General features: G+C 46.6%; 27 protein-coding genes. 23 read left to right on the top strand and 4 right to left on the bottom strand.

The annotated features are described in order from the left end of the window. Positions 1-411 precede the first annotated feature (411 nt). The 4 genes from ACO0K1_RS15540 to ACO0K1_RS15525 form a co-directional block, all read right to left on the bottom strand. Entirely contained in the window at positions 412-966 is a 555-nt protein-coding gene (locus ACO0K1_RS15540) for a hypothetical protein (RefSeq protein ID WP_423027318.1), read from the bottom strand. Between the two features lie 199 nt (positions 967-1,165). Next, positions 1,166-2,638, bottom strand: a complete 1,473-nt coding sequence (locus ACO0K1_RS15535; RefSeq protein ID WP_423027316.1) for an aminoacyl-histidine dipeptidase — start codon at positions 2,636-2,638, stop codon at positions 1,166-1,168. Between the two features lie 418 nt (positions 2,639-3,056). Beyond that, complete coding sequence (locus ACO0K1_RS15530) at positions 3,057-4,097, bottom strand: rhomboid family intramembrane serine protease (RefSeq protein WP_423027314.1); 1,041 nt, start codon at positions 4,095-4,097, stop codon at positions 3,057-3,059. Between the two features lie 192 nt (positions 4,098-4,289). Beyond that, positions 4,290-5,789: a hypothetical protein gene (locus tag ACO0K1_RS15525; RefSeq protein WP_423027312.1), complete on the bottom strand. Its 1,500-nt coding sequence runs from the start codon at positions 5,787-5,789 to the stop codon at positions 4,290-4,292. A gap of 433 nt (positions 5,790-6,222) precedes the next feature. Between ACO0K1_RS15525 and ACO0K1_RS15520 the strand changes: the two genes are divergently transcribed. The 23 genes from ACO0K1_RS15520 to ACO0K1_RS15410 all read left to right on the top strand — a co-directional run. Beyond that, positions 6,223-7,107 (top strand): TonB family protein, encoded by an 885-nt coding sequence (locus ACO0K1_RS15520; RefSeq protein WP_423027310.1) that lies wholly within the window; start codon positions 6,223-6,225, stop codon positions 7,105-7,107. Between the two features lie 582 nt (positions 7,108-7,689). Next, entirely contained in the window at positions 7,690-7,959 is a 270-nt protein-coding gene (locus tag ACO0K1_RS15515; RefSeq protein ID WP_423027308.1) for a pilus assembly protein, read from the top strand. 32 nt (positions 7,960-7,991) lie between these two features. Beyond that, a complete protein-coding gene (locus ACO0K1_RS15510) occupies positions 7,992-9,425 on the top strand; it encodes a pilus assembly protein TadG-related protein (protein WP_423027306.1) in 1,434 nt (477 codons plus the stop codon). Beyond that, positions 9,422-10,315 (top strand): hypothetical protein, encoded by an 894-nt coding sequence (locus ACO0K1_RS15505; protein ID WP_423027304.1) that lies wholly within the window; start codon positions 9,422-9,424, stop codon positions 10,313-10,315. Before ACO0K1_RS15510 ends, ACO0K1_RS15505 begins: the two co-directional genes overlap by 4 nt. Then, positions 10,315-11,175, top strand: a complete 861-nt coding sequence (locus ACO0K1_RS15500; RefSeq protein WP_423027302.1) for a hypothetical protein — start codon at positions 10,315-10,317, stop codon at positions 11,173-11,175. The genes ACO0K1_RS15505 and ACO0K1_RS15500 overlap by 1 nt, the downstream gene beginning before the upstream one ends. 170 nt (positions 11,176-11,345) lie before the next feature. Beyond that, complete coding sequence (locus ACO0K1_RS15495) at positions 11,346-11,939, top strand: hypothetical protein (RefSeq protein WP_423027300.1); 594 nt, start codon at positions 11,346-11,348, stop codon at positions 11,937-11,939. Further along, on the top strand, positions 11,936-12,175 hold the full coding sequence (locus tag ACO0K1_RS15490; RefSeq protein WP_423027298.1) for a hypothetical protein: 240 nt from the start codon (positions 11,936-11,938) through the stop codon (positions 12,173-12,175). Before ACO0K1_RS15495 ends, ACO0K1_RS15490 begins: the two co-directional genes overlap by 4 nt. Positions 12,176-12,198: 23 nt before the next feature. After that, on the top strand, positions 12,199-13,098 hold the full coding sequence (cpaB, locus tag ACO0K1_RS15485; protein WP_423027296.1) for a Flp pilus assembly protein CpaB: 900 nt from the start codon (positions 12,199-12,201) through the stop codon (positions 13,096-13,098). A gap of 133 nt (positions 13,099-13,231) precedes the next feature. Continuing rightward, the gene (locus tag ACO0K1_RS15480) at positions 13,232-15,382 is read left to right on the top strand and encodes a pilus assembly protein N-terminal domain-containing protein (RefSeq protein ID WP_423027294.1); all 2,151 of its coding nucleotides are present in this window, start codon (positions 13,232-13,234) and stop codon (positions 15,380-15,382) included. Positions 15,383-15,486: 104 nt separating this feature from the next. Beyond that, positions 15,487-17,382 carry an ATPase, T2SS/T4P/T4SS family gene (locus ACO0K1_RS15475; protein ID WP_423027292.1) on the top strand — a complete coding sequence of 632 codons (1,896 nt, stop codon included), beginning with the start codon at positions 15,487-15,489 and terminating at the stop codon, positions 17,380-17,382. Beyond that, complete coding sequence (locus tag ACO0K1_RS15470) at positions 17,379-18,239, top strand: type II secretion system F family protein (RefSeq protein WP_423027290.1); 861 nt, start codon at positions 17,379-17,381, stop codon at positions 18,237-18,239. Before ACO0K1_RS15475 ends, ACO0K1_RS15470 begins: the two co-directional genes overlap by 4 nt. Before the next feature lie 47 nt (positions 18,240-18,286). Next, positions 18,287-19,201: a type II secretion system F family protein gene (locus tag ACO0K1_RS15465; protein WP_423027288.1), complete on the top strand. Its 915-nt coding sequence runs from the start codon at positions 18,287-18,289 to the stop codon at positions 19,199-19,201. An 11-nt stretch (positions 19,202-19,212) separates the two neighbouring features. Continuing rightward, entirely contained in the window at positions 19,213-20,844 is a 1,632-nt protein-coding gene (locus ACO0K1_RS15460) for a DUF192 domain-containing protein (protein WP_423027286.1), read from the top strand. After that, a complete protein-coding gene (locus tag ACO0K1_RS15455; RefSeq protein WP_423027284.1) occupies positions 20,841-25,886 on the top strand; it encodes a DUF6531 domain-containing protein in 5,046 nt (1,681 codons plus the stop codon). The genes ACO0K1_RS15460 and ACO0K1_RS15455 overlap by 4 nt, the downstream gene beginning before the upstream one ends. A 15-nt stretch (positions 25,887-25,901) precedes the next feature. Further along, complete coding sequence (locus tag ACO0K1_RS15450; RefSeq protein WP_423027282.1) at positions 25,902-26,753, top strand: hypothetical protein; 852 nt, start codon at positions 25,902-25,904, stop codon at positions 26,751-26,753. 243 nt (positions 26,754-26,996) lie between these two features. Then, positions 26,997-27,959: an IS481 family transposase gene (locus ACO0K1_RS15445; protein ID WP_423027280.1), complete on the top strand. Its 963-nt coding sequence runs from the start codon at positions 26,997-26,999 to the stop codon at positions 27,957-27,959. Between the two features lie 218 nt (positions 27,960-28,177). Continuing rightward, a complete protein-coding gene (locus tag ACO0K1_RS15440; protein ID WP_423027278.1) occupies positions 28,178-33,058 on the top strand; it encodes a DUF6765 family protein in 4,881 nt (1,626 codons plus the stop codon). After that, on the top strand, positions 33,055-34,059 hold the full coding sequence (locus ACO0K1_RS15435) for a right-handed parallel beta-helix repeat-containing protein (protein WP_423027276.1): 1,005 nt from the start codon (positions 33,055-33,057) through the stop codon (positions 34,057-34,059). Before ACO0K1_RS15440 ends, ACO0K1_RS15435 begins: the two co-directional genes overlap by 4 nt. A 200-nt stretch (positions 34,060-34,259) precedes the next feature. Continuing rightward, the gene (locus ACO0K1_RS15430; protein ID WP_423027274.1) at positions 34,260-34,859 is read left to right on the top strand and encodes a hypothetical protein; all 600 of its coding nucleotides are present in this window, start codon (positions 34,260-34,262) and stop codon (positions 34,857-34,859) included. Positions 34,860-35,644: 785 nt separating this feature from the next. Continuing rightward, the gene (locus tag ACO0K1_RS15425; protein ID WP_423027273.1) at positions 35,645-36,043 is read left to right on the top strand and encodes an ACT domain-containing protein; all 399 of its coding nucleotides are present in this window, start codon (positions 35,645-35,647) and stop codon (positions 36,041-36,043) included. 113 nt (positions 36,044-36,156) lie between these two features. Beyond that, positions 36,157-36,789 (top strand): type B chloramphenicol O-acetyltransferase, encoded by a 633-nt coding sequence (gene catB / locus ACO0K1_RS15420; RefSeq protein WP_423027320.1) that lies wholly within the window; start codon positions 36,157-36,159, stop codon positions 36,787-36,789. A 162-nt stretch (positions 36,790-36,951) separates the two neighbouring features. Further along, positions 36,952-37,425, top strand: a complete 474-nt coding sequence (locus ACO0K1_RS15415) for a GNAT family N-acetyltransferase (RefSeq protein WP_423027272.1) — start codon at positions 36,952-36,954, stop codon at positions 37,423-37,425. A 1,005-nt stretch (positions 37,426-38,430) separates the two neighbouring features. After that, a partial coding sequence (locus ACO0K1_RS15410; RefSeq protein ID WP_423027270.1) for a filamentous hemagglutinin N-terminal domain-containing protein occupies positions 38,431-46,744 on the top strand: 8,314 nt, incomplete at its 3' end.

Genomic DNA, 46,744 nt, shown 5'->3' with positions numbered 1-46,744 from the left:
TTGGGTGAGATGTGTGTAGTTCATTATGCAATTTCGACTGGCCGGTCAAAAAGGCACAAATGCTATCGCATCTTGCCCTCATTAACCGGTACCGTTCATAAATTGCACTTCATCCTAGAATTCGCCTAATTTAAAAATAATCTAAAAAAAATTTAGAAATCATCCAAATCGTTTTGAAGTATCTCCGAGTGATTATTCTTTGTCAATTATTTTTAAAACAATGAATTCATCGAGTGGCGCCGTCGGAACACTGCGAGAACTTTGTCGGAGAATTGTGGAAGAGGGGCGGTGTAACAACCATCACTAAATCCTACCGCCGATTGAGCAGGATGCAAAGTGATGGTGTAGAAGATGATGTTCAGACGACTATTTGGGCAATAAAATGATCGGCAGGACTACAAGGTTACCGACTTAGTCAGGACGCCTGAATTCATTTTCTATCCAACGCAAGGCGTTTTGGCGGTTGAGTTTGAAGTTCGGCGTGACTTTGACTTTTGCAATCAATTCTCCTGTCGCGTCTTCGGCGCTTAAATAGGCATACGGGTCATCTTCGTCGGGCACGATCGTTAGCAGGATTTTATAGTCAGCGTCGTCAGTACTCACCATCAGACTTTTATTGAGTTGTGCATGTAATTGCTGCTCATGGCGGCGAATCACCTCTGAGGCTGTTTTCACCAAGGTGTTAAACGCATTGGTATCAAGCGGTTTAGGATTTTTCTTATCGCGTCCCATTGTCCATGGACCGACGAGTGCTGGCTCTGGCTCGCCGTCTTTTAACATAGCGACTGCCCAGCCTTCATCGTCGTCATTTTTAATCACACGTGCTGTCCAACCTTTATCGTGCCATAGACGTGGTTCACGAACGGCGGTGTTTTCTGTTTCCTGCGCTTCTTCAAACGCGGGGTTGTCATTGCAACTGAGTTGTTCTGTTGCTATGTTGTTATTGTTTGGGGTGATTTGCGACAAAACAATTCCTGATGAGGTAAATACAGACGACATCCTACACCTTACACGCCTGGGATGGCGAACTAGTAAAGGCATTAATAACGGCATTAATAACGGCATTAATAACGGCACTAATAACGGCACTAATAACGGTGCTAAAAATATAAACGGGAACCATCGCTGATCCCCGTGTATATTTTTTGACTCATTGAGGTCAGGTTTAAGCTGCTTTTGCAGGAATCCGTTCAAGTACCGCCAATAACAACGTCCAGTATTGACCTACAGTCGTGATATTCACCATCTCATCCGGTCCATGCGGGAAGCGGATTGTCGGGCCAATTGATACCATATCCAGATGTGGATAATGCTTTTTAAACAGGCCACATTCCAGCCCAGCATGAATCACCATGATCTCAGGTTCTTTGTGATAGATGCTTTCATAAGTTGCTTTGACAATCGCCATGACGGGTGACGTGGTGTCTGGTTTCCAGCCTGGATAGCAGCCGGAGAACGTGATCGTCGCACCTGCCAGATCACTTAATGATTGCAATGTACTTTCGATATTTTCGCGGCCACTATCGATCAATGAGCGGATCAGACATAACACACTGACGCTGTCTGCTCTTGTCGTGATCACACCGACATTTAATGAGCTTTCAGTCACGCCGGCAATGTCGTCACTCATACGCATCACGCCGTTTGGGCAAGCATTGAGCAAATTGATGAGTTGTTTTTGAGATCCACTTTGCATCGTTTGCGAAGGCGCTGACGCGTTGCTCAATGTTAGCTTGAGTGCTGGTTCCGTCGCGGCCAATTCAGCTTGCAAAATTGCTTGATATTGCGCAATGCGCTGTGTGAGCAAAGCTACTTTGTCCGCCGGTAGAGTGAAGCTGCATTGGGCTTCACGTGGAATTGCATTGCGTAAAGAACCGCCTTTGAATTCACTCAAAGCCATACTTAATTCAATCACATGACCCGCTAAAAAACGGGCAATCAATTTATTCGCGTTACCGCGACCCAGATGAATATTCACACCCGAGTGACCACCTTTTAAACCTGAAATACTGAGCGTAAAAGCTTGTTGCTGTTGATCTGCTACTTGCCATTGCACTGGCACCGTGATTTCAGCATCAACACCGCCCGCGCAACCCATGTAAATTTCGCCTTCTTGTTCTGAATCTGTATTGATCAGAATTTCAGCATCCAACATACCTGCCTGCAAACCAAAAGCACCCGTCATGCCCGCTTCTTCGTCGACCGTTAATAAGACTTCGAGTGGCCCATGTTTGATGTCATCGGCGCCCAGAATTGCCAGCGCGGACGCCATGCCAATGCCATTGTCAGAGCCTAACGTCGTGCCTGTCGCCTTAACCCATTCACCATCGATCCACGGCAGTATTGGATCTGTCACAAAGTCATGCACCTTATCGGCATTCTTTTGTGGAACCATGTCCAAATGCGCTTGAATGACCACTGTTTTGCGATCTTCCATGCCTGGGCTGGCTGGCTTGCGGATGATCAGATTACCAACATGATCAACCACAACAGCAAGATTCCGGCTTTTTGCCCATTGTTGAATGAATTCACTCAGGGCCGCTTCGTGGCCTGAAGGATGAGGGATCGCGCAAATTTGTTCAAACCATTGCCACAAAGGGCGCGGAAAAAGTTGATTGATTTCTGTTGCAGTTGTCATTTTTATCTGTGTTTAAAGCGGTATTTAAGTCTGGTCAAGCCAATGCAAATATATCTGCGGCCAAGGTCGTCAAGTTTAACATAGCCTGATTGAGCATAGCCTCATTGAGCATCGCCTGATCGGCAGATAGAACCAAGCATCTTTGCATCAACTGAAATGAAAAACGGGTGGGAATATCGGAATTATTTGTTAAAAAATTGAAAAAATAATATTCACAATCGTTATTGCATCATCGTCTTGAATGCAAAACGCCCTGAATGCCGCGTATTTACTTGACATCTAATCGGGGCTTAACTCGCCGTGGTAAAGATAAAGATGGGAGAAATCAAAAATTAAAATTCAAAATTCAAAAATTAAAATTTCTTACAGGTTCTCATTTCTTAATTTCTCAATTTCTTAATTCCAAATTTTACCTCGCTCAATCTTTCATCTGCGCCTTAATCAATGCAACGACATTGTCAAAAACTTTGCTGATGCTATCGTGCGATCCGCTCGTTAGCCATTGCGCCACCGTAATGAGCTGCCAAAGGCGTTGCGGCGTTTGCGGTGTTAATAAAACGAAAGTTCTTTGTGAACGATCTGCCAATGTCGCCCATTCCATCGCCGTTACCTGAACCAACGCATCGCCAAAAGTCACTTCTAAGGCTTGCATTTCTTCCGCTTTCAGTTTGCTGCCATGGGCTTGCAGTACGATCGCATCAATAATCTTCAGCTTGCCTTCGACACTGTCATACTTCTGCCGTGCTTCTGGTTGATAACGTTCGCGTGCCCATTGCCTCAATGATTCAAGCTGCATCATGTCGGCAGTGGAGAGATATTGCAGGCTTTGTTTTTTCGGTAACTGCACTTCGGTGAACAAGGTCTTTTGGGTCGGGTCATTCGTCGAATTGCTAAAAATATGACTTAAATAAGCCCAGCTAACACCAACAATAAGACCCGTCGTGTGCGCCCAGTTTGCGATCGGACCTAGCAATCCCGTCCAGCATAAAACAAACCAGCCTAGCATCATAACGATCGTATCTTTGCGTAGATCATCTGCAAATGTCGCGTCGTAGCGACCACGTATCCAGATGAATCCAAACATGCCGTAAAGGGCGCCCGACATGCCGCCAAAGTAAGGTGGATTTGTAAAAAAATACTGGGCAAGATTCGAAAGAATACCGACGCTCAATACAAAAACAAGATAAAAGCCGGCACCTTTTTTGTTCTCGATTAACCTTCCTAAGTCCCATACCCACATCAAATTGAAAACCAAATGCATGATGCCGAAATGAATAAACATCGGCGTCACCAACCGCCATAGCTGGCCATGCATCACATCACTAAGTCCCATGCTACCCGGGCTGGCAATAAAAAATGGCGAGAGTGAATCTATCGATGCCCCCAATCGTGATAGCGCGGCGATAGCGAGACAAATGATGATAATGGCAATGGAAACGATTGAATAGCGTTGCTTCATGGCGTGCTTTCAGATGACAAAGACAGAGAGTGACGATGTGTCGGATGTTTGGAATCAGTGATGGCGCAAAAAATTGCAAGAGAGCGACGACAAGCTTGCTCTTGGTTACAAGCTTGTCGTTAATAGGGAAGTGGTTAATTGAAAAAGCTAAGATGCTTTTGCAAGGTATCCACTTACGATCATCCCTAGCCCTTATCGGCCAGGCAAGCCAAACGGAACGGTCAAAGCCACATTCGCTACATTCGAGTTAAATTCACCTTTTAAAGAGTGAATACGACCCACGCCAAGACGCAATGCTAAGTGCTTGTTCAGCGCAAAATTCGCATACGGAATCGCCTGAACGACAGCACCACCTTGCGTAGATACACCGCCGCCGCCTGCCGCACCAATCAAGCCTTCAATACCAAATGAAATGCTATGGGCGATTTCTGGTGAACGCACGCCCAGGCCAACCAAACCGATAGAGAAACCACCCGCATTACCACCAAAGGCGCTGTGTGCTTGTGCTGATAAATAGACAGAATCAGTAATATCACGATTCATCACAAAACCCATCGTTTCCAGATTTTGCTGTGCGCCGGAATAACGTTTTACTTTCAGGTAATCGGCAACATCCACTGCCCATTCTGAATTGGTAATTGTGCGTAACTCTTTGCTAGAGGAGGAACTATTTGCGCTATCGAGTTTCAAGCCCACTTGCAGCATTTCGTAACGGGTTTTGAAATTACCATTCAGTGAGTCTGCCATACCAACTTGCAGACCGACAAAGACCTGCTTGGTGACTTGCCATTGAGTATAAACGCCGCCCTTAATCAGCGCGCCACCCCCCACATTGATCTTGCCGCCACCGCCGGTACCAACGGCTGCTAGTGCACCCACTTTAAATTGATCAGAGACCACAGGATATTCAACGCCCAGAGCGCCTAACACTTCTGCATAACCGTCGGAGCTACCATGGGCAAATGCGCCGCTTTCCAGACCCCAGAAAACATGCTCATTTAAAAATTGATCCGCACGGAAACCCGCATAACCAATATTGCCTGGTGCCGAACCATCAAGTCTTACCGTACCAGACCGAGGCGTGTAGCTGCCCAGATTGAGTAAAACGCGATCAAAACCCAGCCCGCCACGCCCTGTGCTTAATAAAGAATGACCTCCCAAACCCGGCTGTGTGAAGGCGAAGTCTTCATCAAAACTAGCAACCAATCCAATCTGGTTGCTATTCACATGCCCACTTGGAAAACGTACTTCAGAGACCGACAAACCAAATGCAGAACCTTTGGTATGCCACATTAAATCTACGTGTGGGCGCACCATCAAACCGCCACCAACACCAGCACTACCGCCGCCACCGCCACCGACGTACAGCCCAGGTTCAAGCGTCAGCCCGGAGGTGATCGGTTTGCGCCATGTCGCCTCAACACCACCCACAAACAAACCACCGCGATTACCCGTGATAGAACCATACACCCCAGGCCCCACAAAAATCTCCGGACTGACTTCGAGAAGATAACTGCCACCCAATAGTCCCATGCGTTCGTCACCCGGCATTTTGACGGATTCCACACCGAATTTAACGATAGACGGCAAGACCTCTTGCGCATTGTTCAGCGTGGAATTGGGCGCTGTCTGAGCCATTGCAAACAAAGGCGCCAGAGCCAGGCCTAATAAAGATAAAGTGATTTTTGCCATACTGACTTTCTAATAAAAATTCAAATTTGGGGTAGCAAGATGCGATTTCTGGTGGTCGGCTTCATTGCAGCTGCGCAAGCATTTTCTATCAGACAAAGCACATAATTTGCACAAGATGCGCACTACCATTGTCTAAATAAAACTACATCAACTTCCTAGATATCAAGGTTACCGTAGTTACGCCAATTATTGCAACGCAATATCACCCCAAAGCCACGTATTCCGTAGCGCTGTCATGCGCAAGTCATGCATACGCAACGTTTTGCGCTGTTCTCATGTAATTGCAAAAAAATCAAAAACTTGCCCTCAGAGAAAGATAAAAAGATGTTAATTTATTTATCTTAAGTTATTATATATTTGCTTTTAAATAACACTAATAACATTAATAACACTAATAACATAAATAACATCGATGATTTTAATCGCATCATTGATGACACTAATCATATTGCTGCCAATGAAAAATAGTCTCATGCAAAATCTGACCAATCATCTGACAATGCGCCTCAACGAAGGTCAGACAATGCGTCGTACCGCTCTGTGCCGTTTATCCCAGTCCAACACCAAGCTACTTTTGCGTGCTTTATTCAACACTGTCGTGAGCTTGACCATCATCCAAAGCGCCGCACTCTCAGCCATCGCACAGGAGCCGCCAAGCCCGCGCATCACAACGAGCCCAATTACTGCTGCTTCTGCGGCATCTGCAGCTTCGTCAAATACCTTGGACACTCCAGCAACCAACATTGCATCCGATCAACCCAAAAAAAATGACGTAACGTTTGATATCTCTAAAACCTGTGCCGTCCCAAGTTACCCCAAAATAGGAACGCGATATGGCTTACACGGCGACACCATATTGAAACTAAAAATAGACAATGCCGGCAAAATCGATTCGTTTGAATTGCTCAGAAGCAGCGGCTGGAAAGCCCTGGACATGCTCGTCATGCAAGCAATCGTCGGCTGTCAGGTCATCCCCGCCGGGAACTGGATACCGAGCGAACGTTTGATACGCTACAAATGGGTGATTGATCCGGGCCAGGTCAGCACAGGTATAGTCGACGCCAATAGCTGCAAACCTTCAGAAAAATTGCGTGTCGCCAATGCCAAAGAATATGGCCTGGGCATCGTCATAGGCGTCTACATTTCCCCTCAAGGAAAAGTCGTCGACGCCAAAGTACAGTGGGGCAGCGACAACGAAGAACTCGATCAAGAAGCTCTACGCATCGCTAAATCTTGCGAATTTACCCCTGCTGAAAACGGTGGAAAGCGAATTGGTAATGCGGAATCGATACGGTTTTTGTTAAAGAATGATCGTTAGTACTGAGAGTAATTTATGGAGTCGCGTTTTAACAGACCCTATTTATTTTCAGTCTCGCGATTATTCTTGAAGAAATAAGCACTCAAAGGAATTACTTTTGTGTGATTACTTAATGCTGATACAAATTACTTCTCTTTTACCTTTCTCATTTCTTCAAGATAAAGTTGCTACTGCTGATTATGGTCTCGCTAGATTGAAAGCAAAAATAAAGTTCTGAGCTTTGTAGGCCTAAACCATTTTTTGCGCTCAAAATTATTTGGTTTCTATTTTACGGGACATGATTGCTTGCCTGAAATTCATCTAAGTTTTGACAAAAGTAAAGTCTCCTAGTTATGTCTCTCTTTTGTTTTGGCGGTATTTGCCTACCATTTCTTTTGATTAAGCGCCAAAGAAACCGGGATCTAAAGCTGGATAACTTTTCTTAGAAACGATAAAAATAACAGACACCTTGTAAGAGCTGTAAGCGTATGTAAAGCAATATTGACGCATAAAGATATAAAACGTTACATTGTGAATTAATTGGTTAATCGCTAATTAATTCGAAAAATTCAATGAATACGATTTATCTTTTGAGGAAAATTTATGTGCGCGTCAACATCGAAATTTAAGCAACTAGGACAGGGAATGACGGAATACATCATCATCGTCGCTTTGATCGCAGTTGCGGCAATTGCTGTGTACCAGTTCTTTGGTCAAACAATTCGAAGTCAGATGTCCGGTATTGCGGAAGAAGTGTCCGGTAAATCTGCAGCTACGGCGACAACAAACGCACAATCTGCTGCTGACAATGCTGTCGGCGAAGGTACCAAGAAAAAAGGTCTGAACGACTACAAGAACGATAATTCCCGTTAATCCTTTTTATTCGTATCCTCACCAACTCTAATATGCAAATTACCAGCCGCTTGCGTGGCTGGCCTGCAGTTAAATCAAAAAAAGCGCAGCAAGGACAGGCTCTCATCTATGGACTTTTTGTCTTGATGGGCGGGCTTGCTGCGCTTTTTTTCTTGTTTAATACAGGCCAGTTGTCAGCCGAGAAGACGAAGCTAGTGAATACTGCTGATGCAGTCGCTTACAGCGCAGGCGTGATGAATGCGCGCGCTTTGAACTTTCAGGCCTATACAAATCGAGCCATGCTTGCCAATACGGTGGCGATTGCTCAATTAGTCAGTTTATCGTCATGGATACGGTATGAGAATAACTTGGCAGCATTTGGTTCAAGTACCTTAAATCCCAAATTTCTACCTTTCTATCCATCTTATTATGGCGCCGTCTATGGCAGTTACGTGAGTTTTCCATTGGTTCAGACTGGTTCTCTGGCAGCGTTGGAGGTTGCTTCTGATGAAGTGAATAAGGCGTTGCAGTCTGCGCAAAGCATGATTTACGCCGGACTGCCAGTCGCACGCGCAAAAGTGATGCGGCAAGTTGTTGATGCCAACTATCAAAATGATGGCAGTGTGGCCCTGGATTTAATTCCTTTGACTCCGGTTGACTTTCTTGCCTTCTCTCGCCGATACACTGGGGATGAGCGTAAGCGCTTTAAGGAAGTTGCCTTGAAGTCTGCAAATTTTGATTCATTCGTACCTAAGCGTACTTGGACTTTGATCGGGGCTTATGGTGATTGTAATCCTTTCAGGCTGGATATTTTAACTAGAAGGGGTGGAACCGAATTACTCGATTTCGATGAATGGAAAGCGATAGATTCTTTGTCTGAACATCGATGGGTTCCGTCAGATTTGCTTGACATCTCTTGTAGCCAAAATATAGAAATACCAGACGCCTGGGGCGGGCAGTCCGGTTCGAACGGTATTCCCACTTTAGTCGACGCAGATACCTCCCATTACGATAATTCCGCGGTAGTGAACTTTGGTTCGACGGCATCTGCATTCGCCACCAGCGGCGCCTGGAAGTATTCAGGTATCCCATCATTTTATGACCTCTCAGACACTGAAATGACTGATACCAAGGAGAAAAATGATCCACGACTCAAATTTGCGATTCGACTACGTAGACCAATAAATCAGACAAAGACCTCTGAGGGGAGTTCAGAAATAAAGCAATCGTCAAGCCCTTCCCATAAGTTGGGACTTAACGATTATCACGCCACTCCGGCGGGTGGCTCAGAGATGGTTGCTGTAGGCGCATCGGAAGTGTACTTTCAGCGCCCGCCAACCCAAGACCGCCAAAATATTTACGGAAAGAGCATAGGAAAGCCAAGCGAGATTGGTAGCTTGTTTAATCCATATTGGCAGGTACACCTCATCGGTTCACCTGACTCAATTCAAAAAGCGCAGTTATTACAAGGAGTGGTTTCGCCGTGAAAAAAATCAATCTCTTCCAATCTTTGATATTCAGTCTATTCATTGGTTTCTGTTATACCGCAACGGCTGGTCAAGAAAACCCTGAGCAAAAAGCAGGTAATCGTATTGTCCAGCATGTCCATTTGAATGGAATAGGTGGTCACAATGAATTTCAACGCACCAATATGCGCGAGCAATATGAGGCATGCGCACGTGACAATGACTATGCAGGGCTTCCTGTTCTTCCTTTACCAAACGGAGACGTGCCAAAAATTATCTCCCCTGAAAGTGTCGATATTGATTACGGCGTCAACGTGACAATGACAAAATTTGAAGGAGAATTGTATTACCTTGATCAAAGTGACTGCGGAATTCGTAGCATCCCCCACAAATATGCCCTGCTATTTTCTGCAGTTGGTGAGTGCAAGATCGATTATCTTAAGTACACAGCAAAAGGACAATGCGATGTAAGCCGACATCTTAATGCCGGCAGGCTGCTCACCCCCGACGAATTGGTCGCACAATCGTTTGCGCGTCTAACGCCGCAACAGCGTGCCGTGGTTGAAAATGCCTTGCAAAATCAAACGGCGGTTGCTCATAACGGTCACGTACCAGTATCACCGATTGTCGCCGGGGAACTAAAGCGGATCGCTGGCCTGCTGTGCCAAAGTTATGCCATGGCATCGATAGCCTCAAAAAATTGTGTGGCCAATCCAGCTGGAATTAGCTCGATTCCCGTTTCATCTTTGAATTTAGAAAAAGCTGGTTTGCTACTTGAGTCGACGATACCTGCTCAAACCTTAATTGCTGACAGCGTGAGGTTAAACCAAGTTGCTTCAGCAAACCTATTTTCAATTCCAGTAGGGTTTACTGTAGAAGAAATAGTGATTCCGAATGGGAGCGGGCAATAATGGGCACGACCTCAACATTGACTTCCCACGTTAAATCAATCTACCGACCTGCACCTAAGCAAGCGCAGCGTGGACAAGCGCTTGTCGAATTTTTTGTTGCCGCAATTGCGATCATTCCCCTGTTTTTACTTATTCCCCTTATTGGAAAATATCAGGACATATCGCATGCCACAACAATGGCCGGGCGCTATGCAGCATTTGATGCAACTAACCGGAATGATGTGCAAGGTGGCTGGAAACCACCAGCGCAACTGGCCGACGAAGTACGTCGTCGCTTCTTTAGTAACACGGATGCCGCCATCAAGACCAATGATACCGCCGGAAACTTTAAGGCTAACCAGAATTTACTATGGGTTGATCAGCAAAATCATCCATTGATTGCCAATTTTGGAAAAGACATTAATTTGAGTTTTGGTAATGAAAAAACGAGCGCTCATACGTCAAAGGATTTTTCTTCTGCGAGTGATGGTGCTCCATTTATTACCACAATCGATTTCCCATCGCGACTGCAAGTGGTTCCTCATGGTATTTATCGAGCCAATGTGAGCGTTACGATCGCTAATATTGAACCACTTTCCGGTCCATTGAATACCTATAAAGAATTTGAAAAAATCAATCTGGTGATGAATCGTGGTACCAGCCTGGTGATTGACCCATGGTCGGCGAGTAGCATAGCGCAAGCCGAGCAACGATTTTCTGGACATAACCTGCTATTTCCAGCTGGGAGTCTGAAATATATCGCCAGTCTGGTCAATCTCAATGTGCAGGCAGTAGATTTGCTCGGTGGAATACAAGGTCCACAGCTAGGACAACTTGACTTCTGGCGCGACGTTGTTCCGGAAGATAGGTTAAAGCAATGAAGCGATTTTCCTTTGCTGTACGTAGCACAATAACTTCTTGCAGATATCTTCTGTCGCGAACGCTTTTTTTGCTTTACGTGATCTTATCGGACTCAGCTTTTAGCACAGAACTATCGTGGCCAAACGTCGCTTTACCAGATGATATACAAGCCTTTAGCACGGGTGAAAACGTGAGCTTCAATGGCATTCCAGTTCGCCTTCAGGGTTTTGTTTCTAATCGTCCTCCAGATCAGTTGGCGCAATGGTTCCATCAAAAAATGGGTGAGCCATTGATGGATGACCGTATTGGAAATAAGCGTGTTCTCGGACGTTTGCAGGACGACGCCTACATCACCATTGAGATCGAGGCTCAAGCAAAAGGCAGTCGCGGGCTAGTTGCGGTGACGTTGATGTCTGAGATTCCAAAAAATCAAAAGAAGAACGAAGAACTCAATCAGTACTGGCTTAGCAAAATGCCTCCTGGCTCGCGACTACTTCAACAAGTTTTATCTCAGGACGGAAAACGCTATTCCGTGCATCTGACTTTCAGCAATACCTATAGCGCGGGAGTGAACCGTGATGCTGTCTTGCGCGCGTTGAAAAATGAAGCCTATGAATTGGAGGACGGCCCCGCAACAAAAAGCGCGTCAGTTAATTCAGGTTCCCAGCAAGCTCTGTACTTCAATGGGAAAAATAAGCAAGCCATAGCATTAGTAAAACGCGTTGAGACTGGCTCCAGCATCGTCGTATTGAATCTGATCACCAGTTTGGAGCAAATTAAATGAAGAACATGCTGAATTCCCCAATGAATTCCCCAATGAATGCACGAATGCTGCAAACAATACTTCGTCTTCAAACGGAAGGCGGTCAATCATCGGTTGAATACGCAATCGTGTGCGCCGCATTTGCCTTCGCGCTTGGCGTCGGTTTAGTCGATGACAGCAGTGTGTTATGGCAGTTGATTAGTGCTTTTAAGCTTGCGTATCAAAAGTTTAGCTTCGCACTTTCGTTGCCTACGTAATTTTTTAGAAAAATGGTTGAGTTATGAAAATTCAGATATTAAAGAAAATTAAACCAAATAAAACCTGGTTGGTACTTGGTCTGGCGATATTTATTGGCTTGCTGGCTGCTTTGGCTGCGCGCGGCTATTTGAAGAATCAATTGCAAGAAATAGAAGAGCGTAAAAAAGGTCAAACAATTAATCTGGTCGTCGCTAAGTCTGACATTAAAAAAGGGAGCAAACTCAGCAGCGAAAATTTGGCGGTACGTCCAATTCCGGTTGAGTACGCTCAATCTTATGTACTTCGCCCTGATGAGTTTTCGCAAATAGACGGTCAGACCATTGCCTACGATATCAAAAACGGCGAAATGATCAGTTGGAGTTTATTAGAGAGCAAAAAGCCGCCTATTTTTTCCACCAGAGTAACTGCGGGACACCGCGCAATGACTGTACCCGTTGACGAAGTAAATTCTATTTCTGGAATGTTAGAGCCTGGTGATTCGATTGACTTAATTGTCACGGTAACTCAGAAAGAAAAAAAATTAATTTTCCCGTTATTGCAAAACGCACAGATCATGGCAACCGGGCAGCGAAATATCGATGATCCACAAGGCATCAAAAAAGAGTATTCAACCGTGACTTTGAATGTGACTGAGCAGGAAGCGCAGTATCTGATTGGCGCTCGCGAAAGCGGAAAAATCACGGCATTGTTACGCAACCCGCAAGACAAACGTACCGCTATTGACCCTAACTTTGATATCGGCGCGGCATTAGGTCTCAAATCAGGCCTGGACATAAGTTCTCAAGATGGTCTGCGGAAGATTCCTGTAATCTATAGCGCCAAAGAAATCACACCAGAGACCGCACATTTGAATACCCTCGGTCAAAACCGATCAGCCAATTCAATATCGAATAATTTTGCCGGCCGCACAATCAGCCCATAAATCCGGACGAAAGGAACGAACGCTGTTTCATCGTCGATTGGTTATGAAAAAAGATAAAAGAGAAAAAATAATTATGAAAATAGGTAATAAAATAAATTTGCATATCTTGTCATTTTCTTTTGCAGGAATAAGTTTGATCTCGCTTTCGAATGTTAGCGCGCAAGAAAGTGCAGCAGCAAACGCAAGTAAATCAAGCACTGTCTCAGGATCACCTATACCAGCAGGTGTTGCAGAATCAAGTTTAGGTACTGATGCGGTTAATCGTGCTGCTTTGAATGGCTATGGCCAAATGCTTAAGCCGATAATTAAGCCACCTAAAAATAATCCGCCCTATGCACCAATACAAAAAACACCAGATGACGGACAAATCCCGGAAATAGAAATGTTTGTCGGAGAATCTCGCGTCTTTCCTACGCCAAACATAGCAAGGTTAGCGGTTGGTAATGGACAAATTATGACGGCTGCGGCGCTCGATGATAAAGAAGTCATCATGTTTGCAAATGGCGTCGGGACTTCTTCACTATTTGTTTGGAGTTTGGATGGCCGCTATCAGCGTATTAAAGTCAATATCGTTGCTGGTGACACGACACGGATTGCGCGTGAAATAGCTGCATTCTTAGCAGGAATCCCCGGTGCAACTTCGAATATTGTCGGGGATAACATCATTGTCCAAGGAAATGCATTATCTAACGAAGATAGAGAAAAGATAAATTTGCTCGCTAAGCGCTATCCACAGATCGTCAACTTCACCAGCGCCATAGGCTGGGAAAAAATGGTCATGATGGATGTGAAGGTCGTCGAATTTCCAAAAAGCGAATTAAAAGAAATGGGCCTGAAATGGTCTGCTATGGGCGGTGCAGTGATCGGTGCAGTCTGGTCGCCCTTTCGCTTCGGCAATAACGTTGGACAGTATTCGGCAAACATCCAAGCGGGGGCGGGCGGGCTACCTTTGGTGAATAGTGATGGATCGACGAACGGAGTGAAGTTGCATTCGGCGCCAAATATAGGCGCAGGTATCAATTTGGGTATCGGTGCACAACTCAATCTATTGGAGCAGGACGGCAAGGCAACTGTGTTGGCCGAACCTCAATTGTCGACGCGTAGTGGATTTCATGCGAGTTTCCTTGCTGGCGGAGAATTTCCGTATTCAGTGTCGACGATTAATGGTGTAACAATCTTATTTAAACCATATGGAATCAAACTCGATGTTGAGCCTCAAGTTGGTCAAAATGGCGTTATACGTTCGATTGTCGATACCGAAGTCAGTTCTATTGATACCTCGATCACAACAGCAGGCGGTCCAGCCTTATTGACACGTAAAACACGCACGGAATTTAATGTTCGCTCTGGTGAGACTATGGTTCTGTCCGGGCTCTTACAAAGAACAACCAGCAACGATATTGATAGCGTCCCTGGTTTGGGGAATATTCCGATATTGGGTGCTTTGTTTCGTTCTAAACGGTTTCAAAACAAAGAAACCGAGTTGGTCATTTTTGTTACGTCGACAGTCGTCGACAGTCAGTCAGCGGGCTTGCAAGACCGCGTTGAAAAAACAACACAACGCTTAACGCAGAATTTAGGCAAAGCACCTTATTTGTCTAATCCACTTCAACCTGAAAAAGAAGCAGCACTTTTCAATCAAAAAAGCGATTCTGAGTTTCTAAGTCGTGAACGTAGTAGTTCATCAATTACCACGCCGCCATCGGATTCAGAAAAGCCAGATACATCTACGGGAATGCCTAAAAACGCGTTTGGGACTGATCTCAGGGTCATCAGGGATGGTTCTGTCTTACGTAGTGAACCTCGCGCAGATGCTGTCTCCTTGTTAGTGTTAGGAATCAACGGTGTCGTTCAATTAGGCGCCGCACCGGTTGATATAAATTCTTCTCAAATCTGGCGTCATGTAGCGATTGGTGGCTTGGAAGGGTGGATGCTTGCCAGCGATCTGGAACCGCACGCATTGAATCAGAGCGGAGATCGTTCGGCTGTCAGCAAACTCGCACAAACGGAACGCTCAGCAAAACTTTTATCGTTACCCGTGTACGAAAAAAAGCACAGCACCGCTCCAGATTCGGCAACGAGTCAGCCAAAAAAGTTCCGCGTACAACTCAATAATCTGGCGTTGAGAGTGATGCCAGATATTAATTCGATTGCCGTTAAGCAATTGAGTGAGGGCCAAATCGTTCAAGCGCAAAGTATGGCGGCTGAAGGTAGTTGGCGTTATGTAGAGGTGGATGGATTACAGGGTTGGGTGGCTGCTCAATGGTTAAAGCCAATGCCTTAAATGAACAATAGTAACCATGCATAGTTAGCTGTATTTCGCACATCTTGAACTATCCATGATGGCATAAATAATTCTCCCTACAAACTCTCACATTGGCGTCCATTATGCTTCAAATTGAAATTACCGATAACGAAGGAAAAACCAGACTTCTACAGGTTTCTGATGATTGCATTGTTGGTAAAGGTGCTGGATGTGATATCCGACTTTCAGGATGGCTTATTGGCAAAGAACATGCACATATTTTTGTAACACCGAACGGCATTTTGTTGGACGACATGGGTGCATTCGGTGGTGTTCAAGTTAACGGCGAGCGTATCGATGCACAATATGGCCCGCTCAAAGATAGCGATATCGTAGGAATCGGTTCATATAAATTACGCGCTATGGAAATAGGTAAAGCCTCTGGCATCGTGCAGGCAGCTTCACCCCGATCCCGTTCGGATACGGCAGCGATTCGCAATCAGCAAGCCACTGAAATGATGGCCGAATCGCGCCGCTTAGCTGAAGAGACGCAAGAACGACTACTTCGCGAACAAAGTAGTGGAACTACCAAAGATGAAAATCAGACAACTGCCGCAAGCTTATCGTCTGATGCTGCCTCATCCGAAAAAGCAAAGCCATCCTTTGCGATGATTCTCGCGCCGGATACGAATAAGTTGGAACGAGAATTTGAATGGCGAAAAAAAATTCATACACGCTTATTAGAAACCATGGATTTACGCAGGCACGATGTTTCATCAATGACGGATGAAAAGCTGCGAAGCGAAACCTCGCAACTGATACGTCAGATCATGGAAACGATGGCTGTCGACATTCCTAAGGAACTCAATCATAAATTGTTAGCAAAACAGGTGCTTGATGAAGCCGTCGGTCTCGGACCGTTAGAAGAATTGCTTGATGATGATACGGTTTCTGAAATTATGGTCAATCGTTACGATGAAATTTATATTGAGCGCAGCGGAAAACTTTATAAACATCCACTCACCTTTACCGGTGACCGTGCTGTGTTAGGCGTAATAGAACGTATTGTTGCCCCCTTAGGGAGGCGTATCGACGAATCTTCGCCGATGGTTGATGCGCGTTTGAAAGACGGATCAAGGGTCAATGCGATTATCCCACCATTGGCTTTGAAAGGACCGACGCTGACTATTCGTAAATTTGCGAAGCGAAAGCTAGGCGTTGAAGACCTGGTGAAATTTAATGCAATAAGTTCTGGTATGGCTGAGTTCTTGCAGGTCTGCGTGGAGTCACATAAAAATATTATCGTCTCAGGCGGCACCGGTTCAGGTAAAACCACGCTTTTGAATATTCTGTCGAATTTTATTCCCCCGGGTGAACGTATTATCACTGTCGAGGATGCCGCTGAATTAAAACTGCATCATGCCCATTTGATCAGCCTGGAATCCCGGCCGGCAAATGCTGAAGGAAAGGGCGCAGTCCTCATTCGTGATCTGGTGAAGAATACCTTGCGTATGCGACCAGATCGAATTGTTGTTGGCGAGTGTCGTGGTGCGGAAGCGCTTGACATGCTGCAGGCAATGAACACTGGTCACGATGGCTCGCTGACCACATTGCACGCGAATACCCCGCGCGACGCGATGGCACGCCTTGAAACTCTGGTGCTCATGGCTGGGATGGACCTGCCATTGTCTGCTATTCGTGATCAGATTGCGTCCGCAGTACATTTAGTTGTTCAGCAAACTCGCTTTGCTTGTGGCTCGCGTAAAGTCACTTCAATCACTGAATTGACCGGCATGGAATCTGGAAAAATTCAAATGCAAGAAATATTTCGCTTTGTCCCTCAAGGTTACTCTGATACATCGTCCCCCGGCGGCAGCAAAGTCCAAGGACACTTCACTGGCTGCGATATGGTGCCGACCTTTTATGAAGAATTGCGCGCCGTTGGCCGTGCATTGGATATGACTATATTCAAACCCTATGGCAAAGAATCAGGCGCTGATTGGGAACTGGATATGTTAGCTAAGGAGGTGCGCACATGAATTCCTCCTTAAGTTTGTTGTTGATCGCATTGATTGTTGCACTTTCGGCGGGATTACTTACGTGGTTTGTTATCGATCTCGGCGCCACCAGCATGAAACGCTATCGTGCTAATTTTACTGAGAATGCCAAATTTCAGGTTCAGGAATTTTTTCTATTCATTGATCCACGTCGACTTTTTGTCGTCAATATTGGCATCATGATTCTTGGTACGCTGCTAGCGTGGATCGTGTCAGGAAGCATGATTATTGCGTTGCCTGTATTTATTTTTCTGGCATTAATGCCGCGCCTGCTTTACGCATTCATGCGGCAACGAAGGTTGCGCAATTTTGAAGAGCAATTGCCTGATGCATTGATGATGTTATCAGGTGGCTTGCGTGCGGGTGTTGGTCTCAATTCTGCAATCACTCAATTGGTTGCGGAAGCTCATGCACCACTAGGCCAGGAATTTTCATTGCTTTTGCGAGAACAAAGACTCGGTGTCACTTTGGAACAAAGTCTCAATAATCTGGCGCGCCGTATGCCAACCCAAACTACGACCTTAGTGGTATCGGCAATGCGAATTGCCACTGAAACAGGTGGTGGGCTGGCCGAAACCTTAGAACGTACTGCCAACACTATCCGTAGTCGCTTACAAATGGAAGGCAAAATCCGCGCACTGACTGCACAGGGGAAATTACAGGCATGGGTGGTCGGTGCCTTACCTTTGGGGCTGATGGCTGTACTGAATAATATGGAACCTGAAGCTATGAGTATGCTCTGGCATTCACGTATCGGCTGGGCGACCTTATTGGTTATTTTTATATTCGAATTTCTCGGGATTTTTGTTATCCGTAAGATTGTGACCATTGATGTTTAGGCACTTTTTTAATTTAGCTAATACTCCCTATTTTTCTTTCGATTGATATGAACAATCAAATTTTTATCATCCTTTTTGCAACGGCAATCGGGCTATCGTGCGCATTAATTGCGTGGCTGTTTTCGCATAGTGTATCGAAGGTTCCGGAAGAAGACAGATTTTATAAAGATCCGCCACCTTTGGGCTTCAGACTTGTTTGGCCTTTGATTCGATGGGTAACGCATTTTTTGGAGCCATTGCTGTCCTATAAAATTTATCAGACGGTATTGGCAAAACTTCGCAAGGCTGGGCTTGATTACACCATAAGCCCAGCGCAGTATATGAGCGCGCGAATTTTAAGTGCCATATTTACGGCTTTATTGTTTTTATGGGGAGTCAGTAGCTTTGATCATCCTGGTCGTAATTCTAACGGCACGTCGCTTTCAACTTACCTTCAACTGATGACAATGGGTGCGTTACTCGGTTGGGCATATCCGGCGATCTGGCTTAATGATCTACTCAAAAAGCGCCGGAGTGAATTATTAAAAACCTTTCCGTTTTATCTGGACATCATCACCCTCTGCGTTGAAGCGGGATTGAATATGCAAGGTGCGATGACCCAAGCGGTAGCCAAAGGACCTAAGGGTGTCATTCGCCTGGAATTTCAGCGTGTATTGCGAGATATCCGTGCCGGGAAAGGACGTTCAGAATCTCTGCGTGCATTGGCGGAACGGCTTGGTGAACCTGCCGTGACCAATTTTACGATTGCGGTTATACAGGCCGAATCTATGGGTATGAATCTTGGGCCAGTATTGCGGGCGCAGGCTGATCAGAGACGCAGCGAACGTTTTTTGCGTGCAGAGAAATTAGCGATGGAAGCCCCGGTGAAAATGCTGTTTCCACTCATTGCATTTATTTTTCCGTGTACTTTTGTCGTGATTTTCTTCCCGATTGCGATGAAGTTCATGCACTCAGGCTTTTAACGGATATGAATATGAAAAATTTTCATGGAACATCGAAAGCTAAAGACCCTTTCGTGGCAAAGGAAGCTAATGCAAGTATTTCTTGTCAAGGCAATAGTCTCTCCTTGGTGATTTCGTTGGCGAATAATTTTTGGAAGCGCTTTTGCGGTCTGATGTTTCGCAAGTCTTTTCCTGAAGGTTGGGGTTTATTGTTGACCCATTGCAACAGTGTGCACACGATGTTTATGCGTTTTCCTATCGATGTCATTTATCTTGATAACAATGGAAAAATCGTGAAGTGTATAGAAGGTCTCAAACCGTGGCGCTTCAGCTTTGGCGGACCTGAAGCTGAGCATTGTCTTGAACTGACAACTGGCGTTATTGCAAAGAATTCGGTGACATCCGGAGACCATTTATATCATTACTACTTTGACTCTGTGAAGCCGCATGGAAGTTTACTGTCGCCCGCCAAGTTATCACACAGTGCAAGGCAAACTGGCGCGACGATGGTCGAGTTTTTATTCGTGAGCCCCATTATTACCATGATAGGACTGGGGATTTTGCAATATAGCCTGTTGTTCTTTGCAAAAAATAATATTAATCACGCTGCGTTTATGGCGGCACGCGCCGGCAGTGTTGGAAATGCAGATCTGAAAAGTGTGCAAACTGCTTACAACAAAGCACTGATCCCCTTATACGGTGGTGGTCGAGATGCGATTGAATTGGCGCAAACACTAGTTACCGTAAATAAAGATTTGCTAACCAATAGCCGGATTGAAATGCTTAGTCCAACCAAGGAGAGCTTTGATGATTGGAGTGATGATGCTTTAAAGGCGACGATAGGTAAGGGCGCAAGCCGAGTGATCCCAAATTCAGGCCAAGCCTTTCGCGATGTGAAGAAAATTGGATCTAAATCAGGTCAAAATATTCAAGATGCCAATTTAATTAAACTTCGTATCACCTACGGCTATGAGATGAAGGTACCGTTTGTGAAAGAAATCATGAAAGTGTATCTAAAATGGTTAGATCCCAAAGATGATGTATTTCATACTCAATTAGTAAAAGATGGGAGATTCCCGGTTGTCACGCACGTCACCTTACAAATGCAGTCTGATGCGATTGAACCCACCAATCCAGTCAGTACACCAGGTATGGGCGACAATGGCAATCCGTCTGATCCAGGAGATCCACCAGCAGGCGGTGATGGTAAAGCGCCAAAATGTCCTTTGTCAGGATGCAGCTCAACAACTTCTCCGAATGACGGCAATGGTGATTCTGGAGGTTCTTGCAAACTTCCTATGGAAACAGTTTCATCTGACGTTTTGTTTGATTTTAACTCAGCGGTATTAAAACCAGCCGCACAAGGTCAGCTTAATAAAATTATTGAAGAGTCAAAAACTCGTGATTTTAGCAGTATGACCATACGCGGCTATACCGATCAGATCGGTTCCGATAGCGTCAATGCCAAACTCTCATTGGACCGCGCAAATGCAGTACGTGACTATTTGCTGAAGAATGGTTTCCCAACAGGCAAAAGCATTGATACAGAAGGCAAAGGTGCCACTGATCCAGTAGTGCCGTTGTCTTCGTGTACCAATGTCAGTACGCAAAAAAGTTGTCTCGCAGCGAACCGTCGCGTCACATTTACCTGGAACAAAGCATGAACCGGCAAAATATAATTCGTAGAAATGTATATCAGCGAATTCATTTTTTAATGTCAGTTTTAGGCTTACTGACGTTGTCGTTTTCAACTCTCTCCGCCGCTGCCTGTGGTCCCACGCCGGTCGGCGACCATTGCTCCGACGCCGGTCATCCTATCAATCTCATCACCGGTAATAAATTCCGCCGTGAAGTCGATTTACCGGCGCTGCCCGGTGAGCTCGGTCTGGAAATCGTGCGCTACTATAACAGCAGTGATGCCGTCGCCCGTCGCCCCGGATTGAATGGCCTGACCGGGCGTGGCTGGCGCCTTTCTTACGAATATTCTCTCAATCAAGGCAATCATCAGGTCGTGCTGCGTGAACCAGATGGTGTAACCCATAACTTTATGCAAGGCATCGTCGACCCCGAACGTTATCTGGCGGTGGATCCGGCATTGGGCTATCTCAGCTTTCGTGAGATACGCGGTGGGCGCGAATTTACCTGGCATAAAACTAATGGCTATCAAGTCCGCTTTAACCGCTTTGGCTGGACCGATGCTATTGACGCCCCTAGTGGTGCCCATCTGGGTTTATTATATTCGCCCAACGGGCGTTTAATCAGTCTGACTGATCCCCAGGGACGCAGCCTCTACTTTAACTATCCCGATAAAACCAGTGTGTGGCGCGATAACGCCTATGACGGCGTGGTGAGCATTGATAGTCCGGTCGGGCGCTTTGTGTATCACTACGGCAGCGAGCACATCAAGGTCGATAAAAGTTCCACTATTCCGGCGTGGCGCGTCGCTAATCTGATCCAGGTCGATTACCCCACCCATTACGACCCTGATCAACAACAGCATGCGTTTGCCAATCGTGGCGTCACCACCAGCAGTATCAACCGCCAGTACCATTACGAAGACAAACGCTTTCCATCCTTCTTAACCGGCATCAGCATGCACGGCAGTGGCAGCGATGGTCAGCAGATCGACCGCCGCATCGGCACCTACCAGTATGACGAGCGCGGACGCGGCATCCTGACTGTGTTAGGCGAGCCTGCCCGCTGGCAAGACGACAGTAAAGGCAAGACTGGCAGCACTAAAACCTTAGTCCCCGGCACTGGCATAGAACAACTCACCATCGATCGCAGCGACCCTAAGGTCATCGTCATCACCAACAGCCTGGGTCAGACCAGCCGAATCCGCTTTGCGGAGATTGGTGGTGAATACCGGATACTGGAACTACGCGGCCCCGGGTGCAGTACCTGTGGTCTGAGCAATGTGCGCTATGAATACGATGACAAGGGTCGTCGCCTGGTGATCCTGCGTCTGGATGGCGAAGGCAAGGTGGTCGACGGTGAACGCACAAGCTATGACCCGCTGGGCAGAATCATCCGCATCACGCATGAGATCTACAGTAGCAACCAAAGTAGCAAACAAAACGGCAAACAAAACGGTAAAGTACCCGAGAGCAAACTGATCAGCAGCCAACTCCTGCAACGCTTTGAATACGCCCCAAACGCTTACCAACCCAACCTCATCGCCCGCCCCAGCGTGGTCGCTGGACAAGAACAACAAATCCGCATCACCTACAACAGCGCCGGACAACCCACAGCTATTACTGAAACCGGCTACGAACCCTTGCACGCCCAGATGATCAGCCGCAGCACGACCTACCGCTACCAGCTCATCAACAGCATCAGTGTTCTGACAGAAATCGACGGTCCCTTAGCCAATGGCCCCAAGCGTAGTCCGGAAGATTCTGATATCACAAAGCTGGTGTGGGATGCCAGGGGCCGCTATCTACAAGCCATAATCAGCTCAGGCACAAACACGAGATTTTTTTACGATTGGAATGGACACGAAGGGTCAGGGCGGCTTATAAAGACATCGTTGAGTGACGGATATCGTCAAGTTGATACATCTATAGATTACAGTACGCATACGCAAATTGCGTTAAGCCCCGTGAAGATGAAAAAAAATGCCTGGCTATTAGAAAATGGAATACCGGCTTCTGCAACAAAATTAGAATTCAATCTGCTTAACGCTCACTATAATGCATTAGGACAGAGAGCCAAATTAGACGGTATAGATACTGTCGTTCCGACCAGCGAGGATAGCTCGAATTTGGATTTAGGCATTGGATCCGCTAGCAATTTGCAAAATTCTGCTGAATCAAGTCCACAAAGTCTATTGAAGAAATACGGCGCTCTTGGCACAGTCGCACAAAATGAAATTTTGAAATTCGAAATTAGCAATCGAAGTGCTGAGCGCCTTATTGATGATTTTGGTAGAGTTGTCGCAATTCAAAATCCAGGTCAGGAGTGGCAATATGCTGAATACGACGAAGCAAATAGAATTGTTCATGTTATAGATCCCCGTGGTGCAGAGCAGCTAGCTCACTATAATTTGCAAGGACACCTGATCGAATTGAAGCGCTTAAAGGACAAAAAACTAGAGCAGATTATATCCATTGAATGGCACGGGAATTTGAAGAAAACTGAAACCGTCTCAAACGGAGAAAATCATATCCTAAGTCAGACAAAATATACCTATAACTCGCTTGGCTGGTTAGTTTCTCAGGAGGTGAAAATTTCTTCACTACTGCATCCTAGAAAAACTGTAAGTTTTAGTTCGACAACTAAGTATGACGAAATAGGTAATCCAACCAGTAAAACCCTACCAGATGGCGAGCGAATTGCATATCGATATTTTATTGACGATACCGAGCATCGGAAACTCGCAGTAATTGAAAAAATTAACTGGCCTACATGGCTAGATTGGTTAATTCTTCCAATTTCGCATATCGTCCCTGATAAGTGGTTACCTAAAACTAGATTGACTCAATTTGAATCTGAAAAATTACGTGATCGTCAAATTATTGAATCTGGTTCGGAGAGCTTACTGGAAACGCAGGTCAATTTACAGGCGGGGTTAAGTGCGGTCCGACTTGGCCAGGAATTTGATAATGCTGGCTTGCCACAAACGCTGAATACATCAAGTGTTAGTCTAAAATTGTTATGGGATGCAGCGGGGCAATTGTGTGAAATCAAGGATGGAAACAAAATAATTGCCAGATACAGCTACGATGCGCAGGGTCGCCGCGTAAGTAAATCGACAGCCAAAGGAACTTCGTACTATTTTTATGAAGGTACCCAACTTACTGCGATTGCAAAAGAAAATAATGAAGGTCTTATAAGCATTGAAAGCGAATATGTGTATGCAGGCTATCAAGTTATTGCATGGGTTCAAAAGGAAAACACCTACACCTTACAAACTGATAATAGAGGCGCGACGCAGTCTGTGAGCAATGCAGTGACCGGCGCTGTACTTTGGACCAGCCATATTAATGATGGTGGACTAGTTTCAGCGAATCTTCACACAAAACTCGATCCCGGACTTCGTTTAGTAAATCAGTATTATGATGAAGAGTCAGGTCTGCATTACAACGTTGGTCGCTATTATGATCCAACAAAAGGAAGATTTATCAGCCCTGATCCAATGGGAATCGCAGATAGCATCGATCATTCGACGCCTGATTCGCTCAAGCTAGACACAACGATTTACGCAGCTGGTCAACCGGATATATTTTTTGATCCAGATGGCGCAGCAAAACTTATATATTATGCGATCACAACCGATGCCAATGGTAAATCGCTGGGGATGAATCAGGGATTCACTAAGGCCAGATGGGCTTTTGTGATACAAGATGTAAAAGCAATCAACATTGTCAATAATCCTGCATTGAGCGCATTAAACAAAAAATATGCGCAAAATCAGACAACAACGCTCGTTGATAAAGGAGGAGATTTTATCACTGGCGGGAAGGTTTCTATGACCATGGATGATCCAGCACTGACTAATTTCTTTACCGAACATTATGGTAGCAACCTCATATCAACGCCGCAATTTACGGTCGATCATTTTGATGATGAAAGCGCCACTATGCTCATAGCAAAATTTAATCAACAAGATCTTGCTACATTGGGGCAATGTCCAGCGGTGTCATTGTTACTCCCAAAAATAAAGTTCGCAGACGAAGAGCCAAGCATCGATGTGACAAAGGCAGACAGCACCAATGGTGCAACTAAGCAAAGGATTTTGGCTTGCGGAAAAGGTGCCAGCGACGATATCGATCAACGGCGGATAAGCAAATACGAGGCAGCTGCGGAAATCAACGAGACGGCTCGTATAAATCGAGACTGTTCTGTTGATGGATGCCCCGGCATTGGATATTACTGTGATTCGACCAAATGCTATCCGCCACGCGATCAACTGGCGTACGGTCCACCGAATACTTCCGAGCCTGTATATACCCCCTCCTATGGACGGTCTCAATTCATCGGCACTACTTTGTTGAATGAATTAATTATCGGAGTTGCACATTTTTCACAATCAGATAAGGATGCACTTGGTTTAACACCTGCTATGAAGAAATCACTTCAAGAGGGCTTACAACGAGGGAATAGCGTAGCCGTATGGCGCAAAAAAATTAAGGTGGAAGCAACTTACGCTGATGCCAATGCAGCATGGTCTAAGCTTTCTGTCGCTAGTCAAAAGCAATTTACTCAAGAGACGGGGTTGGGCGAGAGGGAGTTTACAGATATGGTTAGGATGAAAGCTAATCCGCCGAAAAATTCTAATGGGGATGATTTATCTGGAGATGCCTGGGCCGCCTTTGCCACCACCGCAATAATGATGGAATTGAAATTAAAAAATTACCTTATGGGAATAATTAGAGATTTTGATAAATTTAATATTATGAGTCACGCATTGATGAAAAAAAATATGGATATCGCAAAAGCTTCCAGTACATTCGACGGAACCGAAGAACACTTAGCCGCGATGGTGGCACGTGCGCATAATGGCGGTAAATGGGAAAGAATCCTGACTGATTTAAAAAAAAGTGACAACTATAACTATGTTAAGAAGTTTTTGGGCGAGCAGAAAAATTCAGGTGATTGGTATTCAATACGTTGCGCTGAATCATTCGGAGCAAGTACCATCCATCCTGGTGCAGGCGGTAAAGGTATAGGCGGTTTAGAAATTACACCATTAGTTTTAAATTAAATCAGGATAAATAGTATGCGTTCATTTATTTTCTTCATATTATTCGCAGTATTTGCAAATAGTTGGTCAGCGCAATCGGACAATGTTGAACTCAGTCTGGAAATTCCTGTTTGCAAGATGCCTAAAGCGAAGCCACTTCCAGAAAAATATTATCGTTTTAGCGAACAATGGAAGGAATTTCTATGGGTCAGGAAAGTTAAATCAAATGATTCGAGTGCTAACGGAAGTGGATATGAGCGTATAGATGGAAGTCAGTTGTTTAACTGGCATAATTTTGGAAAACTGGATATCAATGGCGATGGTACTTGTGATTGGTTTCTCGTTTCGTTAGCCCCCTACAGTAGTGGAGCGGGCGGAGGTATCCTTAATACTTTATATGTAGGTACACCAACAGGATGGTTGCGTATAGGTGCGCAAATTCCCAATAACGATCCAGATGTATTAGGTGCTGGAAACTCATCAAAAGAACAGGAGAACTTCTCTTTTTCTTCGGAAGCTTTAATCAGCATATGGGATAAAAAGGGAAATGTACCGTATTTAATTGGTTCGTTCGATAAAAGTCAGGATTCTGGCCGCCTGGATCAAGATGGCTACCACATTTATATTTGGGACTCTGTCAAAAATAAATTGAAAGAGCTTGATAAATGGCAACCCCAAAGCGCCGCGGCACAGGTGTACGCTTTCTTTAAAAAAAATGGTGCAGTCGACACTTCTACTACTGGTATTGATCGTCTGGTGAATTTTGATCCAAAAATTGAAAAGGATGAACTTGAAAAGGGATGTAGCAACGAGAGCTTGCTTCACCGTTCATCAGGCTTTTTTAAGGTCTGCCAGACTCAGCGTAGGGTTGAAGACAAACTTTATTGATCGTGAAAAGATACCCTACTAAAAATATGAAGTAGATCAATTTTATATTCGCTGTCATTTGGCATTTCACAGGCAGCAAAAAATGGACGATGCCTATTCAAAATTGGTGTATGGCATTGTATCGCTTTATGATTGAGTTAAATGAAGACATTCAAAAATACGATCACTGACTTCTTCCGTGACATTTACACAGAAGTTCTTACATGTGTGATTCATAGACATTATTTCAACTAAAATAGCTGAATGGATGACCAAATTCGAATGCGGCTTAAAGGAGTTCAGTTATATGAAGAACTCGGCAACGCAGGCATAGTTTGCCTGCGTTGCGGCATTTCAAGACCAACACTGCGGAAATGGTGGACTTGCTATCAAGCGATGGGTATTGATGGCTTACAAGAGAAGAGTCGCAGGCCAAATTCATCACCTCTGCAAAAGGTTCTGCCTATTCGTGTGCAATTAATTTCCGACCTCAGAAATCGTAAATTAGGACATCGCCGAATTCAAAACGAATTGAAAAGGCTGCACGACATTTCGTTTTCGACAGCGACGATTCACAAGGTGCTGGAGCGATTGGAGAAACAGTACCTAAAGCACAAACGAACTTTTAGAAAACATACCATCAGATATAGCCGTCCAGTACCTGGCGATCGAGTTCAGATGGATGTGTGCAAGATCGCTACAGGCATTTATCAATACACTGCAATAGACGATTGTTCCAGATATAAGGCACTTAGGCTTTATTCACGAAGAACTACCGATAATACGATGGATTTTTTTGATGTCGTTATTGAAGAGATGCCTTTCGCGATTCAGCGAATTCAAACCGACCGTGGACGTGAAATTTTTGCGACGCAATTTCAAAAAAGATTGCTCGAATGGGGTATTAAATTTCGCCCGATTAAGCCCGGCTCACCTTATCTGAACGGAAAAGTTGAACGGTCACAACGGACTGATCTCGATGAATTTTATTCGACTATTAATCTGAAAGATTCCAATCTGCACGCATTACTTGTGGAATGGCAGCACTACTATAACTGGGACAGACCCCACAGTTCACTTAGAGGAAAAACCCCCATAGAAAGACTTAACGAATATTCAGATAAGACTCCTCTACGGGAAGAGGTTGCGGCAAAGTTTGATCCATCAAAAGAGCGCATTCAGGAACAAAGTTATCGAGATGAATTGGCACTTCGAAAATTGAAATGATGTCTATGAATCACACATCTCAGCCCTCTTGCTACATTGCCAACCAGTAAAGCTCCTCATCACCAGGACTTCACGCCCCCGCCGATCTTATATCCATATATTTTCTGTCGATGCCAATTACTTTCGCAACGAATAAGTTACTGCATTCACACTCTAAACAATGCGTGAACCGACTCAATCCACATCGTCAGAACTTGACGAGAAGGTTTACCTTTGTCTTGTCACTTCTGGGTTTCATCACTGCCCTGGTTTTTTCTCAACCCGCCGCTGCCTGTGGTCCCACGCCGGTCGGCGACCATTGCTCCGACGCCGGTCATCCTATCAATCTCATCACCGGTAATAAATTCCGCCGTGAAGTCGATTTACCGGCGCTGCCCGGTGAGCTCGGTCTGGAAATCGTGCGCTACTATAACAGCAGTGATGCCGTCGCCCGTCGCCCCGGATTGAATGGCCTGACCGGGCGTGGCTGGCGCCTTTCTTACGAATATTCTCTCAATCAAGGCAATCATCAGGTCGTGCTGCGTGAACCAGATGGTGTAACCCATAACTTTATGCAAGGCATCGTCGACCCCGAACGTTATCTGGCGGTGGATCCGGCATTGGGCTATCTCAGCTTTCGTGAGATACGCGGTGGGCGCGAATTTACCTGGCATAAAACTAATGGCTATCAAGTCCGCTTTAACCGCTTTGGCTGGACCGATGCTATTGACGCCCCTAGTGGTGCCCATCTGGGTTTATTATATTCGCCCAACGGGCGTTTAATCAGTCTGACTGATCCCCAGGGACGCAGCCTCTACTTTAACTATCCCGATAAAACCAGTGTGTGGCGCGATAACGCCTATGACGGCGTGGTGAGCATTGATAGTCCGGTCGGGCGCTTTGTGTATCACTACGGCAGCGAGCACATCAAGGTCGATAAAAGTTCCACTATTCCGGCGTGGCGCGTCGCTAATCTGATCCAGGTCGATTACCCCACCCATTACGACCCTGATCAACAACAGCATGCGTTTGCCAATCGTGGCGTCACCACCAGCAGTATCAACCGCCAGTACCATTACGAAGACAAACGCTTTCCATCCTTCTTAACCGGCATCAGCATGCACGGCAGTGGCAGCGATGGTCAGCAGATCGACCGCCGCATCGGCACCTACCAGTATGACGAGCGCGGACGCGGCATCCTGACTGTGTTAGGCGAGCCTGCCCGCTGGCAAGACGACAGTAAAGGCAAGACTGGCAGCACTAAAACCTTAGTCCCCGGCACTGGCATAGAACAACTCACCATCGATCGCAGCGACCCTAAGGTCATCGTCATCACCAACAGCCTGGGTCAGACCAGCCGAATCCGCTTTGCGGAGATTGGTGGTGAATACCGGATACTGGAACTACGCGGCCCCGGGTGCAGTACCTGTGGTCTGAGCAATGTGCGCTATGAATACGATGACAAGGGTCGTCGCCTGGTGATCCTGCGTCTGGATGGCGAAGGCAAGGTGGTCGACGGTGAACGCACAAGCTATGACCCGCTGGGCAGAATCATCCGCATCACGCATGAGATCTACAGTAGCAACCAAAGTAGCAAACAAAACGGCAAACAAAACGGTAAAGTACCCGAGAGCAAACTGATCAGCAGCCAACTCCTGCAACGCTTTGAATACGCCCCAAACGCTTACCAACCCAACCTCATCGCCCGCCCCAGCGTGGTCGCTGGACAAGAACAACAAATCCGCATCACCTACAACAGCGCCGGACAACCCACAGCTATTACTGAAACCGGCTACGAACCCTTGCACGCCCAGATGATCAGCCGCAGCACGACCTACCGCTACCAGCTCATCAACAGCATCAGTGTTCTGACAGAAATCGACGGTCCCTTAGCCAATGGCCCCAAGCGTAGTCCGGAAGATTCTGATATCACAAAGCTGGTGTGGGATGCCAGGGGGAGTTATATCATTCAGCGCATCGAACCCGGTAATCTGGTCGTCAGCTTATCGTACGACCAAGCGGGACGGATAAAAGAAAAAATATTCAACGACGGGTTCAGACAACGCCAGACACGTTTTGCCTACAGCCAGATTGCGACCGTCGCCCTCGAACCCGAAACGGTCAACCAGACCGCCTGGCTGCTGAATAATGGCAAAATCGATACCGCATCACAAACCGGACTTCAAGATTGGCATGTCAGTTTTAATGCGCTGGGTCAGCAGACCCGCATCACCGATCACGCCGGACGGATCAGCCACATCCTCTATGATGTCGATGGTCGCCGACTTGGCATCGCCGATGCGCAAGGTAATCGCTCTCTCAATACCTTAGACGCCGAAGGTAAAACAGTGCGCTCGGCACTCTATCGCCCGGGATCAGACGACCATACGCCCTACCGTGCTACTTACCAATGGTATGACGAGGCAGGCAGATTGACTCAACGCCTCTTGCCCGACGGCAGGCTCGATACCTGGCACTTCGGTGTTGATGGCAAGTTACAAGCGCATACCGATGGCGACAATATCCGCACCTTACAACTGTATGGAACCAATCAAAGCCTATCTCTGCAACAAGCGCCCGACGGCTGGTTGCGTGCCAACATCTCTCCACTGCGCAGTTCACGACAAGATAACAACGAAGCACCAGCAGCCCAACGCAAAGACGATTTCGGGCGCGTCATCTGGCAAGCACTGGCTGATCACGGCAATAAAACCGCGACCTATGATGCCGCCAACCACCTCACCAGCATCACCAATGCGGACGGTAGCAGTGTGTATTACGTGTGGGACCATACCGGACACCTAATGCAGAAACGCTATCTCGATGCCAAAGGCGCCTTACTAAGCAAAACTGATCTCAGCTATCAGGGACAAGTATTGATTCGCGCGCTTGATCCTCAGCAAACGACAGATTACTGCTACGACGCGCTTGCACGACCCATCGCCGAACAAATGACACTACAAGGTCTGGCTACCCCATACACAACCACGACCCACTACGACAGTCATGGCCTCATCACTACCAGAATGCTGGCGGATAGTCGCGTCTTGCGCACCCATCGCACTGACATAGCGCACGGTGCATCCACCGACCGCTTGCTGCTGCAAAGACCAGTGTTTGCCTGGATAGAAGATCAGATCGACCGCTTATTCGGTGAACGCGCTGCCCAATTAGCAGAAAAAATTCTGCCATCACAATCGATTGCCTCCGACATCACCATTGATCCCTTCAATGGTTTAAGTGCCTACACTGTCGGCAATGGCATTCAAACCAACAAAACCTTCGACCTGGCCGGACGTTTAACAACGCTACATATCGATCATATACAAGACTTGCAATACGATTACGGCGTTGGCCCTAGAATCAGCGCTATCAAGACCGCGCCGACAAACAATTCCTCGGCGCTCATTAAAACCGACTATCACTATCAAAGCTTTGGTCGCCTGCAACCTGACATGCCAATGCAGGCGGATAGCAAAGCTGAAACTGACAACACCACAAATAATGCAACAAACAATGCTACAAACAGCGCCAGCCACTACGACCAACTCGGTCGCACCACCGACGATGGCAGCTACCGCTACACCTACACCCCAGCAGGCCAGATCGAGCACGTCTACGACCAGAAAAACAAGCTCGTCGCCACCTATCGCTACAACAGCCTGCAACAACGCATCAGCAAAACCGCGCAGGGTAAAACAACTTACTTCTTGTGGCAGCAACACCAACTCGTCGCCGAGATCGATGCAGACGGCAAAATCAACACCCAGTACCTGTATTTCAACGAAGGCCAGACCAGCACGCCAATAGCGAAACTCGATGCAGACGCCACCTACTTCATCCACACCGATCACCGTGCCGCCCCCATCGCCATGACCGATGCCAAGCAACAGATCGTCTGGAAAGCCAACATCAGCGAATGGGGACGCGTCACGTTTGATCAGAATGAAAGTACCAATAAAAAACAATCACGTGAACACAAACAAGTCACATTAAATATTCGCTTACCCGGCCAATACTACGACGCCGAAACCGGCCTGCACGACAACTGGCACCGCACCTACAACCCAGACACAGGCCGCTACCTCACCCCCGACCCCATCGGCTACCGCGATGGGCCAGATGCGTACCTGTATGCACAAGGTGATCCGCTAAATAAGATTGATCCATCGGGCTTGTATCAAAGCGATATTCATTACTATATGACGTTCTTCTTAGCGATGGCAGCGGGTGTTAGTTACGAAGGCGCGAGGACGATTGCATTGGCGACCCAGTACGTGGACAATAATCCGCTGACCGAACCCATTGACGTGGATCAATACGGCAATGAGCAATACATAAAATCCATCTTCGACAACCAGCAACGCTTGAAGGATTACCACTTCACCCTGTCCGATAGCAGTACAGGAAAAACGGCGGATGCCTACAAAAACAGCACTGTCGCCAACCCGGACAGTTCACAAGTACAGAATTTGTTGGCGGCCTCAAATAAAGCGCCAACAGGTTGCGGACAATTACAGTTTTTTGGCGAATATTTACACGCCTTTGAAGACACCTTCAGTCATCGCAATCCTGACAACATCCCCTTTGATGCCGTCTGGACAGCACCGATCCTGGGAACCCAGTTCGGCATAGGACATGGTTTGTACGACTCGAACCCGGACTATACCTGGAATGTCCAGATGGGCTGTGGAGTGGCGGGGTGCTACAACTGGAACAATAATGCAGCGCGAACCCTGGAAATGGAAAAAGAAGTATTCGCGAAGTTACAAAATTTCGGTGATTCAAGCAAAGCGAGGAGCTGGGAAGAAGTGAGTGTGATCGCTAATGAATTCAATCATATTGAAGAACGTGAGGAGGATGGGAAGAATTTTAAAGACAAATTTAAAAAACTGAATGACGCCCTTGCTGCCTGGCAGTATCTGGCGGTGAATGAAGACCAGTCCACGCGAGCCATCGATTTGTCGATTAGCGATAAGAAGAATCTTGGCAAAGACCGCTATGACAGAACCCAGGCCGAAGCAAACCGTAACAAATACCTATGCGATAAAGATGGAAAGCGTCTGAAACAAGATGATTATCCTGGAACAATTTTACCAACAACGGAGTGTCCAAAATGAAGCTTCATAATACTGTTTTCGTCATAAGCATGATATTGTTTTTGAATACGGCAAATGCACAAAATAACTGCCGTCCATTAGAAAAAGTCATGCGTGGATATACACCGGTTACTGTACCGGACATCACTCAGCCAGGAGAATATTGTCTGACACATGATCTCAAGGTGCCACGGATGTATGTCTTCAGTGAAGGAGGAGAAAGAAGTGCGACAGGCAGTGTGATGTTAGACATTCGTACATCGGATGTGGTGCTTGATTTGCATGGTTTTGTGATGAGTGCGGAGGTTTTGGGAATGCCAGGGATACGTGCTTGGGGCGAGAAAGAAGTGCCAAGTCGTATAACGATCCGTCATGGATCAATCAAAAGTCGAACTGATTCGGCAATTTTACTGAATGCACCTGAGGCTAGTCTGCTTTCTGACTTTAAGGCGACGTACAAAACACCCGGTTATGCTGAAGATGAGTTTCAAAAATTTTTAAAAAGCCTGCCGCCATCCGCGAGTGCCTATCAAAAAACAGAAAACGTCGTTGAGCGTCTTTATATAGAGTCGGGTAGCACTATAGCTAATTACAGCGGTTTTTTCCGCAAAGCCATCGGCATGGACGGCGCCGCCAACATCATCCGCAACAGCACCATAGAAATCACTAACGGTCACGCGGCAATTTACCTGTTTGGTCCAAACCAATTAATAGAAAACAACATCATCATCTTCAAAGGTAAAGCTGCTGTTGAAAGTGCGGCAGCCATCAAACTGCATCAGGCCGACGGCACAATCATTCGCAACAACGACATCATTATAGAAAGCATGGGCGATGCAGCCCCCAAGGCGGCGATCTCGCTGATTGACAGCAAAGACGTTGTCATCGAAAACAACCGTATTTACGGCATCGATGCTTTAGTAAAAAACTGGGATGAAAAAAGCAGCAGCATAGAAAAAAATAATGAGTTCCGCTCCCTGTTTCGCAGACCTTTGGCGATTGGTGAGCCTGGGGTACATTGAGTACGCAAGGTGAATTTACCCCTGCTGAAAACGGTGGCAAGCGGATTGGTAATGCGAAATCGATACGTTTTTTGTCGGTAAAAGCTGTAGTACAATAATTTGCTATTCTTATTTTAAAAAGTAATAATAAGTTAATTTTTCGTATAGCGGCACTAACCCGCCGCTCGCGGCATAGCGTCAACTCTATGCAAAGGAACACTATGACCGATGAGCAATACAAGAAGATTACTTCTGCCGCAGAATTCTTTAACGAAACTGCTCGAAAATTTCTAACGACTGAGCGTGGTCTTCATGCCGAAACCCTTATTTCCTCTTTAGCTAGAATGTCTGGCTCACTGATGTACAGAAGCTTTGGGTTCGATGAAAAAATTGAACCAGGCACTGCTGTTCTATCTGACAAAGCAAATATTGAAGGTCCGAAATTAATGAACTGGATGTACGTCAAACTGCGACAGCTAGGCCATAATATAGGAGAGGAAAATACAAATCGATCGTATGCTTCAGCAGAATTCTCTCAACTAAACTTTAAAGAGTCACACAACCATCTTGCAGCATTCTTTCTGGCTTACTGCAAAGCAGCGTCGCTATCGTTTCAAGACGCTGCAGTTGCTGCTTCAATTGCTACCGCAATTATCATACATGATTGCCGTAACGTTTTAGCGATTGAAAAGGGTGCGGCAATCGCTATTTATGGATTCGTTGAGGGTACGAAAACAGCGCCCTATTCAACAGACCAACGCACACCACCGCCTGCTGCATCTTCTTCGCCAACAAAGAAGCCGTGGTACAAAATTTGGTGATTGGATTCACAACAGTAAAGATTAGACTTTTGAATGACATGAATTGACGTGACGATCTATCTGACTGGTCGCGATGCGGCTGTGTTCTTTTTTTGTGGACGGCCACCCGTTCATTTCAGCCTTTGACATCTCATGCAAAAACCAGCTGAATTTACTGGACCGTTGAAGCGGTCAACTTTGTTAGCGATAGCCGTCGGTTGGTTGTCTCAACTCGGGTTGAAAATGTTGTTGCCGGTCTGCCTTCTCATCGCCATTCGCATCTGGTCCCTTGAGACTGGTGACCAATCGCTCTGGTTGGAGAACCCCGACGATGTGCGCCATCCCGTCTGGTTTTTACTTCAGGCTTCAATATTCGTCGGGTCTACTGTTGGGGGTATTCTTGCGGCGAGGTTGTCGCCCCAAGGGTCATTTGCTGTTCCGATATGGTTGGTCCTACTAAGTTTACTCGCTACAATCTTTGAGCAAGTTCCGCGTCCGATGTCAACGACTGTCGGTATCATTTGGTCAGTTGGGCCTTGCGCTGGCTTGCTCGTCGGATACCTGCTAACCAAGCATTTTAAGAGGGGCGATGTCTAACAATTCATTCCAGCAGATCGCCTTCGGCGTCCGCTGAATTTCAATAGTGAATGTGTGCTTTTCAAATCTAACTAAGATCGAACTCGCACCGAAGCGATTGACGGTAATTGATGCAAAGCTGTTTGTCGCTCAGGCATCTAAATTTAAATTACATGAACACGTGCTTGATCCGGGAAGGGAACAATGATGATTTATTTGGACTGCAAAATATGAACCCGATTTCTGATTTGCCTTCATTGCTCAGATCAATGAAGCCTGTACTCAATCCAGGCATTTTTGTTTTTGCGTTAATAGAGCCAGGGCAACACATCGATCCGACAATTATTTTGGCGTCGATCAAGGAAGCGGAAGGTCTTTCTGTTGTGGTGAGTGAAGACGATGCGATAAAAAATCAACTGAATATACTGTTTCGCTGTTCTTGGATCACGCTGACGGTCAATTCGGATTTGCACTCGATAGGGCTAACTGCCGCATTTTCAACGGCGTTGGGTAATGCCGGGATTAGCTGTAATGTCGTTGCTGGTGCATGCCATGATCATATTTTTGTGCCAATTGACAAGGCCAACGGCGCGATTCAAACGTTGCAGGCACTCCAGGAAAATGCTTGAAAAACGCTCTGCAAAATTAGTTCGTCGTAATGGCGAAATTAGCTGTGTTCAGCACAAAGCCGCCATTTCAAACATGGCAATTGATACGAGTACGGAAAACAAACTTACTAATAATGATTAATTACTTCGAGAGTCCCTTTAAAGGGAAGCCGCTTGCTGATCAGGTCAATAATCCAAATATTATTGTTGGACGTTTTAGCTATTATTCCGGTTATTACCACGGTCATTCATTTGATGATTGCGCTCGCTTTCTGTCTTCGGAACCGAAAGACATTGATAAACTGATCATTGGCAGTTTCTGCTCTATCGGTTCAGGTGCTTCTTTCATCATGGCAGGTAATCAAGGCCATCGATATGATTGGGCAAGTTCGTTTCCATTCTTTTATATGAAGGAAGAAGCGGCATTTAAAGATGCCGTAGATGCCTTTCAAAAAGTGGGGGATACAGTTGTAGGTAGCGATGTGTGGATTGGTTCAGAGGCAATGATCATGGCTGGTGTAAAAATTGGGCACGGTGCAGTTATAGGAAGCAGGGCATTGGTGACGAAAGATGTAGAACCATACACAATCGTAGGAGGGAATCCTGCAAAAATGATTAAAAAGCGTTTTTCAGACGTGGAAATCTCAATGTTGTTGGAAATGGAATGGTGGGACTGGCCACTTGAAAAGATTGAGGGGGCGATGTCTTTCCTGTGTTCATCTGACATTACAGGTCTTTATCGATATTCGAAGAAGGATACTGCCTAGCGGCAGAGATTGTGTCAAAACGCAGGACTAATGAAAATGAGTGAGCGCACGATGTTTGTATTTTCGCATCCGCTCACTGTCGGCACATTGCAGCCAGTCAGATAAGCATCTAATTTTGGAAAATTCAATTCTAACCGTATCAATTTTTTACAAGGAAAATAGATGCTTTTTTCTTCAACGATCGCTATCACCTTCGAATCACCCGACCAGCCTGATGTTATCTCACTCATTACTGAACTGGATGCCTACCAAGACACCTTGTACCCACCAGAAAGCAGGCACAGTCTTGACTTGGCATCATTGAAAAAGCCGAATGTATTGTTCGCAGTTGCGCGGAATAGCGCGGGTCACGCAATCGGCTGCGGAGCGATAGTCTTTGGGCCTGGATTTGGTGAGCTTAAACGGATGTATGTAAAGCCTATCGGTCGCGGGCAAGGCGTCGCAAAGAAACTATTGGCAATGCTCGAGTCGCAGGCACTAGGTTCTGGCTGTAAGTTGTTCAAGCTCGAAACCGGACCGTACCAACCTGATGCGTTAGCTCTATATGCCTCAGCAGGTTATGAACGCACCGGACCATTTGGCGATTACACGAATGACCCGCTGAGTGTTTTCATGCAGAAAGCTATCATGGAGTGACCCTAAATGACCGACCTTTTTGGGCACAATTCTGTCATTAGGATCAAGCAAAAAAGAGAGTATTAATCTCCTACGGAACTTCCTGGTGTCAGTAGAATTTCGCGACAAAATCCACCGCTTAAACATACTGCGCATTACGTTGCGGTGATTACTCACGAACTATTGGAGTGTTGATCCAGCTTGCTACTAGTTTGAACGCGCATCATCATCATCATCATCATCATCGGGTTTTGACGTCGTCAATTCTCATATTTTTTATGGCGCCAATCATCTTCGTCACGCTAACTCAACCCAAGGTCTCTCTCTGATTGAGTTCGAAGCACTTAGAGAATTTCGTGTGTGAATTTGTTTGAGGCGATCAGGGCGTGGCACGAGTTTGTTGGCGAGGTTGTGCTGCCGCATGTATTAAGTGAGAAACGCCGATATGAAAATTGTCATTTTATACATAAATTGCCGTTTTGGATATGGCGGTTGGCAACGAGTTCAAACGTCGCGTCGTTGACCGCCTTTTAAATTGAGCATTGATTTTTGTCGTAGCCGTCATCGTCAAAAAATAGTGGTTATGGTTCTTCATCCAAGGTTTCACAAAGAATCGGGAACGACTCTCCATCGTTCACTTAGCGTCATCGTCCAATATCCAAAATTCATGTTTTTTTGGAAATTTTTTCTCGACAAAATTCTATAAAAATTTTACCCCAATAGTTGTGCATGCATTGGTATTAGGGAAAGGTTATCTTTTAGTAATTTTTTCGTGGGGGAAAGAATACAGAATCTCAACTAGTTTTGTTAATCAAGGTTACAACTTTACCTTTACTTGCATTTAAGATTAAGTTTCCTAGTATTATTTTATGAGAGGCAATATTTTGCGGCTCCGCATAGATTTGTTCGGAATAAAACGATTTCAACTAAATATTTGTGTATTTATAAAGTATTAGAAAGAGTGTTGAATCGTTAAACAGATAAATGTGAAGTCAATGTCGTTCACTGCTTGATTTGGGTGTCGGAATGAATTGTATTTATCGGACAATTTGGAGTGACGTGACCGGTGGCTTCGTGGCCGTTGCGGAAAATACCTGCGCCAAAGGTAAAAGGTCTGGTAGTGTGACTAACCGCGTAGCTATTGGCCTGACGACGGCGACACTGGGTCTATTTCAATTAAACGCAATAGCGGGCGCCGTAGGCGCCGCTACCGGAACTGCCGTTGTACCCACGGTAAAGACTTTAACAAGTACCTCGGCGCCACCGCTTGTCGCGCCGACAGCGCTGCCAGGTGATGCCAGTGTTGTTGCGGGTAAGGTCACGATCAATCAAAACGTCACACCGGTTTCTGCGGTGATGAATGTCAATCAATCAAGTAATAACGCAATTATCAACTGGGGTAGTTTTAATGTTGGTAGTGCAGCGACGGTAAACTTCAATCAGCCTGGCGCGCAGGCGGTCACACTTAATCGGGTGCAGGGTGCGGATATTAGCCAGATATTCGGCAAAATCAATGCGCCTGGCCAAGTCTTTATTATTAATCCTAACGGGATAGTGTTTGGCAGTACCTCACAAGTCAATGTGGGCGGCTTGGTCGCCACTACGCATCAGTTAAGTGATGCCGATTTCTTGGCCGGTCGCGAGCTGTTTCAACGTAACGGTACTTCTGGGGCGGTAATTAACGAGGGTAATATCACCACGGCCGTCGCTGGGTATGCTGCTTTGTTAGCGCCAGAGGTGCGTAATGAAGGCGTTATTTTCGCGCGACAAGGTACGGTTGCACTGGCATCCGGCGAAGCGATTGCGCTGCAATTTGAGGGAAGCAGCCTGATCGGTTTAACCGTCACGCCTTCGACGATTGCAAGCTTGGTCAGTAATCAGCGGGCAGTATTAGCGCCGGGTGGCTTGATTGTTCTCAGTGCAAAATCGGTCGGTCAATTAGCATCGGGCGTGATTCAAAATTCTGGCACTTTAAGTGCGACTGGCACGCGCTTGGTTAATGGGCATATAGTTTTGCAAGCTTCTGATCAAGTAAGTCTTAGCGGAGACAGTGTGCTTGATGTCAGTAATGCAAACGGGCAGGGTGGCGCTGTCAGTATCGCTGCTAAGCAAATTGCTGCGACCGATAATGCGCTTATTAATGCATCAGGAGCCAGTGGCGGTCATGTCACTATCGATGCAATTAACTCTTCAGCAACGTCAGATAATACTGGCGTGCCATCGATTGCATTAAGCAAAAATACCGCGATTAATGCGAATGCAACGCAGGCCGGTAATGCGGGCGGTACGGTCTTAGTCCGTGCTGATAATGGCGATATCAGTGTACATGGCAGCATTCAGGCAAACGATGCTGGTTCGGCGACAACTTCCGGCCAGATTGTGATTGGTCGTGATACGAATACTGGCGTCTTGGCTGCGACCTCTGATGTGAGTGGCGCCAATTTACAGGCTGCTGGCGGATTGGTCGAAACGTCAGGGGCTTTTCTGAAAAGCGATGACGCGACTGTCCGTGCAAAAACGTGGCTGCTGGATCCAAATAACGTTGAAATCCTGGCGACAAGCGGCACAACGCCCTATATCACCGGTGACTCTGTTATCGCCGCAAGTCAGATTGCAACGGCGTTAGGGAATGGAACGAGCGTCACTATTTCTACTGGCTCTAGCGGTGCAACAAACGCGAGTGTGACGACTAGCCCCACACCCGGGCAAGTGAGTATTACCGGAACTGGAACTCAAGCAACAGGCAATATTTTGGTTGCCAGCCCGATTGCGGTTACCGCCGCTGCTGGCGTAAGTTGGGCAGCCGCTTCCGCGCCAACGCTGACGTTGACGGCAAATAACGGGATTAAGATTTATTCGCCAATCTCGGCATCGGGAACGTTTGCGAATGGTACGACTTACGCGAATAATCCGACCTCGATTAATGTATCAATGACCGCAAGTGGTGCGAATGCCGATGCTTATGGTGGAATCACGCTGAACGACTTCGGTACCGGTAACACTTCGTTGTGGGGACAAACGGTCACTTCTATTACGCAGAGTGGCTCGATTTCCACTAACGGTGGTCTTGTTAACTTAACTGGTACCGGTGGTGGCGCACTTTTTGGCACGCAAATCACGGGTGTTAGTGGCACACCCGTGATCACTTCTGATCAAATTACCATTAACGGCACGTCCTTAGGCGATGGTGTTGTCTTAAATGGTGGATTGACAACAACAAATCTGAATAGCCGAAATCTGACTAGTACTATTACCGGGGTTAATCCAACTACCAGTGTCAATTACGGACCAAGTTATGCAGGTCTTGTGATTGGCGCAACGAGTACGATGAGTGCTGCAAGCGGAACTAATTTGTCACTAGTTGGTAATTCAAACTTAATTAGTGCAGGGCATGATACCAACGGAACTGATGGCCTGATGCTTAATTCAGGATTTACGCTGACGACTACCGGGGCCGTATCACTGTCTGGATTTAGTGGTACTTATCGTGCTGTTAATTTGTTGGGAGCTGTGAGCGAAAGCGCCAATAGTTCGTTATCTATCAACGGTACGCAAATGTCCCATGTGGCGGCATATTCAGATATTTATGGTGTCTACATAGGCGGCGGATTAACAGCTGGCACAAACAGTACCTTGAATGTCGTTGGTAATACGTATGCTGGAAGTGGGGGCGATGGGGTACGTATTGCAAGTGCTTTGACTGGATCATCGGGCGCATTGTCAATCACAGGTAGTTCAACGGCGAATGTGGGGATCACTACCACAGCAGCAATTTCTGGTTGGGGTAACACAACCCTTATTGGTACATCGCTTTCGCCAACTGCCGCAAGTATCTCTATTGGCGGCAATGTCAATGCAGGTACGAATAATTTATTTATTCAGTCAAACGGTGCTTACTTTGGACAAATTAAGCAAACAGCCGGGACGTTAACTGGTGGCAATATCAGTATCGACAACTCTGGTGGGACAATCAATAGTTCAACCGGTGCAATTACCTATGGCAACGCAATAGGATCAAGTAGTTTTACTTCTGGCATAACGCTGACAGGCAGCGGTGTTACCGCATCGGGCAATATCAATATTTTTGGTCAAAATGCAGCGGGTAGTACCGCCAATGTAGTACAAATCGGTACGTCATCTGTCACAACGCCCTTGTCGGCTGCTTCGATCAACATCAATGGAAAAATAGGTGCCGGGGGCGGCAACAGTAACGGTGTTTTGACCAACGGAAGCGTGATAGGTACAGCACCGGCGAGCACAGCTAACTTTGGCGGGACCAATGGTTCATACAATGGTGTTAACCCCTTAAGTGCCTTTACGTTGGCGAACAACGGGACGAAGATCACCAATGCCAATGGAACTACCGCATCGACAGTGACTGCGAACGTAGCGCGTACCGATATTGTTAACTGGACGACCAATAATTATTTGTACGCCGTTAACCGTTTAGAGCTTAACGGTACCTATACGGTGTATATGGTGGAAGTTGCGTACAATTCCACGGCTTCGGGCGCCGTCTACGCCGTTAGTGCTTCTCCTATTGCTGCGCGTGTATTAAGCGGGCAGGTTAGTGCAGCGACCAATGCGAATGTACTTGCTAATTATTGGGGCGCTGCAGCTTCGCCAACGGCAAATGGTACGACAACTGTTGGCCCAAGCGGCATTAGCATATTGAGCTATACCACGAATGCGACAATATTCGGTGCAAGCGGAGGTAGTGGGTCTGCCACAGTAAATAGCTCCACTGTTCCATCAGGTAGTGTTGCCGGACAAGTAGCGATTGCTCTGGCAGGCACATCAACATCTACCATTCCATTATTAAAAGCGACCGGCAATATTGCCATCGAAGCAGATCAAGGTTCGATTAGTCTCGCTGATGGTGCTGCAGTGACGATTGCGTCGATTAAGGGCGCAAACGTCAGTATTGATAATACCAACGGCACAATTGATAGTAATACAGGCGCGATAACTACGGGTGCAGGCACAGGTAGTCAGGGAGCCGTGTCTGGTATCAGTTTAAGCGGTGGTAGTATCGCGGCGACAGGCAATCTCAATATTGATGGGATAAGTACATCGACCACCGCCAGCATTAATGGCGTGTCGGCCAATAGTGCGCTAAGTAGTAGTGGTGGCGCAGTGAATGTTACAGGTTCTGCGACGGCGAGTTCAACGGCGAACGGTGTACTGATTTCTCAGGCGGTGACAGATACATTGACGAATAGTGTTATCACGATTGCCGGATCATCAGGACTCAATTCAGGAAACGATTATGCGGTGTCGATTGGCGCCAATGTCGGCACCACTGCCAACGCCAATAATGTGGTTATACAATCTGGCAATGGTAGTCAAATAGCCCAGACAGCAGGCACGATCGCTGGCAAATATGTGAGCATCGATAATACCGGCGGTACAGTATCGGGCGGTATTATTAGCGCGCCGAATACGGTTAGCCCATTGTCAATGACAGCTGGTGCAGGTTTGACCTTGACTGGCACTGCAATTACTGCCACTTCCGGTGTGAATTTATTTGGAAATTCTACTGGTGCATCCGGAGTAAAAGTGCAGGAAGCAGTGAACTCTAGTGGCTATCTGACGATTGCAGGTAATTCTGCCGGAGTATCGACACAAGGTGTTTTTATTGGTACAGCCGTTAGCGCAAATGGCGCTGTCTCCATCACAGGAAATAATACGAATACCAGTACTAGTAATATCGGTAACGGTGTAAATGTTGGTGCGGCAATCACTGACACCAATGCGAGCAGCACGGTCACGATTCAAGGTAGCACAGCGGGTGGTGCGTCCGGAGCAGCAGGTGACGCGGTTGTCGTCACTGCGAACATTGCAGCTGGCACAAATAATGTCGTGATTCAATCTACCAACGGTAGTGCCATTTGGCAACAAACGGGTACCATTACCGGTAAAAACGTCAGTATTGATAACACAAATGGCACCATTAATGCTTCGACTGGTGCAATCACAAGCGGTGCCGCATCTACCAGCAGTAGTATGGGGGCAAATGCAGTAAGTTTGGGAGGCTCTGGCGTCACCGCAAGCGGCAACATCAATATTACAGGGACGACGAACGGTGCCAACGTCGCTGGACTCAGCCTTACCACTGCACTGACATCAAGTGGCGGCAACATAACGATCAACGGTAGCAATACGCAGGCGAGTGGCAATACGACAGGTAACGGCGTGGTAATGAGCGCAGCCGCATCGGTGACCGATACCTGGGGTACGGCTAGTACGATTAGTATTCAGGGAAGTAATGCAGGCACCGGCTCTACCATTTCGAATTTGGCACCGCTCATCGCGCGTACAACGGGTTCTTCTATCAATCTTACTGCAACCGGAACTGGCACTATTACTGGCACCGGCGGGATAGGTTCTGCAACCTATCCTAGTATCAACGTCACAATGAAGCAAGCTGGTGCAAGTATCTATGATGGTGCGATCAATGCCAATAATTTTACGATGGATGGCGGCGGTACATTGACGCTTGATTCATGGGTCGCTGCCGCGCCTGCAGCGACCTATGTTTACCAAAATTACACGGTGCAAGGTAGCTCAACACTGCAATTGAACCCAAATAGTAGTTATCTGGATGTAGGTCCAAACAATGTCAACATAAACAACACGTCGATATTTCAGTTAAGCGTGTCGACTAATGGTTTTTGGCGGAATACCGCGTTTAATTTTACAGGTACCAGTGGTGGTGGCAGAATTAATTTTGCGGGTAATCCTGTAGGAAATGGCGCTAACTCGTTCACTACCAATGGTGGTGCAACCGATGTTGTTGCAGGTTTATGGAACGCCAATGGCGCTCCTGTGACGATGAATTTGACGCCCGCTACGAGCGGGACACTGCTTGCAAATGGCAGTTATGCAGCGATTAGTATGTACTCCAGTTATCTGTTTGGTGTTGGTATTCAAAATGGCGGCACCATTAATGTCGGTGGGGGGGGGAGTTTATTGGTAAGAGCAGGTGTTTCTATTGCCAACACCATGAACATTAACGCAGGGTATGTTCAAGTTGGCGATGGAACTGCAGTATCGGGCACAAATACTGAAGTCTTAACCATGAATAATATTTACATCGCATCTGGCGCTACACTTGCGTTTAATCGATTGGAAGCGTACACCAACGCTGCCGTTTTTACTGGTTCCGGCAATCTTATTCAAGGTGGCGCTGGCGCATTGACACTGACCGGCGCTAGTACCGCATTCGCAGGTGCAACCACTGTTAAAGCGGGTAAAACATTGAATATCGGCACTGGTGGATCACTTGGTGCGGCCGGCAGTACATTGAGTCTCGCAAGCAGCACCTCAGCTTTAAATTTAACAGAAGCTTCGGGTACATCCGTTGTCGGCAGCAATATCAGTGGCGCTGGTACGGTGAGTCAAACTGGCGCCGGTATCGGTGAGTTGAGTGGAACCAATACGTATTCATCGGCAACCACAACGGTGACTGCAGGTACCTTACAAGCCGGTAGCACGGGTGCTTTTAGCACCAGCGCCGTGGCCGTTGGCTCCAGCGCGACGTCAACTGCAAGCCTGGATGTCAATGGTCTGAGTATTAGCAATGCAGTGACACTCAATGGCTATGGTGCAGCTGGATCAGGTGGCACGACAGGTTCGCTGACCAACAGCAATGCGGCGGCAGGAACAGCAACGAACGTTACCTTAGCTTCTGCATCCACAATTGGTGGTACTGGCGCAGGTAATTTACGGCTACCAAATAATATTGCTGGCGCTTTCGCGATCACAAAAGTGGGTAGTGACACGGCTATTTTGTCAGGTACGACGAATGCCACGACGACTACCGCGGTCAATGGCGGTACGTTGCAAATCGGTAATAGTGGCACAACCGGAACGCTCGGTAGCGGTGCCGTCACGTTAAGCAACGGCGCTAATCTTAATTTTGCGCTAGCAACCAATACGATTATTAACAACGCCATCAGCGGCAACGGTAATGTATCTGCAAATATTACCGGCGACCTGACGTTGAGTACGCCGATTACCCTCACTACTGCCGGCACAGTCAATATGACCGCCAGCGGTGCCTTGACGACAAATAATACGATTCAATCGATTGGTGGCACGAGTTTAACGGGTGCATCGGGCGTTGCATTAAACAGCAATATCACGAATAGTTCAACCGGCGCTGTCAATGTAACAGCTGGCGATGGAACGACTGCGTCGACGGCAATTTTAACCGCCGCTTCCGGTGCTACTATCACACAAAGTGGGACAGGAAACGTCGTGCTGTCAACGGATGGTCAGGGTAATTTAACACCGGCCAAAATAGCAAATTCTGGTTCTGGCAACGTCAGCTTGATTGCCGGCAAAAAACTGAGCGCCGGCGTTGCAAGCGGCGGCCAGATCACTCCGTTGAGTGGAAATACGGTCACCAATACAGGCGCAGGTAATCTGTATTTGTACACTGGTAGTGCGGCGAACACGGGCAATTTAAGCAACCTCAACTCGGGATACAGTACGCTATGGCTGTCTGGTGGATCACTCAATGCTGCCTTTAACACCGCTTATGGTAGTGGCAATACGATTCCTGGCGGCAGCAGTACACAGGTCATGTTCAGAGATGCAACTGCGCCGACATTTAATCTGGCGCTTGCTGGAATCTCTAAGGTATACGGTCAAAGTGATCCGTCACTGAATACGGCGCTTCAAACAGCCTATACGGCAGCTGCAGATCCAACAACACTGAGCACAACCAGCGGTAGCAATACCTTTGGCGTCACGGCGGCTACTCTTATTTCAAATTTGTCCGGCACTCGCGTTGCCGGTGAAAATGTTAATGCAAGTCCTTATGCTTATACCTTGCATGGGAATGGCGTTTTCAGTAACGATGTCATTACTGGCGCAAGTTTAAACATTACTCCTGCCAACCTTAGCGCAACTGGCACGGAAGTTTATAACGGCTCGACGAGTTTTAGTGGCTCTAATCTGGTGATTGCCGGCGTGAATGGCGAGACCTTTACTGCGACTGGAACCGGTACGCTTCTTAATTCCGGTAATGTCCAAAGTAATCAGGCGCTGGCCAGTGTCGCAGGTCTGAATTTGTCTGGCGTGAGCGGGTCCTTGATAAGTAATTACAATACCTTCACAGCATCGCAAACATCAGTGAACGTGACGGCGGCAACCGCGGTGGTTAATGCTGGTAAAGTTTATGACGCAGGGACAAGCCTTACGAGTGGACAGGTAACTATTACAGGTGTCAACGGACAAACCCTGAACTACACAGGAACGGCGTCTGCGCATAATGCAAATGTGTCTGCGAATGGGTCTAATTATGTGAGTGGCATTACTGGATTGAGTAATG

The organism is Undibacterium sp. SXout20W (genome assembly GCF_049340285.1).
GTDB lineage: Bacteria > Pseudomonadota > Gammaproteobacteria > Burkholderiales > Burkholderiaceae_D > Undibacterium.
The sequence above is the reverse complement of the archived record's forward strand: the minus strand, read 5'-3'. Positions and strand labels throughout refer to the sequence as shown.

Excerpts from the sequence above, each read along its gene's own strand:
- ACO0K1_RS15535 (WP_423027316.1), bottom strand. The coding sequence starts at position 2,638 with ATGACAACTGCAACAGAAATCAATCAACTTTTTCCGCGCCCTTTGTGG.
- ACO0K1_RS15530 (WP_423027314.1), bottom strand. The coding sequence starts at position 4,097 with ATGAAGCAACGCTATTCAATCGTTTCCATTGCCATTATCATCATTTGT.
- ACO0K1_RS15525 (WP_423027312.1), bottom strand. The coding sequence starts at position 5,789 with ATGGCAAAAATCACTTTATCTTTATTAGGCCTGGCTCTGGCGCCTTTG.
- ACO0K1_RS15520 (WP_423027310.1), top strand. The coding sequence starts at position 6,223 with ATGACACTAATCATATTGCTGCCAATGAAAAATAGTCTCATGCAAAAT.
- ACO0K1_RS15515 (WP_423027308.1), top strand. The coding sequence starts at position 7,690 with ATGTGCGCGTCAACATCGAAATTTAAGCAACTAGGACAGGGAATGACG.
- ACO0K1_RS15510 (WP_423027306.1), top strand. The coding sequence starts at position 7,992 with ATGCAAATTACCAGCCGCTTGCGTGGCTGGCCTGCAGTTAAATCAAAA.
- ACO0K1_RS15500 (WP_423027302.1), top strand. The coding sequence starts at position 10,315 with ATGGGCACGACCTCAACATTGACTTCCCACGTTAAATCAATCTACCGA.
- ACO0K1_RS15490 (WP_423027298.1), top strand. The coding sequence starts at position 11,936 with ATGAAGAACATGCTGAATTCCCCAATGAATTCCCCAATGAATGCACGA.
- cpaB (WP_423027296.1), top strand. The coding sequence starts at position 12,199 with ATGAAAATTCAGATATTAAAGAAAATTAAACCAAATAAAACCTGGTTG.
- ACO0K1_RS15475 (WP_423027292.1), top strand. The coding sequence starts at position 15,487 with ATGCTTCAAATTGAAATTACCGATAACGAAGGAAAAACCAGACTTCTA.
- ACO0K1_RS15470 (WP_423027290.1), top strand. The coding sequence starts at position 17,379 with ATGAATTCCTCCTTAAGTTTGTTGTTGATCGCATTGATTGTTGCACTT.
- ACO0K1_RS15465 (WP_423027288.1), top strand. The coding sequence starts at position 18,287 with ATGAACAATCAAATTTTTATCATCCTTTTTGCAACGGCAATCGGGCTA.
- ACO0K1_RS15460 (WP_423027286.1), top strand. The coding sequence starts at position 19,213 with ATGAAAAATTTTCATGGAACATCGAAAGCTAAAGACCCTTTCGTGGCA.
- ACO0K1_RS15455 (WP_423027284.1), top strand. The coding sequence starts at position 20,841 with ATGAACCGGCAAAATATAATTCGTAGAAATGTATATCAGCGAATTCAT.
- ACO0K1_RS15450 (WP_423027282.1), top strand. The coding sequence starts at position 25,902 with ATGCGTTCATTTATTTTCTTCATATTATTCGCAGTATTTGCAAATAGT.
- ACO0K1_RS15445 (WP_423027280.1), top strand. The coding sequence starts at position 26,997 with ATGGATGACCAAATTCGAATGCGGCTTAAAGGAGTTCAGTTATATGAA.
- ACO0K1_RS15435 (WP_423027276.1), top strand. The coding sequence starts at position 33,055 with ATGAAGCTTCATAATACTGTTTTCGTCATAAGCATGATATTGTTTTTG.
- ACO0K1_RS15430 (WP_423027274.1), top strand. The coding sequence starts at position 34,260 with ATGACCGATGAGCAATACAAGAAGATTACTTCTGCCGCAGAATTCTTT.
- ACO0K1_RS15425 (WP_423027273.1), top strand. The coding sequence starts at position 35,645 with ATGAACCCGATTTCTGATTTGCCTTCATTGCTCAGATCAATGAAGCCT.
- catB (WP_423027320.1), top strand. The coding sequence starts at position 36,157 with ATGATTAATTACTTCGAGAGTCCCTTTAAAGGGAAGCCGCTTGCTGAT.
- ACO0K1_RS15415 (WP_423027272.1), top strand. The coding sequence starts at position 36,952 with ATGCTTTTTTCTTCAACGATCGCTATCACCTTCGAATCACCCGACCAG.